This window comes from Shewanella sp. YQ_9, assembly GCF_043103185.1.
Lineage (GTDB): Bacteria > Pseudomonadota > Gammaproteobacteria > Enterobacterales > Shewanellaceae > Shewanella > Shewanella algae.
Genome location: NZ_JBICJO010000005.1, coordinates 1 through 43,946, shown reverse-complemented (window position 1 = coordinate 43,946; position 43,946 = coordinate 1). Strand labels below are relative to the sequence as shown.

Genomic DNA, 43,946 nt, shown 5'->3' with positions numbered 1-43,946 from the left:
TTAGTGAACGCCGAAGCCCTCTGGGCGCCACGCGGATCGGTAGCGTGTCTGAAAGACAAGAATATGAATAATTTCATATTCTTAGTGAACGCCGAAGCCGTCTGGGCGCCACGCGGAACGGTTGTGTGCCTGAAAGCTATCAGTATGGACAATTTCCATACTCTCCAGATGGCAACAGGTCCTATCTAATTACCAATGCTTGATATACAGAATCCACTTTTGGGGAACATTGACCTGAGATGAAGGCCTGGTTGGGGGAGTTACTACACCCGAACCGGTTTTTATTGTTGTAGTAAGGTTCATTTGATTTTTAGTGTTACTCACCATTACGGAGACAACGGTGTTACAGAAAACCAAAAAACTCATCATAGCGAGTATAGGAGCACTGGCTTTGCTTGGCTCGCAAGCTCAGGCAATTACGCCATCTCCTCAGATGATTGAACAATTCAAAAATTTGCCTCGCGCTGAGCAGGAAAGGTTAGCCAAGCAGTATGGAATAGATCCTTCCATATTGAGTGGAGGCAGTAACATCAGTCAGAAACCGGTCAATCCGCAAGTTGTTTATCCAAGAGAAAAAAAGGATAACAGCGCTAATGGGGGCGAAAAGCCAACTTTAGACTTTACGGTTGAAGCAACAGACAAGAGTGCTCTCAAGCGTTTTGGTTACTCCTTGTTTGCCGGTGAACCCAGCACTTTTGCTCCGGTTTCCGATGTGCCGGTTCCCAGTGAGTACCTGATGGGGCCAGGGGATACCCTGATGGTGCAACTTTTCGGTAAAACCAATAGAGAGTTCTCACTTACCGTTAATCGCGATGGCACTGTACAGTTCCCTGAACTTGGTCCTATCAGTATTGCCGGTTTAAGTTTTGCCGAAGCCAAAGATACCCTGCAAAAACGCATAAAACACCAGATGATAGGCATAGAGTCGAATATCACTATGGGTGAACTGCGCTCTATTCGTATCTTTGTGGCCGGTGATGCCTACAAACCCGGTTCTTACACTGTATCCAGTCTGTCAACCATGACTCAAGCGCTGTTTGTCTCCGGCGGCGTGAATGAAATAGGTTCACTGCGTAAGGTACAGCTGAAGCGTGGCGGTAAATTGGTCGGTACTCTGGATCTTTATGACTTATTGATGCGCGGTGATGCCTCAGGCGATATGCGTCTGCAATCCGGGGATGTGGTGTTCATTCCTCCAGTAGGTGGCCTGGTCAGCGTGGCCGGTGAAGTTCGCCGTCCAGCAATTTATGAGCTCAAGGGGGGAGAAACCCTTGGCGATGTCGTTAATATGGCAGCTGGGGCTAAACCGGGTTCCTATCCTAAAGGCAGTGTGGTTGAGCGTTATAATGACCAGGGGCTTAAGTCGCTGCTCACGGTTGATTTGACGTCTGCTAAAGGGCAAAAAACGCTTGCCAAGGCCGGTGATGTTATTCGGGTTAAAGGCACCTCGGGCCAATATGATAATGCAATCACCTTGGTTGGTGCTGTGGTTCGGCCAGGGAAATATCAATGGCATGAAGGCCTAAAAGTCAATGACATCCTCAAATCTATTTGGTCCGATTTACAAATTTCAGCAGATCTAGATTATGCCATCCTGCTTCGTGAAGTAGATGATTATGGCAATATTGAGGTTTATCAATTCGCACCTGGCAAAGCAATAGTGCATCAGGACGCCGATGAGAACTTGGCGCTGCAACCAAGAGATAAGTTGATCATCTTTAACTTTAGCGATGACAGCATCAACAGATATGAGCTGAACAAGCTGGTTAAAGCAAGAGTTGCTAAAGTCACTTCGCTTACCGGTGATTCGTTACTGGGCTCAGATCTGTTCAAGGCTGGTTTCAATGTGCTGCAAAGTAAAAGATTGCATAAGCGTGGAACTGTTGGTGGGATAGTGATTGAAGGCAATGATACAGTAAATGAAGAACAGGCGGTTGTGACTTCCGAAGTCAGTAAGATGTTGTTGAATCTTTTTGATGACACTGACTTAATTAAATATAGTTACATGATGAATCGCAGTGAGCTTCTGTATCCGGTTATCAGCAAACTTAACGCCCAGGCTCGCGCCGGCAGCAGTGTTAATATAGTCGCTGTCAGTGGTCAGGTTCGCCACGAAGGTATGTACCCGCTTGCGGTTAACGCTTCTGTCAGTTCTTTGATTGAAGCCGCTGGCGGCCTAAAGGAAGGTGCCTACACAGCCAGAGCCGAGTTAACCCGAACCATTACAAATGCCGCTGGTTCATCAATAGTGCATAAGACTGTAGATCTGACTTCGGCTCTACAAGGTAACAAAGTTGCTGATCTGCCTCTCGAAGGGCGCGATATCCTCACAGTAATGACTACGCCTGATTGGCAGGAACATCAGACCGTTGAAATACGCGGGGAAGTGAAGTTCCCCGGCGTATACAACATCCGTCGCGGCGAAACACTACAGGATGTTATTCAACGAGCTGGCGGCTTTACTGAATACGCTTATCTTCCATCAGCCGTGTTTGTGCGTGAGTCTGTTCGCAAACAAGAGCAGATGGAAATCAAAAAACTGGCCGATCAACTTCGGCGTGATATTGCCACTCGAGGCGTTTCCAAAGATGGCAATGTGGTCAACTATGCAGATGCTCAGTTGATGCTTAAAGATCTGGAAGGCATTAAAGCTGTTGGCCGACTGGTTGTTGACTTACCGGCTATCTCCGTGGGCATTACCCAAGCCGACCTTCAGCTCGAAGATCAAGATATTCTCTATGTACCTTCAACCAAACAGACCATTGCTGTTATGGGAGAAGTTCAACATGCATCGACCCACAGGTATAAGGAAGGTCTCACGTTAGACCAGTATCTGAATATGTCCGGCGGAGCCCGTAAGCGTGCAGATGAAGACAGAACTTATGTGATTAAAGCAGATGGTTCTGTGATGATGCCCAAACGTTCCATGTGGTTTAGCAGTGAAGATAATCTGCAGCCAGGAGATACCATCATAGTTCCCCTGGATACAGAGTATAAGGATAACCTGACGCTCTGGAGTCAAGTCACCCAGATCATTTACAACACGGCTGTGGCAGTAGCGACAATTTCAGGGTTGTAATTCTTAATAACAAACTTGTTCTAGAGCCGTGATTTCAGGCTCTAGAACAGAATTAATGCAGTAAAAAAATAGACATAAATATGACTTCACAAATTACTCCTCAACAGCATCCGAATGCACAGTTCGCTGTGAACTCGATGAGAGATGACGAAATAGATCTCCGTGAGCTCTTTTCGGTAATATGGCAAGGGAAATGGTTGATTGCGGGTATCACCCTGGTGTTTGCCGTCGCCTCTGTGGTTATCGCACTAATGTTACCGAATATCTATAAATCGGAGGCATTATTGGCCCCGGCTTCGGAAGAGCAGGGCGCCGGGGGGCTTGCAGGACTTGCTTCCCAGTTTGGTGGCCTTGCCAGTATGGCGGGGATTAACTTAGGTGGCAAAGGTGGCACAGATAAGACGCAACTGGCGATTGAAGTGCTCAAATCAAGGCAATTTATCGGCAACTTTATTGAAAAACACCAAATATTGCCTGAGCTAATGGCGGTCGATAAGTGGCACATGGCCGACAATAGTTTGTCATTTGACCCGGATATTTATGAGCAAGGCAGCAAGACTTGGGTACGTGAGGTAAAGCCGCCATTTCAGCCAAAACCTTCTTTGCAGGAAGCACATAAAGCATTTTCTAAAATACTTGTTGTCAACAAGGATAAAGAAAGTGGCATGGTGAAAATATCGATAGAACATCAATCTCCTTTTATCGCCAAGCAATGGGTAGATTGGTTAGTTGCAGACATCAACCTAACCATGAAAGAGCGGGATGTCGCAGAGGCTAATCGAAGTACTGAGTTTTTAAATAAACAGATTGAACTCACTAATGTTGCCGATATTCGAACTATTCTCTACAAGCTGGTAGAAGAACAGGCTAAAACCATAATGTTCGCCGAAGTGCGGGATGAATATGTGTTTAAAACAATCGACCCAGCCTTTGTTCCCGAAGAAAAGGCCAAGCCAAAGCGAGCACTAATTTGCGTGCTAGGTACTATGTTAGGCGGTATGTTGGCCGTGACGATAGTTCTTATCAGGCATTTTGCTAGAAAAGAAAGTTAAAGCAAAGAAATTATGGGCCTAGATTTTTACCGTTTTCGGAAAACCTAAGCCTTTTAGTGATAACGAATAATAGATTGTCTAAAAGTTGATAAAAATATCTCGGCTAGGTTCAAAAGGCTGAGGTTGTAAAATTGTAATCTAGTAACTTAATTCTAGATAGAAGGTAATAAAAAGGTCCGATGTAATGACAAAAAAGAAAGTGCTTACCGTTTTTGGTACCCGGCCAGAAGCAATCAAGATGGCCCCTCTAGTTCATGCTTTAGCATCCGATGACCGTTTTGAAGCAAAGTGTTGCGTTACAGCCCAACACAGGGAAATGCTCGATCAAGTACTTGAATTATTTGAAATAACACCGGATTACGATCTTGATCTAATGAAAGCTGGGCAGACATTGAATGATGTTACTTCCGGCATTATTCAAAAGTTAAAACCTGTCCTTCAAGAGTTTAAGCCTGATGTTGTGCTTGTGCATGGTGATACAGCAACGACTTTCGCTGCGAGTCTTGCCGCTTACTATGAACAAATTGCCGTTGGGCATGTAGAGGCAGGCCTTCGCACTGGTAATATTTATTCTCCCTGGCCAGAAGAAGCAAATCGTCGATTGACTGGAGTACTGACAACGTACCATTTTGCGCCGACAGAAACTTCTAAGCAGAATCTTCTCAAAGAAAACTTTGAACCACGCAATATCACGGTAACAGGCAATACTGTTATTGATGCATTATTGATGGTCAAAGAAAAAATTGACTCAGATAAAGATCTAAAATGCACGATAGCCCAACAGTTCCCCTTCTTAGATGAAAACAAAAAGCTGATCTTAGTCACCGGTCATCGTAGAGAAAGTTTTGGTGGTGGATTTGAACGTATTTGTGAAGCGCTCGCAACGGTTGCTATAGCGCATCCTGAAGTACAAATCTTATATCCAATGCACTTGAACCCTAATGTTAGAGAACCTGTAAATCGTATTCTAGGTGATGTTGATAACATTTTATTGGTTGAACCTCAGCAATATCTTCCTTTCATTTATCTGATGGATAGGGCTCATATCATTCTTACGGATTCTGGCGGTATTCAAGAAGAAGCACCATCTCTAGGTAAACCTGTTTTAGTAATGCGGGATACTACAGAACGCCCAGAAGCTGTTGAGGCGGGGACAGTTAAGTTGGTTGGTACTAATGTTAACCAAATAGTGTCCAGTCTAGATGAGCTTCTGTGTGATGCAGATGCATACCAAAAAATGAGCTATGCGCATAATCCCTATGGTGACGGTAAAGCCTGCCAAAGAATTTTAGAAGAATTAGTTAAATAAGAATTTAGGAAAAGAAATGTCATTCGAAACGATTTCAGTCATTGGACTTGGTTATATCGGTCTTCCCACAGCAGCAATGTTTGCCTCTCACAGAAAGAAAGTTATTGGTGTTGATGTTAACCAACATGCCGTAGATACAATCAATCAGGGTAAAATTCATATCGTAGAACCAGATTTAGATATGATTGTACATTCAGCTGTGACAGATGGATACCTGAAAGCGGTTACTACAGCCGAACCTGCAGATGCATTCCTTATTGCCGTTCCTACGCCTTTTAAACCATGCAAAGAAGCTGAAATTCCTGAGCCCGACTTAAGCTATATTCAATCTGCTTGTAATGGAATCGCACCAGTATTGAAAAAAGGCGATTTAGTCATTTTAGAATCTACTTCCCCTGTTGGAGCGACGGAGCAAGTTGCAGAATGGTTAGCTACTGCTCGTCCTGATTTAACTTTCCCACAAAACGCAGGCAATGAAGCCGACGTAAACGTAGCTCATTGCCCCGAACGTGTTTTACCAGGTCATGTGGTTCGTGAGCTTATTGAGAATGACCGGGTTATTGGCGGGATGTCTTCTCGCTGTGCTGAACGCTCCGTTGAGCTTTATAAAACATTCGTTCAAGGCGAGTGCGTTATCACGAATGCACGCACTGCCGAAATGGCAAAGCTAACTGAAAATAGCTGTCGTGATGTCCAGATTGCTTTTGCAAATGAGTTATCGGTCATTTGTGACAAATTAGATATCGACGTATGGGAACTGATCGCGTTAGCTAATCGCCATCCACGCATTAATATTCTGCAACCGGGTCCGGGGGTTGGTGGTCATTGTATAGCTGTTGATCCGTGGTTCATAGTCTCCAAGACACCTGTTGAAGCCAAATTAATTCATACGGCTCGAAAAGTGAATGATGCGAAACCTGAATGGGTGATCAACAAAGTCAAGTTGGCCATCGTAGACTTTTTGCAAGAGAATCCAAGTAAAACTGCAAAGGACGTGACCATAGCCTGTTACGGCTTAGCATTTAAACCAGATATTGATGACTTACGTGAAAGCCCTGCTCTTGGTATTACAAAGCTTATAAGTGAAATGCATACGGGTTTAGTAGTTGCTGTAGAGCCTAATATTGAAATATTACCACCGCAGCTTTCTAGTATTGAGCTTGTTTCCTCTGAACAGGCATTTACTACCGCGGATATTCATGTAATGTTGGTTGATCATCAGCAGTTCAGAGCATTAAAGCCTCAGAATGGTATATTGGTTGATACTAAGGGGATTTGGAAGTGAAGATTCTTGTTACCGGCGGTGCAGGCTTCATAGGCTCTGCGGTCGTTCGTCATATTATCAACAATACCCAAGATAGCGTCATTAATGTCGACAAGTTAACTTATGCAGGCAATCTTGAGTCACTTGCCAGCGTAGATAAAGATGAGAGATATGCTTTTGAGCAAGTTGATATCTGCGATAGGGCAGAACTAGATAGAGTCTTCGATGAGTACAAGCCTGATGCTGTAATGCACTTGGCCGCAGAGTCGCATGTGGATCGTTCAATATCAGGTCCTGCTGACTTCATTCAAACCAACATCGTTGGTACTTACACTCTTCTTGAAGCGACTCGTGCATATTGGAACGAGCTATCTGCTGATAAAAAGGCAGCTTTTCGTTTTCATCATATTTCAACCGATGAAGTTTATGGAGATTTACCGCATCCGGACGAGGTTCAAAGCTCTGAAGAGTTAACGCTATTTACTGAAAGCACTTCCTATGCTCCGAGTAGTCCGTATTCAGCATCTAAAGCATCTAGTGATCACCTAGTTCGCGCTTGGCTACGAACATATGGTTTGCCAACAATTGTGACCAATTGTTCAAATAATTATGGTCCTTACCACTTCCCTGAAAAACTTATTCCTCTTGTGATTTTAAATGCATTGGATGGCAAGTCTTTGCCGGTGTACGGCAAGGGCGACCAAATTCGTGATTGGTTATATGTAGAAGATCATGCTCGTGCCCTATATAAGGTGGTTACTGAAGGCGTGATTGGTGAAACCTATAACATCGGTGGTCACAATGAAAAGCAAAATTTGGAAGTAGTACAAACTATCTGTGCCATTTTAGATGAGTTAATGCCTAAAGATTCTCTTTATGCAGAACAAATTACTTTTGTCACCGATCGTCCAGGTCATGATCGTCGGTATGCCATTGATGCAAGTAAAATGAGTCAAAAGCTAAATTGGTTGCCTGAAGAGACCTTTGAAACTGGCCTTCGTAAAACTGTTCAGTGGTACCTCGACAATCAGATATGGAGTCAACGTGTTCAAGATGGTTCTTATCAAAGAGAACGTCTAGGTGTAATTGGTGAATCATTGGAAGGTGATGAGTAATGAAGGGAATTGTATTAGCCGGTGGGTCGGGTACACGTTTATATCCAATCACTATGGGTGTGTCGAAACAACTATTGCCTATTTATGACAAACCAATGATTTATTACCCCTTGTCGGTGTTAATGCTTGCAGGTATTAGGGAAGTGATGGTTATTACTACTCCTCAGGATATTGAATCATTTCGTCGTCTATTAGGTGATGGCAGTCAGTTTGGTATTACACTTGAATACGCGGTACAACCTAGACCAGATGGTTTGGCCCAAGCTTTTATTATTGCAGAAAATTTTATTGGTAAAAGTGATGTATGTTTAGTGTTAGGAGATAACATTTTTTACGGACAAAGTTTTACGCCAAAACTAAAAAAAGCAGTTGAAAATGCTAAGGCCGGTAAAGGAGCTACGATATTTGGCTATCAAGTAAAAGATCCTGAAAGATTTGGAGTTGTAGAATTTGATCATAATAAAAAGGCAATTTCTATAGAAGAAAAACCAAAAACTCCAAGATCTAATTTAGCTGTTACAGGTCTATATTTCTATGATAACTCTGTTATTGAGGTTGCCAAACAAGTTAAACCATCGACAAGAGGGGAGCTTGAAATTACTTGTGTAAATCAAGTTTACTTGGAGAGTCAGCAGCTGAATGTTGAAATCTTAGGGCGTGGGTTTGCTTGGTTGGATACCGGAACTTATGAGAGTTTATTAGAAGCGGCTCAGTTTGTTCAGACTATTGAAAAAAGGCAGGGGTATAAGATCGCTTGCTTAGAAGAGATAGCATTTAGCAATGGGTGGTTGTCAAAATCACAGGTAAAAGATAAAGCAAGCTCATTAATGAAAAATAGCTATGGCAAATATCTGATGGAAATAATGAAAAACAAATGAACAGTAGTTTTGAATTAAAACAGTGGGAGTCAGATTTTTTTAATCGTAAAATCTTTAGTTTTAATTATAAATCTGGATTGTCAATGATTAAAAGTTTTCCTGTCAATTCATTGATTGATATTAAGCTGGATGCAAGAGACTACGATGCTATAGATTTTGTTAATCGTAACTCTTTTGAGTTCATAGAAGGTGAAATTTGTTTTAAGAGTGAGGTTCGTGATGAAAGTTATTTCAGTCTTAATGGGCAGGATCTCGAAAATTATATTGCTACTTTTGAGGCTATCGAAGAACTGAAATTAACTGTTACTGGCTTATATGAAAACAGTAGATTCAGAGAACCCTGGTTCAACGTAAGTGAGCGAGATTCTTTTTATAGAAAATGGATTGAGAATGCTGTTTTGTCAAAGTTTGACGATTGCTGTTTAATTTTGAAAGATAGAGGGAGAATTAGTGGCTTTGTCACAATACGGTTAAAATCTGATGTAGCTACTATAGGTTTAATTGGAGTGCCAAAGCCATACCAAGGGCAGGGGGTAGCTAAAAATCTTCTAGAGCTAACATTTGAGTATTGTAAAAGTAGAAATATTAAAACTGTATCCGTGGCCACTCAGTTAAGTAATGTTAGCGCTTCAAAGTTATATATTAAAAGTGGCTTTACTATTTCTGATATCTTTTATTGGTTTTATAAAAAGGTCTAAAAATGATACCCTTCAATATGCCTCCGAAAACAGGTAATGAAATTAAAAATATTAAAAATGCTATTGAATCTGAAAGGTTGTGTGGTGACGGTCATTATTCCAAGATATGTCAAGTCTGGTTGGAAAATAATTTTAACGCGAAGAAAGCCCTATTAACACCTTCGTGTACAGCAGCTTTAGAGCTCGCTGCGATCCTAATTGAAATCGAGCCAGGTGATGAAGTTATAATGCCTTCTTACACTTTTGTTTCTACAGCCAATGCATTTGTTCTTAGAGGTGCCAAGATAGTGTTTGTTGATGTTAGAGCAGATACTATGAATATTGATGAGCGGTTAATTGAAAAAGCAATTACTGATAAAACTAAAGCTATAGTTCCAGTTCATTATGCTGGAGTGGCCTGTGAAATGGATATAATAATGTCTATTGCTGATAAGTATGGTATCTGGGTTGTAGAGGATGCAGCTCAAGGTGTGATGTCTACTTATAAAAATAGAGCATTAGGGACTATAGGACATATTGGTTGTTATAGTTTTCATGAGACTAAAAATTACACTGCAGGAGGTGAGGGAGGAGCCATTTTAATTAATTCCGATGAATTTATTGAAAGAGCTGAGATTATTAGAGAAAAAGGAACTAATAGAAGTCAATTTTTGAATGGAATAGTTGATAAATATACTTGGCATGATATTGGTTCTAGTTTTTTGCCTAGTGAGATTCAGGCAGCTTATTTGTATTCTCAGTTAGAACTTGCTAGTTTGATAAATAGTTATAGGTTGGAATTGTGGGATTTATATTATCAAGAGTTAGAAGGCGTATTTGATAGGAATCAATTACCAATAATTCCAGTATCTGTAAGTCATAATGCACACATGTTTTATATTAAGTTAGAATCGGAACATAAAAGAAGCATGTTTATTGAATTTATGAAAAAAGAAGGTGTTATTACGCCATTTCACTATGTTCCTCTTCATGCTAGCCCCGCCGGTGTGAAGTTTGGTAGATTCTTTGGTAATGATATATATACGACTTTTGAAAGTTCTCGTTTGGTTCGATTACCATTGTTTTATAATATGAGAAAAGAAGACGTGCTGTATGTATGTGATGCAATTAGAAAATACACTTCTGGTTTGTATGAAAAATGATTAGAGATAGCTTCCTGTCAATTACTTCCAATCTTTTTAGGATGCTGGCTGGATTGGTTCTAATTAAACTCGTCTCCATAATGTTAGGGCCAGAAGGACTGGGTAAGCTTGGTCATTATATAAATATTTTTACAATTGTTGCTATGCTCAGCGGCGGAGGGATAGCTAAAGCAGTAATATCAAGGATAGCGACTAAATCTTCTAATGCAGATAAAGCATCTTTTATAAGAAATGCTACGGTGTATTCGTTTTGGTTTAATACTCTTTTATTGATTTTGTTTTTTATAGCCTATGGGATATATTCAAACTTATTTAATGGTATAGATACAACACTTTTTATTGTATTGATCTTTCTATCAATTATATCTATGACATTATTGAGCTTTTTTAACGGTGTAGTGCTAGGTCGAGGGATTAATACTCTTTACTATATAAATCAAATAATAGGTTCTTTCGTATATGTAATTGCATCATTTTTACTAATATATTTTTTTGGTTTTTATGGGGCGGTATTAGCTGTATTCTTATCTTATACTATTTACATTTTTACTAGCTTTTTTGTTGGCTTTAGGGTCTGGAAGATAAGTATTAGCACAACCTTTAGTGACTTTGAACCCAGGAGTTTCTTTAATTTAAATGAAGGGCGCTTTCTCTTAAGGTATACAATGATGGTTTTTTTTTCATGTATATCTGCACCTCTTTGTGAAATGGTAATAAGAGAGTACCTAATTGAAAATAGTGGTTTGAATGATGCTGGATATTGGCAGGCATTAACGAGGTTGTCAGCAGCGTATATGAGCTTTTTCACTATTATATTAACTACAATATATCTTCCAAAATTGTCAAGGTTTGGTGATAACTTAAGCGGGAAAGTTTTTTCAATTAAAATCGCATTTTTCATTTTAGGTCTATACCTTTTGATGGGGGGGGGGATCTTTGTTTTTGATGATCATATTATATCATTTTTATTTTCCAATGAGTTTTCCGTTATAACTGACGTGCTCCTTAAGCAATATTTTGCAGATGCTTTTAAATTAGTTACAATGTTGTTTGGTTTTTACTTTCTTGCCTTCTCGAAAGTAAAACTTTTCTTAATGCTAGAATTGGCAGTCTATGGTAGTTTTTTGTTTCTTGTTTTAAAATTTTCTTTTCCAAGTTTTAAGGATGTTGTCGATTACTATTTCTTGTCTACATCTTCAGTATTTCTTGTTTGCTTGAGTGTTTTTGTATTTAGCTTGTTGAGAGGCCGAGATGCTATTTGTTGTAAGTAACTTTGTTATGAATGGTGGTACAACATTCGTTTTCAGAATGGCAGAAGAAAGATATAAAAGAGGACTTGCAACTACAATATTATCAATTGAAAGTAATGTAAATAAAGAGCTTGTGGCTCGTGTTAAAGAGTTTGCATCTTTTTATTTGTTAGAAGATTTTGTAACCTTCGGTCTAGGTAAGGTGTTTGTCAAACAGCTAGTTATTACCGCGCCGTTAAAAAAGGCTAAGTTAAAGAAAGTCATTGATGACTCACATGGCAATGTTCATTGTATGGGAGTTTATGGTCTTTTGTTGTCACGTCGTTTTAGTCAATTTTACCCAAAGAAACTTAATATAACAACAGCAGTTTATCATCAAAATGAATACCTTTTCAAGTCAAAAAAATATTATTTTAAAGATATCTTTGAGCTAATTTTGCAAAGTTTTTCATCTGACCAAATGATTTTTTTTAATGAAAAAAATAGACAGGATTACGCTAATAAATTTAATCTAGATTTCGAAAAGTCTCCTCTCACACCGATAGGTTTAAATTTAAGTGATAGGGCGTGGAGAAGTACAAAAACCGATAATGACAAGCTTAAAATCATAAGTATAGGTAATCTTTTTGATTTTAAAAAGTATATCGAGGCTATGATTGAAAATTTTAATGAAATTCTCAGGTTGGATGATAGATTTGAGTTTCATATATATGGTGACGGGCCGGAAAAAGATAGGTTATATGATTTAGTTTTATCAAAAGGTTTATCTGGTAAAGTTTTTTTACATGGTCAGTTTGATTATGCTTTATTAACGGATGTGGTGAGAGGCAGTTTTGCATTTCTTGGTGGTGGTACAGCAATCATAGAGGCGTCATCCTATGGTATACCCAGTATTATTGGTATTGAGTCATTTGAATTGCCTGAAACATATGGTTTCTTTTACGAGATAAATGGGCTCGATTATAATGAATATAAATTCGATATGCCTCGACGTTCCTTTTCGAATTGTATTAGAGTCTTGCTTGATGCGTCAGAGTGGAATGATGTATCCCATCGTTGCTATATTAAAAGTCAGGAGTTCAGTATTGAGAAAACCTTAGAAACTTTCGAATTGAGCTTTTCAAGCTCAGCTCTAACTGATATTAAGAGTGTAAGTTTTTCTAATAGTAGACTGCTAATCTCTCTATTGTCTATGGCTTTTAATTATTATTTGAAATTAGATGATGGAATAAGAAATAGGAGGCTGCAAGGAAATTTTGATGAAAGTCACTAATAACAATGCCTTGTCTTTTTCTTATGCCATTATTGTATTTTTATTCAGTGTTATTGTCTTTGAATTTTTCACTTTAGGAGACCAATATCATTATAGTAAGTACTATCTAGAGCTTAAAGATTATGAAGATATTCTGATGGCGTTTCTGATGTACACCAGAGCGCTTTCAACAACAGAGCCAGGATATTTTATTGTCACTTATATTTCATCTAAATATCTATATCTTGATAAGTATTTATTGGTTTCTTTAATTAATTCAATTTTGGCATTTGTTGTCTGTAGTTTGCTTTTAAGAGTTAGGGTAAATAGGTTTTTAGTTTTCTTTCTTATTTTTTTTAATTTTTACTTGTTTGTTCTGTATTTCTCAGCTGAAAGGTTGAAGTTTGCGCTGTTATTTTTTGCTATTGCGATTTATATAGAAAAAGGGAAGCTTGCATATTTTTTAATGGCAGTGTCCATTTTGTTTCATTCTCAAATGATATTGTTTGTTTATTGCTATTTTATTTTAAATTTTAATGTGGGGAATTACTTAAGGTATAGCAACAAGTCTGATTTAGTTATTAAGTTCTTTTTACTTATGTTGTTGATTGTTGTTTTTTTGTATATGTTTCCTCATATCCAAAATAAGTTGGCTGGTTACTCTGCTATAAATATGAGCTTTGATGAGTTGATAAAACCGGCTGTTTTTGGTTTTTTGATATTGTATTACTCTGGTTTTAAACAAGTAAAATGGTTTTTCCTTGTTCTTCCATTTCTAGTCGTTTCATACTTCACAGGTGGCGAGAGGCTGGTTTTTATATTGTATTTTTTTCTTGTTTATTTGCTTGTTAAAAACAAGAGAGAATTGACACCTTTAAATTTGTTGCTTACGGCATATTTTTCTTACAAAGGTATTGGCTTTATTTATAATATTTTTGCCTATGGTGATGGATTTAATTCTGCCGGTATAACAAGTTTTTAGTATTTTTTTTGGAGTCTTAATAAGTGTATTTTCTTGGTGATTTAGCTGTTAATGATAACATCGTGGTCGATAGAGATTTTTCTGAAAATGAATACCTTGTTGTAAATTGTGAAGGCTACTTGAATACTAGCAAATCACAACCAAAATTCAATAGTGGTGTTTTTAATAATGTAGATGTTATTTTGTCTGCATTCCCCAAAGAAAGATTAATTTTATCTTTGGCCAATAATCACATTATGGATAAAGTTGATGGTGTTGAAGCAACAATTGATATCGCAGAATCCAATAGACTTTTATATACGGGCGCCAATTTAAGTTTGGATAGTGCACTAAAGCCTCTAATAGTTATCGAAAATGGTGTCGAAGTAGCACTTATTTCCGCCGGCTGGGATTTAATCGGATGTTTACACGCAACGTATGATTCGCAAGGAGTATTTCCTTTGTTAAGGAAATATTTAATGTCAGAAATAAATAAGCAAGTGGAACAAGGAAGGAAAGTAGCGCTTTTTCTCCATTGGGGATATGAAACGGAAATGTATCCGTTACCTTTGCATAGAAACATGGCGTTCGAGTTTATTGATGCAGGAGTTGACATTATTGTTGGCTGTCATGCTCACTGTTTACAAGGTTACGAAGTATATAACGGAAAACATATTTTTTATGGGATTGGCAACAGTGCGTTTCAGCAAGGTTTTTATTATGAAGGCAAGCTAAATTTTCCTAAATATTGTGATGTGGGATTGGCTGTTAATTGGTCACCCATAAATGGAGAAGTGATGATATCCGAAACTAAGTTTTGTGATAACAAACTAATTTTTTCTGATTTTAGTTGTCCAGAGCGTAGTGTAGATCTGGTACAATTATCTAAGTTTAACGGAATGAATTCTAAAGAGTATGTCGAGTTTTTTAGAGTGAATCGTGTTAAGAGGAAAGGTTTACCTGTTTTTGTTAAGAAAGACAATAGTTTAGATTATATGATAAAATTGCATTATGTAAAATTTAGAGCTAAGTTGATTCACTTTTTATTTAAGATTGGGATAAAGAGAAGATGAAATTTGACCTGATATCTGTAATAAAAAGTAAATTTGTCAATTTGCCTTTCCCTATTGGTAAGCTTATATCCTATATCCCTTTTTATATTAGGCCTGGAATATCGTCAGTATATTCATTGCGTCAAAGGGAGATAGATCGTTTTCGTGACTTTCATGAATGTGAAAAACAGGATTTTATTTTTTCTAGGATTAAGGATGTTACTAATTTTGCTTATAATAATGTAGAGTTTTATTATGATTTCTATAATAAAAAAGGCTTCCACCCTTCTGTACTAAGATGTTTTGATGATATACCAAAAATCCCTATAATCTATAAGTCTGATCTTCAAAGGTTTGATTTAAATAAACGATCATGTCGACGTATAAAGTCTTATGTAGAAAATACAGGAGGAAGTTCAGGAAATCCTTTGGAGTTATTAATTGAACCGTCTAGTGTCGGTCATGAATGGGCTCATATGCACAATGTTTGGGCAAGGTTGGAATATAAGCCATCTGATTTGCGCATAGTTTTTTCTGGACGCTCAACTATTAGTGGAGGGGTGCAGTATGATTCAGCACGTCATCAGTTAAATGTGGATATTTATGCTGGTTGGCAAGTTGTCGCCGATAAGTTATTTGAGACTTTTAGTAAATACAAGCCTAGCTATTTGCATGGTTACCCCAGCGCTATTTTCGACTTTGTTTTATGGCTAGAAAGTAAAAAGCATCCTTTACTATCAGTTCTTAAACGAAATATACGCGGTATGATGTTGGGCTCAGAGTTTCCTAACCCATGCTTACGCGATAAAGTGGAAAGTCTTTTAAGTTGTGAATCCGTGTCTTGGTATGGGCATACTGAGCGTTGTGTATTGGCGTATGAAAGTAAAGAAAAGCAGGTTTATAAACCACTTCCAACTTATGGATATGCTGAAGCAGTAGATGTCGAGGGAGAGGTAAAGCTCGTTGCGACCAGCTATTATAATTATGCTCACCCCCTTATAAGGTATAATACCGAAGATGGAATAGAACCGTTAAATGATCACTTGATACTCGACTCTTTTTCAATATCTAAAGGTAGAGATGGAGATTTTATTCTCGATCTGGATGGAAATAGAATTTTTTTAACGGGCCTTATTTTCGGTAGGCACCACAAGTTGTTTGACTACAGCACCAATGTGCAGGTTTATCAAAACGAACCTGGACATGCTTTGATTTTATACGTTCCCCGAGTTGGCTTCGATGGTGAACCTGAAGAGCTATTTGACGTAAGTAGTGTTGCCTTAGAGTTTTCTTTTAAGGAAATAGCAGAACCATACAAAACTAAAAGTGGTAAAACCCCCTTATTGGTAAAGGAATTATGAAACAAGTATTACAAAGTTTAGCTAATGGTGAGACGTCTTTAGAAGATGTCCCATGCCCAAAAGCGAAAGTTGGAAACGTACTAATTGAAACTACAAAAACTCTTGTGTCGGTTGGTACCGAACGAATGTTGGTAGACTTTGGTAAGGCTGGACTAATTGAAAAGGCTCGGTCTCAGCCAGATAAAGTGAAAATGGTTCTGGATAAAGTTAAAACCGATGGGTTAATGGCAACCTACGAAACAGTGCGCTCTAAACTGGATCAACCTCTTCCTTTAGGTTATTGCAATGTAGGTAAAGTGCTTGATGGTAGTGACTCAGGTTTTGAAGTTGGTACTCGTGTTGTATCAAATGGCAACCACGCTGAAGTGGTACGCGTTCCCAAAAACTTAGTAGCTGCTATTCCTGATGGGGTTGATGACGAATCAGCATCATTTACTGTGCTTGGGGCGATTGCCATGCAGGGCATTCGTTTGATTAAACCAACTATTGGCGAAACGGTTGTTGTAACAGGATTAGGTCTTATCGGTTTGTTAGCCGTGCAGATATTAAAGGCCAATGGCTGTCGCGTGTTAGGGATTGACTTTGATTCTACGAAATGTGAACTCGCAAAACAGTTTGGTGCTGAAGTTGTCGATCTTTCTAAAGGTGAAGATGCACTTGTGGTTGCCGAGGCATTCTCACGCGGGCGTGGTGTTGATGCGGTGCTTATTACGGCTAGTTCGAAAAGTAATGACATAATGCACCAAGCAGCTACCATGTGCCGTAAGCGTGGCCGCATTGTTTTAGTTGGTGTTGTAGGCTTGGAGCTTAGCCGCGCTGACTTTTATGAAAAAGAAATTACTTTCCAAGTATCTTGTTCATATGGTCCCGGACGTTACGACGAAGAATACGAGAATAAGGGAAGAGATTATCCCTTTGCTTTCGTGCGTTGGACGGAGCAGCGTAACTTTGAGGCAATTCTTGATTTAATGTCATCTGGAGCCATCAATGTCAAGCCTCTGGTTAGTCACCGCTTTTCTATTGATAATGCAAAAGCTGCCTATGAAAAATTGGATGATCGCTCCTCACTAGGTATCGTTCTAGATTACAACGAATCTAATGGTTCTGAGCTAACAAAATCTACAGTCGTACTAGATGAACAGAAGAGTTTTTCTGCTAGTAAGGGTAATGTAGCTTTTGTTGGGGGCGGTAACTATGCTTCTCGAGTGCTTATTCCAGCATTTAGGAAGGCTCGAGCAAATCTCACCACTATCGTTACAAGTGGTGGTATTAGTGCGGTACACCATGGTAAGAAAAACGGATTTGTTAATGCTTCAACTGACATGGAGCAAGCGTTAGACGCACATACAGATACCGTGGTGATAGCAACTCAGCATAACTTACATGCGTCCCAAGCGATTGCAGCCCTTGAAAAAGGCAAACATGTATTTGTTGAAAAGCCATTAGCACTGAATCACAGTGAAATTGACGCCATTGAAGCAGCACAAAAGACGGCTAATACCATTCTAATGGTGGGCTACAATCGTCGTTTCGCACCACAAATACAAAAAATGAAAGAGCTACTTGATAAAAAAGCAGCCCCTAAAACTTTCATTATGACTATGAATGCTGGTGAAATCCCTAAGGAGCACTGGACGCAAGACCCCAGTGTGGGTGGGGGGCGTATTATCGGTGAAGCCTGTCATTATATCGATCTGATGCGTTTTTTAGCTGGTTCTAAGATTACGTCATTTAACGCGGTTAAAATGGGTGACAATGATTACGTTGAAGTTACCGAAGACAAGGCTATTATCACGCTCACCTTTGAAGATGGCTCTGTAGGTTCTATCCATTATTTTGCAAATGGTGGCAAAGCCTTCCCGAAAGAGCGCGTTGAAGTATTTTGTGATGATGCAGCTTTGCAGTTGGACAACTTCCGCAAGCTTACTGGTTTTGGTTGGAAAGGGTTCAGTAAAATGAACCTATGGTCCCAGGATAAGGGTCAAGTAAAGTGCTCCAAAGCGTTTATTGGTGCAGTCCAGCAGGGAGGTGCAAGTCCTATTCCGTTAACGGAAATATTAGAGGTTGCTAGAATCTCTGTTGATATCGCCGAACAGCTTCGTTAACGAAAAGGATACTTGAGGGGCGAAGAGCCCCTTATTTTATTTAAAATGAATAAGCTTATTTTATTATTTCATACCTTAAAATATTTAAAATGGCAGCAGTTTTTATTTCGGATTCGCCATAAATTTGTAAAGCCTAAGGTTTCGGAATATTTAGAAAATGCCTGTCCCACACGAAGCGACAACTGGTGTGTGGTTGAATTGTATGAAGAAAAAATAACGGATGAGCTCAAAGCTACATTCTTAGGCCACACCAAGATATTGAATCTTCCATTAGATTGGAATGACGAATCGCACAGTAAATTATGGACTTATAACCTTCATTATTTTGAAGATTTACTTGCCTTCAATGCTGAGCATAAGCGCGAGTTCCATCTGAATTTATTGAGTCGTTGGATAGAAGAAAACCCAGTGGGTTATGGTAATGGATGGGAGCCATATCCGGCATCTTTGCGCATCGCAAATATTTTAAAGGCTTGGCTAAATGGTTTGCCAATAAGACAAAACCATATTGATAGTGTATATGCTCAGGCAAGTTATCTTTCAAATGATTTAGAGAAGCACCTACTTGGTAATCACTATTTTGTAAATCTGAAAGCTCTTCTATTTGCAGGGGTCATATTCAATAACGAACGCTGGTTGAATATAGCAGAAAAAGGTTTGTTGATAGAGATTCCTGAGCAAACTTTGGATGACGGTGCAAATTTTGAATTGACGCCTATGTACCACTCCTTATTACTAGTAGATATGTTAGACATGTACAATCTATGTGGTGCGTACTCTGACAAGGTTTCTAAAAGTCTTAAGCAGTGTATTGAACTTTATATCCCTAAGATGTTGCGATTCATGGAAGTTATGAGCCACCCAGACAAAGGTGTTTCATTCTTCAATGATTCAGTTGATGGCATCGCTCCTAGCAAGGTGGCCATAGAGTCTTATGCTAAAAAATTAGGTTTCCCATTAACTACTATAGACTTGAAATTGAAACAAGCTCTAATTCAGAGTGATAGCGGTTATATGGTGGCGGTGAATAATGGTGCAAAAGTAATATTTGATGCGGCAGAAGTTGGCCCTGATTACATTCCGGGGCATGCTCATGCAGACACTTTATCTTTTGAATTGTCACTGGGTATGCAGAGAGTATTCGTGAACTCTGGAACTTCCGAGTATGGCTTAGGACCATTAAGAATGCTGCAGCGAAAAACTTTAAGCCATAACACAGTTGAGGTGAATGGACGAGATTCATCACAAGTTTGGAGTGGTTTTCGTGTTGCTAAACGGGCACGTATAGTCAGTCGTGGGTATACCGAAAGTAGCGGAGCGATATCTTTGTATGCAAGTCATAATGGCTATGGCAACTGTATTCATAAGAGGCAGCTCACGTTGGGCAAGGATTACCTCCAAATTGAAGATGAGTTACAAGGTAATTTTGAAAAAGCAGTTGGTCGGTTATATCTACACCCTGATCTGAATGTTATTTTGGATGCAAAAAAACTTTTTATAAAAGGTGCTGGGGTGTCAATGTATTGTGCTATAAATGATGATATTGATGTATCCTTGGAGGAGAGTAAATGGTTTCCAGGTTTCGGCCAAGCTATTGCTAATAAGTGTCTGGAAGTTGAGTTTAAAAACAATAAAACCATGATGAAGTTTTTCTTCGAGACAGAACAGCTTAAATAATTTAGGAGAGACGCATTGCGTATTTTGGTACTGTCTTTTTATTACTCACCCGATTTATGTGCTGGTTCATTTAGAACATCCGCTTTGGTGTCAGAGCTGTCAAAGCTTGAAAATGTATCATTAGATATCGTTACAACTATGCCCAATAGATATGCCTCTTTTGGTGCTAAAGCAGAAAAGTATGAGCAGGTAGGAAGTAATGTGAACGTAACTAGAGTTGAGCTTCCTAATCACAATAGCGGCATGTTGGATCAGAGTAAGGCGTTTTATAGTTACTACAGAACCGTTAAAAATCACGTTAAGACAGAGTGCTATGATTTGGTTTTTGCTACTAGCTCAAGGTTATTTACGGCGTTTCTTGGGGCTCAGATAGCGAGAAGTAAATCAATTCCTTTGTATTTGGATATTAGGGATATTTTTATTGATACCTTAAATGATGTACTGCCGTCGATGATTGCACGCCTATCTTTGCCAATTTTAAAGCAAATAGAGAAGGTTACATTTAATCGAGCCTCCCATATTAACTTGGTGTCTAAGGGATTTGAAGAGTATTTTCGTTCTCGTTTTATTTGTGAAAGCTATACTTTTTTCAGTAACGGGATAGATACAGAGTTTCTGAGGGACCCTCAGGGATGCGGAAAGCTGGATTCAGAAGAAGTGATTTCCAAAGTTAATAAGCCGATCGAGATCTTATATGCTGGGAATATCGGTGAAGGGCAAGGGCTACATGGTATAGTGCCCGGTCTTGCTGCAGAGTTAGGAAAAAATTACCAAATTAAGGTGCTTGGTGATGGCGGAAGAAAGCGGCAACTAGTGGAATCTCTAGAAAATTCAATTAATGTTGAATTATTGCCACCTGTATCAAGAACTGAGTTAGTCAAGTACTATGAATCCAGTGATATACTGTTTCTCCATCTGAATGACTATCCTGCGTTTGAAAAGGTGTTACCGTCAAAAATTTTCGAATATGCCGCTGTAGGGAAACCAATTTTGGCCGGAGTGTCAGGTTTTTCAGCTAAGTTTATTTCCGAAGAAGTTGATAATGCAGCTGTTTTCAAACCTAAAGATGTACAAGAGGCTGTTGCGGCCCTGTCAAAGTTACAACTCAATTATACAAACAGAGCGTCGTTCGTTAATAAGTACACTAGAAAAAACATCATGAAAGAAATGGTTAACTCAATTGTCAGTTTAGAATACAGAAAATGAAAAAAGTATTATTAACAGGTTATTCAGGCTTTTTAGGTACTCATCTAGTTCCTGAACTTATTGATGACTATGAATTGGTTTTTTTTGGACGAACAGCACCTAAAGAGTTTGTATGCAGCTATTTTAAAGGGAATCTTCTTAAAAACACTGATTTTTTACCTTCATTAGTGGATTGTAGCGTTGTGGTCCATGCTGCAGCTCGTGTACATGTTATGGATGAGAAAGAAACAGAACCTCTGTTGGCGTTTCGTGAGGTGAATACATATGCAACAATAGAACTTGCCAGACAAGCTGCCAAAGCGGGAGTTAGTCGTTTTATTTTCATCAGTTCTGTAAAAGTCAACGGAGAAAGGACTACAGGGAGAGGGCCCTATACTGTGGAGGATTCTACAGCGCCTGAAGACCCTTATGGAATATCTAAAGCGGAAGCCGAACAAGAATTACTAGATATTGCTAAAAATACGGGGATGGAAGTAGTTATAATCCGTCCGCCGCTGGTATATGGTAAAGGAGTTAAAGCTAATTTTGCTTCGTTGATGAACCTTGTTGCGAAAGGAATTCCTCTTCCGTTTAGTTGCATTAATATGAATAAGCGTAGTCTCGTTTCAGTCACTAATCTTGTTGACTTGATTATTACCTGCATTGATCACCCAAAAGCTGCTAATCAGGTATTTTTGGTTTCCGATGACCACGATATTTCTACAGCTGAAATGGTAAAGCATATGTCTCAAGCACTAGGGAAATCGTGTCGATTACTCCCCGTCCCTTTGTGGTGCTATCGTTTAGTGGGTAAGTTAACAGGAAAAATGGATGTTGTTGATAGACTCATAGGCTCACTGCAGGTTGACATCACTCATACTAAGAACACGCTGGACTGGACACCGCCACAAACGCTTGAAGAAGGTTTTAAAGAGACAGCAGAAGCTTTTCTCCTTAATAAAGACAGATAGAGTATTTATATGATTCGTATAATTGATTTTTTAGCAGCCTTCTTTGGCTTATTGTTACTTTGGCCTGTATTACTGATTATAACTATCATTGGCATGTTCGATACAGGTTCTCCAATTTTTATACAAACTCGAGTTGGAAAAAATAAAAGACCCTTTGATTTGATCAAGTTTCGTACAATGTCGGTTGAAACTAAATCAGTCGCTAGTCACCTAGCGAGTAATGCCTCAATCACTAAGTTAGGAATGTTTCTCCGTAAGACTAAAATTGACGAATTGCCGCAATTGATTAATGTTCTTAAAGGTGAAATGAGTCTGGTAGGTCCGCGTCCCAACTTATTTAATCAAGAAGAGCTAATTAAAGAGCGGGACGCTCTAGGTGTGTATGACATTTTACCAGGCATAACTGGCTTAGCCCAAGTGCAAAACATCGATATGTCGACACCTAAGTTATTGGCTGAAACAGATAAAAAGATGATCGATACCTTAAATGTTAAAAATTATTTCAAGTATATATTGATGACAGTGACAGGTAGTGGTAGCGGTGATGCTGTAAAATAGTGCTCTCTAAAAATAGCACGCTCTATTGGAAGATACACTCTATTACCTTGTTTTAGCTACAATAACGCCGACCCAAGTCGTCTCATCTTGCTAGCAAAGCGCGACTTAGTGTCTCACGCGAGATTTTTAGTTTGTTAAGCCAAGCTTGATAGCTCTTAGGTATCGTGTTTTCCAAGAGGGAGTTGTTCCTTACCACTTGGAGTGGGTATCCTTTCGGTACTAATTTACGTAACAAGTGCCGATGCTTACCCCTATGGCATGATTGATGTGATAATATGAGCACTTTGGCTACTGTTGTCGAGTCACATACTTTAAGATTGTAATATATTATGAACTTAAATTTTTTGGAGCGAAAAATGGATTTTTTGCAAAGCTTGTTTGGTTTGAAGCGCACGCATAAACGTGTGGTTAGTCTTATCATTGATGCTTTATTTCTCAGTTTCGCTTTTTGGTCAGCATTGCTAGTGCGCATCGATGACATTGCAGTTCTGGCCAATTCCCGTTACTGGCTGCTACTTTTTATGGTTGTCCCTTTGAGCTTAGTGGGTTTTGCGAAGCTAGGGTTATATCGTGCGGTATTGCGCTACATGGGACTGCAGGCTCTTACGGCCATTGGTTTCGGCGTGATGCTTTCAACCATTATATTGGTCCTTTTTGCGTTTTATGTTGATGCACAATTGCCGCGAACTGTACCTGTGATTTATGCGGCATTTTCATTGGTATTTATAGGTGGCTCCAGGGCAATTGTTCGCTCTCTGGTGGGGGCGGGCATGAAGCGTGTCGGGGAACCTGTCATTATCTATGGCGCGGGTGTTAGTGGCAGACAGTTGTTAACTGCACTTTCTCAAAGCCATGAATATTACCCTTTTGCGTTTGTCGATGATGATGAAACATTGCACGGTACTGTGATTCAGGGAGTACATGTTCATTCACCTTCAATCATTCGGACGTTAATCAAGCAAAAAGCGGCCACTAAGATATTGCTGGCCATTCCTAGTGCACCTCGCTCTCGTCGTCAGGCGATTTTGGAGCAGTTAGAAACGCTGGCTGTACAGGTGCTTACTTTGCCTGCTATGGCTGATATCGTCAGCGGTAATAAGCTTTATAGCGATATTAAAGAAGTTGAAATTGATGATTTGCTCGGGCGTGATTGTGTTGCGCCTAGGGCTGATCTGTTGGCGGCTAATATTCGTGACAAAGTTGTTATGGTTACGGGGGCCGGGGGCTCTATCGGTTCTGAGTTATGTAGACAGATCCTAAAGCAGTCGCCTAAAAAATTGGTGTTGTTTGAGTTGTCTGAGTTTGGCTTGTATTCCATCGACCGCGAACTTAAAGCCATAGCGAAAGAGTTATCTCTTGATGTACAGATCTATCCCATGATGGGGTCAGTACAGCGGGAGAATCGTGTTCAGGCGGTAATGGAAGCGTTTGAGGTTCAGACAGTTTATCACGCAGCAGCCTACAAGCATGTACCACTTGTTGAGCACAATGTTGTAGAAGGTGTGCGTAACAACGTGTTCGGTACTTTGTATACTGCCCGTGCTGCTATTGCGGCTAACGTTGAAACACTTGTGCTGGTCAGTACTGATAAAGCTGTTAGGCCCACCAACGTGATGGGGACCACTAAGCGTATGGCTGAATTAGTCCTTCAAGCATTAGCGGATAAAGGAAGTGCTACCCGTTTTTGTATGGTTCGGTTTGGTAATGTTTTGGGCTCTTCCGGGTCCGTTGTGCCGCTATTCAGAAAACAGATAGCAAATGGTGGCCCTGTTACAGTAACTCATCCTGAAATTACCCGCTTTTTTATGACTATACCTGAAGCTTCTCAGTTGGTTATTCAAGCCGGTGCTATGGGCAAAGGCGGGGACGTTTTTGTGTTAGATATGGGCAAGTCAGTCAAGATTGTTGATTTGGCAACCAAGATGATTCGTCTTAGTGGCTTTGAAGTTAAAGATGAAAAGCATCCTGACGGTGATATTGCCATTGAGTTTTCGGGGTTACGACCAGGCGAAAAGCTCTATGAAGAGTTGCTGATTGGAGATGATGTGACCGGCACTGAACATGAGCGGATTATGACCGCCAACGAAGTCTTTTTAAAATGGTCAGAACTTGAAGTGATCTTGGAGCGTTTAGACAAAGCGTGCCATGAGTTCCAGCATGAAGAGATAAGGGACATTCTTCTTTCTACACCAACAGGCTTTAGTCCAACAGATGGTATTTGTGATTTAGTCTGGCTGCAGAAAAATCATGATAGTAAGAACAACGACATTAAGAACAACGACATTAAGGACAAAAAAGTCATTCCTCTTGTTTCTTAATTTTTCTCTTAGTCCAATGAAACTCCTTTTTATTTGAGGGGTTTCCTTTTCGAGTATTTTTATGAAAGTAGTTATTCCCGTAGCGGGGCTTGGTACCCGTATGCTTCCTTCACCAGGCTGCATGTTTTGTTCAGAGTATTCAAACATTGCAGCAAGTAAAGATTGCTTGTCTTGAGGAAATAGCTTTGCGACAGCATTGGATATCCAAAGAACAACTCAGGCAACACGCGATATCTATGGGAAGCAATGAATATGCAGCCTATCTTTGCTCTTTACTCGATTTATGAATTCTGTCTTGTATCTGTCGTTTTTCTCCTGTGCTAAGTTAGCGTACAGCATAAACCATTGGGCAATAAAATGAAGATAGTGGTTGTTGGTACGGGTTATGTGGGCTTGTCAAATGCTGTGTTGTTGGCACAACATAACCAGGTGTGGGCTTTGGATGTCTCCTCGGAGAGGGTGGCAATGGTCAATGCCGGGCGCTCGCCCATCGCCGATGAGCTTATTGAACAGCACTTGGTGAGCAATAAGTTGCAGTTAACTGCCACAACGGACAAAGAAGTCTATCGCGGTGCAGATTATGTCATCATTGCAACACCGACTGATTATGACCCCAAGACTAACTACTTTGATACCAGTACCGTCGATGAGGTGACGCGGGACATTGTCGCCGTTAATCCCTCTGCTTGCATTGTAATTAAATCAACTGTGCCAGTTGGTTTCACCAGAGCATTACGTGAGAAGTACAACTCGACCAATATCATATTCTCCCCTGAGTTTTTGAGAGAAGGCAAAGCCTTATACGATAACCTCTATCCTTCGAGGATCATTGTCGGCGAACGTTCTGAGCGGGCAGAGCGCTTTGCTCATCTGCTAGCGGAAGCCGCGCTAAAGCCTGATATCCCGGTACTTTTTACCGGCAGCACAGAAGCCGAAGCCATTAAGCTTTTTGCCAACACATACTTGGCCATGCGTGTGGCTTATTTTAATGAGCTGGATACTTACGCTGAAACCCATGGGCTGGATACCCGCCAGATAATCGACGGTGTTTGTTTGGACCCCAGGATTGGGAGTCACTATAACAACCCATCATTCGGTTATGGTGGCTACTGTTTACCGAAAGATACCAAGCAACTGCTTGCCAATTACAACCAAGTTCCCAACAATCTGATTGCGGCCATAGTGGACGCCAATAGAACTCGTAAGGACTTTATTGCGGACTCTATTATTGCCAGAAAGCCTAAAGTGGTTGGGGTGTATCGGCTGATAATGAAGTCTGGCTCAGATAACTTCCGCGCTTCTGCAGTGCAAGGTGTGATGAAGCGGATCAAGGCCAAAGGGATTGAAGTGGTGGTTTACGAGCCAGTACTTGAGGAGAATGAGTTTTTCCGCTCGCGAGTGATAAGCGACTTGGCTGAGTTTAAGCAGATCTCTGATGTGATTATTTCCAATCGCATGGTCGATGAGCTAAAAGATGTGGCCGATAAAGTCTATACCCGGGATCTGTTTGGAAATGATTGAATACGCCGCAGAAGGGCTGCAAGTTGAATGAGACCAACAAAAATGAAATATCTGGTTACCGGCGCAGCCGGCTTTATCGGTGCCCGAGTTTGCGAGCGTTTGTGTGAAGCGGGGTTTGAAGTTGTTGGTATCGACAATCTCAATGATTACTACGATGTCAGTTTAAAACAGGCCAGATTGCAAAAGCTGGCTGACTTTAACCATTTTCAATTCCAAAAGCTTGATCTTGCCGACAGGGAAGCCATGGCTGAACTCTTTGCCAAAGGCAGTTTCAAGCGGGTTATCCACTTGGGTGCCCAAGCCGGCGTCCGTTATTCGATTGAAAATCCCTATGCTTATGCAGACAGTAATCTTGTCGGTACTCTTACTGTGTTGGAAGGTTGTCGCCATCATGGCATAGAGCATTTGGTGTACGCCTCTTCCAGCTCTGTTTATGGCCTCAACAAGAAGATGCCGTTTGCGACAACGGATTCGGTTGATCATCCGGTTTCTTTTTATGCGGCGACCAAAAAAGCCAATGAGATGATGGCTCATAGCTATGCGCACCTATATGGCTTGCCCACAACGGGACTGAGGTTTTTCACCGTCTATGGCCCATGGGGGCGACCGGATATGGCACCTATGCTGTTTGCCGATGCCATTACCTCTGGCAGGCCCATCAAGGTGTTTAATCAGGGGGATATGAGCCGCGACTTCACCTTTATTGATGATATTGTCGAAGGCATTATCAGAGTGGCCGATAAAGTGCCAAAGACACAAAGTGATTGGACAGTAGAGCAGGGCACTCCGGCAACAAGCAGTGCTCCATATCGCGTGTACAACATAGGCAATGGCAGCCCGGTTCGTTTATTGGACTTTATCAGCGAGCTTGAAGCAGCGCTCGGGAAAAAGGCCGAAAAAATTATGCTGCCTATGCAAGATGGTGATGTCCGGGCCACTTGGGCAGATACAGAAGATTTATTTAAAGCTGTGGCTTACAAACCACAAATTGGGATCAGTGAAGGGGTGAAGGCTTTTGCCGATTGGTATAAAGTCTTTTATTGATAAAAGAGCCATAGTGCGCTTCAGATCTGAAGCGCACTATGGCTTGACTTGGCTGTATTAGCTTAACTATGCAGCTTTACACTGCACCAATTACTGTTCTTTACTCAACCTGTAGTTATCCGCCAGGCTGCCGGTGATGCGGTTGCCTTCTCTATCCAGCATAAACAGCTGATTTTCCCCTACCAGATATTTACTGCCATCCTCAAGGGTGATTTTGCCGCCGCTGGCATCCCAGGTGAACTTGCCGCTTTCGCTGAATATGCTCTCGTCCTTACCTTGATACACTTGCTGCAGGCGATAGCTGTTGTCTCCCTTGAGCGTCAGCGTGGTTTCTATTCCTGAGCAATCAGCACAGGGCAGCAGCCCTTTATAACTTCCTTCCCAATCCAGCGCATTTTGGCTGGTATCACCCATTGGTACTTGCGCTGTTTGCTCAGCGGGGGCTGTAGCCGTTTCTGTTTGGCTGTTAGTGGCTGGAGATTGTGTCTCCTGGTCTTGGCAAGCCGCCAAGCCAAGTGCCATACCACTCGTCATCAATAACGCAAAAATAGTGGACTTGTTCATGGTTTATTCCCTTAAGTTACCTAAGTTGGCCTTCAGGCTAGCACAGCTGTTTTGGCGGGAGTAAGGCTTTTGTCACACCATCTGGGTTACGGTTCAGAGCATATTCAGTCACGTAACCGGCTTGTTTACGCAATGCAATGGAAAGGCTATCGTGCTATGGCTGCGACTCCTGCTACAATCCCTCCAATTACCGTTTTTTGTGTCTCTTGATGAAAGCTCAATCTCTCCCTTTATCCGGTCTGATATTGTTTACGCCCGAGATCTTCAGCGATACCCGGGGCTATTTTATGGAGTGCTTTCGAGCCTCCGGTTTTGAAAAAGCCTTGATGGATTCCGGTCAGGCTGCTGTCACTTTGGTGCAGGAAAATCACAGTTGCTCTGGCGCGGGAGTGCTTAGGGGGCTTCACTTTCAGTGCCAATATCCCCAGGGAAAGTTGATTCGGGTTATCAGCGGTGAGATCTACGATGTCGCTGTCGATATTCGTCCCCAATCTCCCACTTTTGGAAAGTGGCACGGTTTGTATTTATCGGCACAAAATCGCTGTCAGCTATGGATCCCACCGGGTTTTGCCCATGGTTTTTATGTGACCAAGGGGCCGGCCGAGGTGATATACAAGTGCAGCGATTATTATCAGCCCGGCGATGAGGGTGCCATTGTCTGGAACGATGCCGACTTAGCGATAGACTGGCCGCTGAATACCGCACTGGGTGAGCCATTACTCTCTGCCAAAGACAGACAGGCCAAGCCCTTTTGCGCTCAAAAGTGGGTTTAAACACGAATACTTGATAGTAGTTACTGACTTCCAATCTTTGGCTTAGAGAATGGCTTAGAGAATGGTTAAGCTGAATGGCTTAACAGCAGGTGTGTGTTTTTGAGATGGCTGAAATGGCGTCAATCTCACCGGGTTAGGAATGCACCGGAGATAGTTGGACAACTACAGAACACCATTCTCTAAATTAGTTGATGCTTCTTTTTAGATTACGACAATCTGATTTAATCGTTAGTCGCGAATAAGTTTCCTCACTACCTTGGAGTGAACAGCGGCAGGCCGTATTCGCCGCTGTTTAACTGTGCCCGTTTGTTAAGGCGCGCTAACCAAAGGCGCCGGCATTCGCGGCACTTGAATCGGGAAAGTGGCTTATCCCACGCCCTTCACCAAGGAAGAGGACTTCCAACATGAAATCAAGTATCCCATCTCTAACCGCGGTGGCGCTGTCTGTTGCCATGGTATTTGGCGCAGCCGCTACCCAAGCGGCGCAGTCGCAATCGGCTGTTCAGCCTCAGGCCGCAACAACCAACGCCTACTGGTGGCCGCAGCAACTGGATCTATCGCCACTGCGCCAGCACGGCGCTGAATCCAATCCCTACGGCGCCGATTATGACTATGCTAAGGCCTTTTCCTCTTTGGATTTGGACGCCGTCAAAGCCGACATCAAAACTACGTTGACCACTTCCCAGGATTGGTGGCCCGCCGATTATGGTCACTATGGCCCTTTCTTTATCCGTATGGCCTGGCACAGTGCCGGTGTTTATCGCATCTTTGACGGTCGCGGCGGTGCCAGTGGTGGCCAGCAACGTTTTGAACCTCTCAACAGTTGGCCCGATAACGTCAGTCTCGACAAGGCTCGCCGCCTACTTTGGCCAATTAAACAAAAGTATGGCAGCCAGATCTCCTGGGCCGACCTCATGGTACTGGCGGGTAACGTATCCCTGGAGTCCATGGGTTTTAAAACCTTCGGGTTTGCCGGTGGCCGCACTGATGACTGGGAAGCCGAAAAGGTTAACTGGGGCGCCGAGAAACAGTGGCTCGACAATAAACGCCGCAATGAAAAGGGTGAGTTGGCCAAACCCTTGGGAGCCACCCAGATGGGGCTCATCTATGTGAACCCGGAAGGTCCCAACGGCGTGCCCGATCCCTTGGCATCCGCCCAGGAGATCCGCGATACCTTTGGCCGTATGGCCATGAATGATGAAGAAACCGTGGCGCTGATAGCCGGTGGTCACACCTTCGGTAAGGCTCACGGCGCCCATGATCCTGCCAAGTGTGTCGGCGCAGAACCCGCTGCCGCCGGAATAGAGGAGCAGGGTCTTGGCTGGAAAAACCGCTGCGGTAAAGGTCATTCGGAAGATACGGTTTCCAGCGGCCTTGAAGGTGCCTGGTCTTCCAACCCCACCAAGTGGACCATGGAATACTTAACCTGGCTCTACACCTTCGATTGGGTACAAACCAAGAGTCCGGCCGGCCACATTCAATGGATCCCTGCCGATGGCAAGGCCGCCAATTTGGTGCCTGACGCCCATATCCCCGACAAGCGTCATGCTCCCATCATGTTCACCAGTGATATCGCGCTGAAGGAAGATCCTATTTACCGCGAAATCACGACCCGTTTCCTCAATAATCCGGCCGAGTTTGAGCTGGCCTTCGCCAAGGCCTGGTTCAAGTTGACCCACAGAGATATGGGGCCGAAGACCCGCTACCTGGGTAAAGACGCGCCTGCTGAAGATCTGATCTGGCAAGACCCTATCCCAGCGGTCGATCATGCTTTGATCGACGCGGCCGATACCAAACAGCTGAAAGCGGCCATTTTGGATTCAGGCCTCAGCGTGTCTGAGCTGGTGAAAACGGCCTGGGCCGCGGCGTCATCTTTCCGTGGCACAGATATGCGTGGCGGCGCCAATGGTGCCAGAATCGCCCTGAAGCCCCAGAGCGATTGGGCGGCAAATGACCCCAAGGCATTGGCGAAAGTCATTGGCAAGCTTGAGAAAATCCAAAATGATTTCAACAAGAAAGCCAAGGGGGGTAAAAAGGTGTCGCTGGCCGATCTCATTGTATTGGGTGGCAGTGCAGCCATAGAAAAAGCCGCGGCCGATGCCGGGGTTAAAGTCAATGTTGCCTTCCATCCCGGGCGGATGGACGCGACTCAGGCCCAAACAGATGTAAATTCCTTTGCCGTGCTGGAGCCCAAGGCCGATGGCTTCAGAAACTATTTCAGTGAACAAAGCCCGGCATCACCGGCCGAAGCTCTGATTGAAAAGGCGAACTTCCTTAACCTGACGGTTCCTGAAATGACGGTATTGGTCGGCGGTCTCAGAGTGCTGAATGCCAACAGCGGTGGCAGCAAACATGGGGTGTTCACCCAAAACCCTGGCAAGCTCAGCAACGATTTCTTCGTTAACCTGCTGGATATGTCCACTCGTTGGGAAAAGGGCAAAGAGCCAGGTCTCTATCAGGGTCTTGATCGTCAGTCCGGCAAACTCAAATGGACGGCTACGCCTGTCGACTTGGTGTTTGGTTCCCATTCAGAACTCAGAGCCGTCGCTGAAGTGTATGCCGCAGACGATGGCAAGACCCGCTTCGTTGAGGACTTTGCCAAAGCCTGGAGCAAGGTGATGGAGCTGGATAGATTCGATTTGCAGTAGTCGTTGACGGCTGATGTAAACAAGTAATAGAGGGGATAATCCACCCCATGAAATTGGCGCAGGCTTTGACTTTGCGCCGATTTTTCTTGGGGCTTTCCCAAGCGCTATTTCTATTGGATTTGGGGATAAGGTATTTGGCCAATAGAACAACTTCAGCTGCCGGCTCGTCGCATACGCCGTTAATCGTTTGGAATCTGACTCTATTGATTCACATATCAACGGGCGTGCAATCGAGTCAGATAAAGTTTAGCCCATAGCCGAACAACCAAATTGGCTGATTGGATTTATAAAAAGGGCATAAACCGTGTGGATAAAGCCATTCGCCGCTATTGAGCCAGATTGGGGTATTGCCTACAATATCGCGAGTTTTATTTACCCAAGATGAAGATTATGACCGATACCAAAGTACCACCCGCTCTGCCGGATCGCCTTTCTATCAACCCACGCAGCCCACACCATGTGGCCGAAGTGTTTGAGTTCGATGTGGGTATTCGCATCAATGGCAAAGAGCGCAATGACGTGGAAGAATACTGCATCAGCGAAGGCTGGATTAAAGTCGCCTCTCACAAAGCGCTCGACCGCCGCGGCCAGCCCCTGCTGATGACCATCAAAGGCACAGTCGAAGCTTTTTATAAGTAAGCTTATCTGCCAATTAACCCCTGAGGGCTATCCGTAAGGATGGCCCTTTTTTGTTACTTGGCAATTGAACTGCCAAGGTCACTGACCATAGGGAGTGTTGCCAAACCGTGAGCTGGAAGCGGTTGTAGCGGTCAACTAATTCCGGAACGAATGTCTGAACCAGCACTGGTTCAGAACCTTGGACGAGGCCAGATACGAAATCGAGAAGTGGCGTGAACACTACAACCATGTTCGCCCTCATAGTTCACTGAACTATATGCCGCCTATTGCGTATGCCAAGCAAGCAGCATAAGCTGGAAAATCTCATCAAGGGATTGGTACTAATCTCGGGGAAAGGTTACAGCCAAACCATTCGAGACGTGTAGTTTCTGGGATAGTAAAATCCCCCTGGCTTCGGCTTTATGAATGGCATATCCACGTCCCTGTAAACACTGAAAACCGTAAAAGAAGAACGATAATATAGTGGCTGAAGTGAATTTTGAATTAAAGAAGATAGATGTCTGTGAAGAAAACATTGTGAAGAAGTCTAAACCACGCTTTTAAAAGTAGGTGATGGGTTCAATCTGGCTTGCTACTGGGAGGTCAGAATTGCTATAGGTAGTTCCAAAAGTGTTTGTCCCATCAAACTAATACGCTGGCGAAGAAAGGATTTGTTGTGGCAAAATCACGACTTAACCTCATACCGAGTTTTGATTGGGAGTGCGCCCGGGATGGCCGACGAAAAGGATACTTTCAGTAACTTCTCTTTTCTTAAAGAACACGAAGGTGTTTTTTTTGAACTCGCCTATGGTGCCGAGCGCTCCTTCTCCTCCGATCCCAACACTACCCTGGTCAAACTCAGGCAGCTGGCCGAAGCCTTCACTCAGGATATCGCTGCTCGTTGTTGTCTGACTTTCGATCAACAAACCACTCAGGCCGACTTGTTGTTTCTTGTCGGTCGGGAACTCCAGCTGGAATCTTTAGTGCTCAAACTGTTCCATGGTCTGCGTAAAGCGGGCAATGTGGCGGTGCACCAATTCAAAACCCAACACAAAGAAGCGCTGGCCGGGCTTAAAGTGGGCCGTGATTTGGCGGTTTGGTTTCATCGAACCTTTGGCGCGGGAGGAGAGTCTTTTACGCCGGGGCCCTTCGTTACGCCTAAAGATCCCAGTGAAGAACTCAGCGCGCTGCAGGACCAAATTGCCCAGCTGAAAAACCAGCTGCTGGAAGCCAACTGCCAACTTGAGCAGAGTGCCGAGCTGACAGGACTGTTACAGCAGGAGAAAGCAGAATACCAGCAACTGGCGGAATTGATGGACGCCGAGTCAAAAGCACTTGAGCTTCAGGCCAGGACTCACGAGGACGAACTCAAACGCCAACAACAGCAATTTGAGCAACGTTTAGCACAGCTGCAAAAACAGCTGAAAACCCAAACTGAAGAGGCTGCTTCCCAGCAACAAAAAGACTTAAAGCAATTAAGCTACAAAGTTAAACGGGTAACTAAGTCCATTGATTTGGATGAAGAAAGTACCCGAATGCTCATAGACCTGCAGTTAATTGAAGCTGGCTGGGAGGCGGACACAATACAGCTGGACTACCGAAAGGGAGCTCGTCCGGAGAAAGGTCGCAACATGGCCATTGCCGAGTGGCCAACCAAGTACCAGGGTAAAAATGGCCGGGCCGATTATGTGCTGTTTATTGGCCTCACGCCCGTCGCCGTGGTCGAAGCCAAACGCGAAAACGTTAATGTTGCTGGTGCAATCCCTCAGGCAGAGCGCTATAGCAAGGGGTTTACCCTTCGCGGCCTATCAGAACCATGGGCACTCGAAGAGAGCACAGTGCCCTGGAGCGTTGATACCGACACCTTTTTTGTTCCCTTCGTTTATTCCTGCAATGGCAGGCCGTTTGTAAAGCAGTTAGCCGAGCAGTCCGGTACCTGGTTTCGGGATGTGCGTAGCGGGGCAAATATCGCCCGAGCGTTGCAAAGCTTCCACTCGCCGGACGGGCTTATCGATTTGCTCACACGAAATAGGGCAGATGCCGAAGCCAAACTCAAGCAAGAAGGCTTTGGTTACCTAAAGCTGCGTCCCTACCAGCAAAAGGCCATCGAAGAGGTTGAGATAGCGCTTGAGGCTGATCAGCGTGAATGTTTGCTGGCAATGGCTACAGGTACCGGTAAAACCCGTACCATCATTGGCCTCATGTATCGCTTTTTAAAGACCGAACGGTTCAAACGCATTCTGTTTTTAGTAGACAGAACCGCCTTGGGTGAGCAGGCCACCGACGCCTTTAAAGAAGCAAAGCTTGAGCAGAACAAGACTCTTTCCACCATCTACAATATCGCCGAACTCGAAGATATGGCTGCTGAGGCCGAAACCCGCGTTCAGGTCGCGACTGTGCAGGCCATGGTTAAGCGCATTTTTGCCAGTGATGAACCGCCCACTGTGGATGAGTTTGACTGTATTATCGTCGATGAAGCGCACCGCGGTTACACCCTCGACCAAGAGATGACCGACGGCGAAATCGAAACCCGTGATGCCGACCAATACCTTTCCAGTTATCGGCGGGTACTGGAATATTTCGACGCCATCAAGATAGGCCTCACTGCCACGCCGGCAAAGCATACCAGTGAGATTTTCGGCAAACCCGTCTATCTCTATTCCTATCGTGAAGCAGTGGCCGAAGATTGGCTAATCGACCATGAACCGCCCATCCGTTATCAGACTCTCCTCAGCCAAAACGGCATCAATTTTGAGAAGGGCGAAACTGTCTCTTCAATCGATATGGCCACAGGCGCTATCGAGTCGGCAGAGCTCGAAGACGAGCTGAACTTCGACGTTAACGCCTTTAACAAGAGGGTGATTAACGAGAAGTTTAATCGGGTCATCTGCCAGGCGTTGGTGAAGGAGTTAGATCCCTTCGGTGACGAAAAAACCATGATTTTTTGCGCCACCGATCTGCACGCAGACATGGTTAAACGCATTCTGGACGAAGAGTTTCACGCCAAGTATAACGGCGACTATAACCAGGCTGCCGTGGCCAAAATTACCGGTAAGAGCGATAAGGTCACCGAGCTAATCCGCCGCTACAAAAACGAGCGTTACCCCAACATTGCTATTACGGTAGATCTGCTCACCACTGGTATCGATGTCCCCAAAATCTGTCATCTGGTGTTTATGCGTCGGGTTAAGTCACGCATTTTGTACGAACAAATGGTTGGCCGCGCCACCCGCCGCTGCGATGAGATAGGTAAAACCGTATTTAAAATCTACGATCCGGTAGACATTTACGCAGCGCTCTCTGAAGTCAACACCATGAAACCACTGGTGAAGAACCCCAATATCACGATTGAGCAGCTGATTGACGAGTTAACCGATGACACCCTCCTTACCAAGGCTATGTCGGTGCCGGGAGATATCTCGGGTGAATCCCAGGCTGACACAGTACTCAGTCAGCTCAGCCAAAAGCTGATGCGGGTACTGCGCAAAGCTGAAAGCGAGGCCGAGCGTTATCCAGCGCTGAGGCAAAAACTCGCAGACTTGGGTAATAGCTGGGGTGTTGAGCCCGGCAAACTCCACCAACACCTGCACCAGTTGGGGCCGAAACAGGCCAGTGATTTTCTCAAACAGCATGGCAGCCTTATCGCACAGCTCGAGCAGGTGCAGGCATTGGTTGGTAGTGAATATCGCCCTGTGCTGTCAGAACACGATGACGAATTAACACTGCGCGAACAGGCCTATGGCACCTACAGTAGACCCGAAGACTACCTGAGTGCGTTCGATAACTACATCCGCGAGCAAGTGAACCAGCATGCCGCTTTAATGACAGTGGTTAACCGCCCCAAGGATTTGACCCGAGAGCAGCTTAAAGAAATCCGTATGTTGCTCGATGGCGCCGGTTACAGTGAGACCAATCTCAAAACCGCATGGCGAGGCAAAACCAGCCATGAAATCGCCGCCGGCATCATAGGTCACATTCGCCGCGCGGCATTAGGCGAACCGCTTATTCCGTTTGAGGAGCGGGTATCCCGCGCGATGAAGAAAATCCTTAAGGCACATGACTGGAACCCTAATCAGCGCAAGTGGCTCGAGCGGCTCTCCAAACAGCTGGTGCATGAGGTCATCCTCGACCGTGAAACCATTAACCTAACACCCGCATTTGAAGGTGGCGCCAGAAGGCTTAACCAGATCCTGGATGATCAGCTCGATACCGTGCTGCAGGAGTTTGGCCAATACCTGTGGGAAGCCGTATGAGCCCACCACTGGTCGTTCTGATGGCCTCAAGGCCGACGCTCGAATACTTATTGGAAGTCTCACTGCCAAGTGTCGTCAGCCAATCCCTCCTGCCGGACGAAGTGGTTATCGTGGCCGACAAGATGCCCTTTACCGATGTTCAACAGCAGGTTATCGCGCAATGCTTGCCTGGCATTCCGGTTTCATTCCTTTATAACCGCAGAGCCCCCGGGGCCGCAGGCGCCTGGAATACCGGGCTCGATTATGTGCAGGCCAACTATCCAGAAGCATGGGTTGCCATTCTGGATGATGACGACCTGTGGCAGACAAACCATCTGCAGAGCTGTGCTGAGCTGGTGGCTGATAATGTGGATGCCGTTATCTCGGGTATTGAAGTTCGCAGGCACGGTGAAACGCTTGCGTTAAATACCCCCAAAGATCTCAAATACACGGATTTTCTGGTAAAAAACCCCGGTTGGCAGGGCTCGAATACCTTCGTCCGCTTAAGCGCCATTCAGGCTGTTGGGGGCTTCACCGATGGTTTGGTGAGCTGTAACGACCGTGACCTTGCCATTCGTATGTTACTGCGTGCACCAGAGCGCTTCAGGTACACAGATACAGTCACAGTGGTATGGCACTGTAATCAATCTGAAGAGGCATTATCAGCACCCAATTCGCCGCAAAAACGTAAAGGATGTGCCCAGTTTTTAAGGTTGCACGAACATCGGATGTCGCCTGCTGATAAGCAAGCATTCTTCGGTCGCTTACAAACGCTGTTTAAGATTAGCGAGGCCGACATCATGGAAGAATATCAATCAATGGATAGATCAATTGTCACACTTTCAGCCCAAAGCTCCTGCGACGTTTCAAGAAATCCTCTGTAATCGCAATCAAAGCATTCGTCGGCAGGCCGAAGCCGAATACCGTGCTGCGCCGGTACTGATAGCTATCGCCCATAAGAACCAACCACTACAGCTGGTTCGGGCGCTAAAAAGTGCTGTTACGCAAACCCTCATCCAGCAAAAGAAAGCACAGATACTGGTGTTGGACGACAGCTCAGAACCCAACTGGCAAACGCATGCAAAGGCGTATCTGTTGCACCCGGCGGTCACCCTCATCAGCGCCGAGTGTGGCTCGCCCGCTCGGGCGCGGAATCTGATGCTTGATTGGGCCGACGACAATCCGGCAGTTCAATGGGTGGCAAGACTCGATGCCGACGATGAACTGGCTTATCCCGACAGTCTTGAACGCCTTTGGCTATCGGCCCATCGGGAGCAGTGCGTTGCCGCCATTGGCAGTAACTACCTGCGGATAGGCGATACAATCCTGGATAGCGCCAATATTGCAGACCCATCCGAGCTTTTGTCACCCCAAGCTCTGGCGGGATTTATCGAGAGCTTTGCAGAAGGCAGGCAGCAACGGGAATTGCCTTCTTGTAATTTACTCCTCAAAACCGGACTTGGTCTCAGGTATCCCAATATTCGCAGCGCCGAAGATCACTGGTTACTAACCCGCCTACTGATGCGCTTTGGTAATCAAGTGGCGATCAATCCTTCACCCGTTTATGCCATCTATTCGCTGTCAGGTAACGATACAGCGGCAAATAAACAGCAATCGATTTGGCAGGAGCAAAGAACCCGTCTGGCCAGTGCTGCCAGTAGCTGGGCTGCGCTTATCACTCACCAAAGAGACTTGCTTGGGGTCGGTATGGAAGGCGCAGTCTGGCGCCAGCATAATCAGGTGGTAAAGGAATTTTATCCCTGGGCGATTGATGACGCCGAAGTCAGCCGCTTACAGCAACTCCTTAACCAAAAAAGCGTGCCTATTCCCAAGGTTCGCTGGCGTAAATGCGATGGACGCTGGCAGTATCAAACCCCCTATGCACCCGGCCATCATCCCGGTAAGCGCCTTACCGAATCACAGGTCCTTGGTTTTCTCTTGGCCATGTACCAAAACGGTATCAGCGCTCTCAACATCAAACGGGAAAACCTGCTGCTTACCCAATCCGGCGAGCTGCTCTACATCGACATAGGCAAAGACATTCAGCCCCTCACCAGCTCCAATTTTCAGGACATGTGTGCCCGTCTGTATTCAATCGGGATACTTGGCAATAAAGATGAAGAATGGGGGCGCAGGCACAGCTTTCGCCGCCAGGATGAAGCCCTTGAAGCCCTGCCGGGCTTTGCAACCTTCTACGCAGAGTTGGTGGCAAGTTTGCACCCGCATTGTCAGGTAGACTCCCAAAGCCACGATGCCCAATTCCTGAATATCCGGCAGCCCGATGCCCGGGCAACTGCTGACAATGTCAGTCTGCTGATAAAAGCCTGTGGTCAGGATGCCGAAAGCCTCACAACGCAGGTGCAGCACATAGTGACTCACTTGCAATATCCGGTCAGGTTTGCCAAAAGGCTGCTGCTGATAGATACCCACGCAGGCGACTTTTTACGGCAATACGCTGAAGCGGATCTCACGTCGGTCATTACGCAGGCCGAGGCGCTGAAACAGGCTGGGCTTATCGATGAAGTGCTGTTGTCGCCCACATGTCAGAGTGTTGTTCTGGCGACCTGTCATCACTGGTTCGGGGCGACGGATGCGGTTGAGCAGGGTGGCTCTGCTGATATTCATACGCATACTCAGGACAACGCCCCCTTGTTTCCCCAGATCTGGGCTTTCGGGCAAATAGATACCCGTTATGTGCTGCAGTGCGATTTGGATGTCATGATCGGCCGACGCGACTGGCAGCATGATTACTTGGCCGACATGCTCTATGCCGCAGAGCCAAGCATTGTGCTTGCGGTAGGCTTTAATATTCCCAAAGCAACCCGCCAGATTTTGCCCTACCACGGTGAACCGGGGCAGTTTGCGCCAGAAGTCAGGCTTGGGCTGCTGGATCTTAAGCGCATAAAAGCGCAGCTGCCCATCGTCAATCCCTTAGCCGAGGGGCGCTATCGTTTAACCTGGCACCGGGCCTTGCAGGCACATATGGCCAGACAAGGATTGCGCGCACTTCGCGGTGGCGATCCGGCCACCTTTTACGTGCATCCTCGTAATGAACATAAGCATTTGCCGCTTATCGCCCGGGCGGCAGATTTAATTGCCCAGGGCCGCGAGCCACACGCCCAGCAAGAAGCGTTCGATTGGCAACCCGCGGCAGACTGGCAATATCCCAAACGTGCCGAACCCTTGGTCTTCCTGCTTAAAGGTCGGTATACCGACGTAAGTTTGCTGACAAGGTGCCTGAATTCGCTGCGCATGCAGCACAATCAGAACTTCGGCATAGTGCTTATTGATGATGCCAGCGGCTGGGCTCACAACTGGTGTTACCCCGAGCTGCTGGCCGAGTTGATGCCACGTACCACACTGGTGCGCCACCTAAGACACCAGGGCCGAATGCCCAACTTCCTGCAGGCCATCAATACCCTGTGTGAGCACGACCAAAGCCTTATCGCCGTACTGGATCAGGACGATTGTTTGATGCACCCAAGGGTGGTGGACATACTGTTAAACGCGAGGGCTGAAGGCGCTGATTTAATCCAGATGCCCATGTATCGCCCCAATAAGCCATTGAGGTTGTACCGACCGGATTATAAAGCGCCAAGGCAAGCGGCGGGCGCCAATGTCTGGAGTCACCTGCGGGTGTTCACCCGTTCTCTGTTTCTTAGGGTACCGCTGGATTACTTCAAACGTCCCGATGGTGAATGGTTTGATACAGTGACCGACTATCTGACCATGTTGCCCATGGCCGAGCTTGCGTTAAACCCACAGTATCTAGACGATGGCTACGCCTGCTGGCATCTGCGCCGCGATTATGGCCGCGACGAAAAGGCAAGAGAGCGGCAGCTTATCGAGGAGATCCTGGCCATGCCCTCGCTGAGTCCGGCACCACAAGCCCCCGGGAGCGAAGCGCCAGCGTTTGCCACAGCCAGGCCAGCTTGTAATGCACCTGACTGACCCAAACGGACGCCTCGTTATCATAAAGCCACCAAAGGGCGGTCTCCCGGGTATTCCGTGGCAGATAGAACAGCTTTTCTGCCGCAAGCAGCGCCTCTGGCTGGTGGCTCGTACCCGCATCATGGCTGTTGGTTAGGCTCTCAAGCCAGCTCTCGGCATTGCTGCTGGCCAGATGGTGCCATAGCTTTTGTCCCTCGGCTTTGCTGCAGTGGGTGACATGCAGTAATGCCTCAACAGGAAGTGAAGGCTCAGTGGTCATCGGCTGACTTGGGGCCGGTAGCCAAAAATCAGGCCAATCGATTGGCGTGTCACCTGTGCTTGTGCCCAAAAGCCACGCCATGGCCAGTCGCCGCTCGCCCAGCCAGTTATGGAACGCCGCCGCCAGCGGAGTTCGCCCACTTAACTCTGGCGATCGTATCAGTGAGGGCAACAGGTTCATCTGGCATACGCTGACCTTAACGTCCTGGCCAGCAAGGCATCCCAATACCGCAAGGCCAGACGAGGGCCAGGCACCAAGTCGTGCCTCAAGAGTTGTCGCTACATCAGTGATATCTGCCAAGAGCGCCATATCGGCTGTGGAGGCGCCGTCCGGGCGTAGTGCAAAATGTCGCTCTCGCAGCAACGCCACATCAGCCTGTTGTCGTCCAAATTGCCACTCTGATGCGTTGGGTATTCCATGCGTGCCAAGAGAGCCTGATGCTCTGATTGGGGATGATGTTCCGGACGCACTGACGTTCAGGTCTTTCGCTGTGGCGGCCAGATATTCTCGGGCCAGCTTGCCGTTAAACACCGTCATTGTTCTGGTGCCGCTGAGCTGCTGCCGACCATTGAAACGGATACACAGGGCATCTTCCATGGGGGGGATCTCCCCCGGGCCATTGCCAATCAGCAATACCTGTGCGCTGTCTGTCAAAATTCGCTCCTCAAGCGGCAAAACTCACTCTTCAGTCGTTCACAATGTCAGGTCAAAGGGATACCATAGCATCCAACGGATTTTTAAGCTCAATTCATTGTTTAGGTGTCTGTTTACTAAACAATTGTTTAGGCGCCATGGCAGGCCCGCCAGCCTGCCCCGCCCGGGAACTCATTATGACCAATAACGATATCGTCCAGAAACTCTGGAACCTCTGTGATGTGCTGCGCGATGACGGCATCAACTATTCCGATTACGTCACCGAGCTGGTGCTCTTGCTGTTTATCAAAATGGTGCATGAGAACGAAGAGGCCGGTTCCCTTGCTGCCCACACCCTGCCAGAGCATTGCCGCTGGCCGCAGCTTTCCAAACTCTCTGGCCTGAACCTTTTGAACCACTACCGCCAGATGCTGCTGGACTTGGCCAAAGATGAAGACCCGCTCATTGCTGCCATCTACGCCGACGCTCAAACCCGTCTGCGGGAGCCGCGCCACCTCGAGCAGCTTATCCGCTCGCTGGATCAAATCGACTGGTTCAGCGCCAGCAAAGATGGCCTCGGCGATCTCTACGAAGGCCTTTTGGAGAAAAACGCCGGTGAAACCAAGTCCGGTGCCGGGCAGTACTTTACCCCAAGGGCGCTGATTAACAGCATTGTGCGCTGTATCCGCCCTCAGGCCGGAGAGCTCATCCAGGACCCCGCCGCGGGTACCGCCGGCTTTTTGATTGCCGCCGATCAGTACATCAAGGCCCACACCGACGAGCTGTTCGATTTAACGGCCGACGAGCAGCGCTTTCAGCGCCAAAAAGCCTTTGTCGGCATTGAGCTTGTGCCCAACACCCGCCGCCTGGCGCTGATGAACTGCCTCCTGCACGGCATGGAAGGCGACGATGAAGGCGTGGTGCATCTCGGCAACTCCCTCGGCGATGCCGGTAAAAGCCTTAAAGCCGCCGATATCATCCTCGCCAACCCGCCCTTTGGTACCAGCAAGGGCGGTGAGGCCAGTATCACCCGTGATGACCTCACCTTCGATACCAGCAACAAGCAGCTGGCGTTTTTGCAGCACATCTACCGCAACTTAAAGCCCGGTGGCCGCGCCGCCGTGGTGCTGCCCGACAACGTCTTGTTTGAAGCGGGTAAGGGCACCGACATTCGCCGTGACTTAATGGATAAGTGCAACCTGCACACCATCCTGCGCCTGCCCACCGGCATTTTTTATGCCCAGGGCGTAAAAACCAACGTGCTGTTTTTCACCAAGGGCAGTGCCAGCGACAAATACCAGCAGGAAAACTGCACCCAAAACGTCTGGGTCTATGATCTTCGCACCAATATGCCAAGTTTTGGCAAGCGCACCCCCTTTGGTAACGCGGCTCTGGGTTTCGCAGCTGATATCTTTGCAACGGACCCACATCTGGGCCCCTTCGAGCGGGTCTATGGCGCCAATGCCGATAGCACCAGCAAGCGCACAGAGGGCGAATACAGCTTCGGCGCCGAGCAGGTGGAAGTCGCTGACGCGGATGAAAATAAGGGCGTGGATAACAGTCTGGTACACTCCAGATGGCGCTGTTTCAGTCGCGACTGGATCCGCGAGCACAAGGGCGACTCGCTCGAAACCATGTTGACGTTCAGGGGAACCAATAACGGCGTGACTGGTGGTAAAGATTGGCCAACCAACCTGAAACAGGGCTCTGGAGGGGAGACTAAACAATATAATCAGGCCATGTATCTGGCCGACATGGTGGATGACTCACTGGATGATTTTACGATTGTTGGCCATTCACTTGGCGGCGGTTTAGCAGCCAGCGCGGTTGGCGTGACAGGTCGAAACGGGTATACCTTTAACGCAGCCGGGTTGCATCCCAAAACCATGGAGCGAAGAGGTGGTCTGCCTATTGCTGAAATCGATAAGCTTATCCAAACCCAGGCGGTCAATGGCGAAGTATTGACCGGGGTACAGAAGTGGCGTGGAGTGTTATTGCCTGGGCTTCTGGGGGGAATAGGGAGCCTGTTTGGTCCAGTTGGTACAGGTCTTGGACTGTTGGCCAGCGGTATCTTGATGGCTCGGGATACGCTTCCAAGCGCGCCGGGTGAAATGCATAAACTGGAGAGTATTGCCGGTGGTAACCCTGTGGCAAGGCATGGAATGGACCAGGTTATTGCCGGTATTGAAGCTCAAAAACGTGAAGATATTACAACCTTGACTCAAGCAGCCTGAAGAGGATTGCCAGATGAAAAGATGTGTTACCTGGTTAGGCGTGGTTTTAACCTGTGTACTGAGTGCCTGTGGTGTAGGAGGAAAACAGATGGATGCTGAGCAGTTTTTTAAGCCGGAAATGGTGACGGTACTTCAGCATATTCAGCAAGGCCATGAAAAAGAGGCCAGAGCAGCGTTAACTGATGGACAAGACCTCAATATTCATGGTGACGAGGATATTACCCCTCTGCTATGGCTTATTT

30 protein-coding genes and 3 pseudogenes are annotated in these 43,946 nt (G+C 44.8%); 31 read left to right on the top strand and 2 right to left on the bottom strand.

The genetic code is table 11. From position 1 onward, the window contains the following. The 22 genes from ACF8D4_RS01815 to ACF8D4_RS01710 form a co-directional block, all read left to right on the top strand. Nucleotides 1–189: hypothetical protein (locus tag ACF8D4_RS01815; protein WP_392464481.1), on the top strand; the 189-nt coding region annotated here is incomplete at its 5' end. 151 nt (nucleotides 190–340) lie between these two features. Continuing rightward, on the top strand, nucleotides 341–3,079 hold the full coding sequence (locus tag ACF8D4_RS01810) for an SLBB domain-containing protein (RefSeq protein WP_392464479.1): 2,739 nt from the start codon (nucleotides 341–343) through the stop codon (nucleotides 3,077–3,079). Nucleotides 3,080–3,159: 80 nt separating this feature from the next. Next, a complete protein-coding gene (locus tag ACF8D4_RS01805) occupies nucleotides 3,160–4,131 on the top strand; it encodes a Wzz/FepE/Etk N-terminal domain-containing protein (protein WP_392464477.1) in 972 nt (323 codons plus the stop codon). A 184-nt stretch (nucleotides 4,132–4,315) separates the two neighbouring features. Continuing rightward, complete coding sequence (gene wecB, locus ACF8D4_RS01800; RefSeq protein WP_392464476.1) at nucleotides 4,316–5,440, top strand: non-hydrolyzing UDP-N-acetylglucosamine 2-epimerase; 1,125 nt, start codon at nucleotides 4,316–4,318, stop codon at nucleotides 5,438–5,440. A 16-nt stretch (nucleotides 5,441–5,456) separates the two neighbouring features. Then, nucleotides 5,457–6,725 (top strand): UDP-N-acetyl-D-mannosamine dehydrogenase, encoded by a 1,269-nt coding sequence (gene wecC / locus ACF8D4_RS01795; RefSeq protein ID WP_392464474.1) that lies wholly within the window; start codon nucleotides 5,457–5,459, stop codon nucleotides 6,723–6,725. Next, nucleotides 6,722–7,819, top strand: a complete 1,098-nt coding sequence (gene rfbB / locus ACF8D4_RS01790; RefSeq protein ID WP_392464473.1) for a dTDP-glucose 4,6-dehydratase — start codon at nucleotides 6,722–6,724, stop codon at nucleotides 7,817–7,819. Before wecC ends, rfbB begins: the two co-directional genes overlap by 4 nt. Next, nucleotides 7,819–8,697, top strand: coding sequence for a glucose-1-phosphate thymidylyltransferase RfbA (gene rfbA / locus ACF8D4_RS01785; RefSeq protein ID WP_392464471.1), 879 nt, complete (start codon nucleotides 7,819–7,821; stop codon nucleotides 8,695–8,697). The genes rfbB and rfbA overlap by 1 nt, the downstream gene beginning before the upstream one ends. Next, entirely contained in the window at nucleotides 8,694–9,395 is a 702-nt protein-coding gene (locus ACF8D4_RS01780; RefSeq protein WP_392464470.1) for a GNAT family N-acetyltransferase, read from the top strand. The genes rfbA and ACF8D4_RS01780 overlap by 4 nt, the downstream gene beginning before the upstream one ends. 2 nt (nucleotides 9,396–9,397) lie before the next feature. Continuing rightward, complete coding sequence (gene rffA / locus ACF8D4_RS01775; protein WP_392464468.1) at nucleotides 9,398–10,537, top strand: dTDP-4-amino-4,6-dideoxygalactose transaminase; 1,140 nt, start codon at nucleotides 9,398–9,400, stop codon at nucleotides 10,535–10,537. Continuing rightward, nucleotides 10,534–11,808 (top strand): oligosaccharide flippase family protein, encoded by a 1,275-nt coding sequence (locus tag ACF8D4_RS01770; RefSeq protein WP_392464467.1) that lies wholly within the window; start codon nucleotides 10,534–10,536, stop codon nucleotides 11,806–11,808. Before rffA ends, ACF8D4_RS01770 begins: the two co-directional genes overlap by 4 nt. Continuing rightward, a complete protein-coding gene (locus tag ACF8D4_RS01765) occupies nucleotides 11,789–13,060 on the top strand; it encodes a glycosyltransferase (protein ID WP_392464465.1) in 1,272 nt (423 codons plus the stop codon). Before ACF8D4_RS01770 ends, ACF8D4_RS01765 begins: the two co-directional genes overlap by 20 nt. Further along, a complete protein-coding gene (locus ACF8D4_RS01760; RefSeq protein WP_392464463.1) occupies nucleotides 13,047–14,021 on the top strand; it encodes a hypothetical protein in 975 nt (324 codons plus the stop codon). The genes ACF8D4_RS01765 and ACF8D4_RS01760 overlap by 14 nt, the downstream gene beginning before the upstream one ends. A 23-nt stretch (nucleotides 14,022–14,044) precedes the next feature. Beyond that, nucleotides 14,045–15,073: a CapA family protein gene (locus ACF8D4_RS01755; RefSeq protein ID WP_392464461.1), complete on the top strand. Its 1,029-nt coding sequence runs from the start codon at nucleotides 14,045–14,047 to the stop codon at nucleotides 15,071–15,073. Beyond that, nucleotides 15,070–16,413: a hypothetical protein gene (locus ACF8D4_RS01750; protein WP_392464459.1), complete on the top strand. Its 1,344-nt coding sequence runs from the start codon at nucleotides 15,070–15,072 to the stop codon at nucleotides 16,411–16,413. The genes ACF8D4_RS01755 and ACF8D4_RS01750 overlap by 4 nt, the downstream gene beginning before the upstream one ends. After that, entirely contained in the window at nucleotides 16,410–18,518 is a 2,109-nt protein-coding gene (locus ACF8D4_RS01745; RefSeq protein ID WP_392464458.1) for a bi-domain-containing oxidoreductase, read from the top strand. Before ACF8D4_RS01750 ends, ACF8D4_RS01745 begins: the two co-directional genes overlap by 4 nt. A gap of 12 nt (nucleotides 18,519–18,530) precedes the next feature. Further along, nucleotides 18,531–20,195, top strand: a complete 1,665-nt coding sequence (locus ACF8D4_RS01740) for a heparinase II/III family protein (RefSeq protein WP_392464457.1) — start codon at nucleotides 18,531–18,533, stop codon at nucleotides 20,193–20,195. Nucleotides 20,196–20,210: 15 nt separating this feature from the next. Next, nucleotides 20,211–21,401, top strand: coding sequence for a glycosyltransferase family 4 protein (locus ACF8D4_RS01735; protein WP_392464456.1), 1,191 nt, complete (start codon nucleotides 20,211–20,213; stop codon nucleotides 21,399–21,401). Then, on the top strand, nucleotides 21,398–22,351 hold the full coding sequence (locus ACF8D4_RS01730) for a UDP-glucose 4-epimerase family protein (RefSeq protein WP_392464454.1): 954 nt from the start codon (nucleotides 21,398–21,400) through the stop codon (nucleotides 22,349–22,351). Before ACF8D4_RS01735 ends, ACF8D4_RS01730 begins: the two co-directional genes overlap by 4 nt. 9 nt (nucleotides 22,352–22,360) lie before the next feature. Further along, nucleotides 22,361–22,909, top strand: a complete 549-nt coding sequence (locus ACF8D4_RS01725) for a sugar transferase (protein ID WP_368881700.1) — start codon at nucleotides 22,361–22,363, stop codon at nucleotides 22,907–22,909. A 356-nt stretch (nucleotides 22,910–23,265) separates the two neighbouring features. Further along, the gene (locus ACF8D4_RS01720; protein WP_392464452.1) at nucleotides 23,266–25,227 is read left to right on the top strand and encodes a polysaccharide biosynthesis protein; all 1,962 of its coding nucleotides are present in this window, start codon (nucleotides 23,266–23,268) and stop codon (nucleotides 25,225–25,227) included. Between the two features lie 357 nt (nucleotides 25,228–25,584). After that, a complete protein-coding gene (locus ACF8D4_RS01715; protein WP_345888063.1) occupies nucleotides 25,585–26,748 on the top strand; it encodes a nucleotide sugar dehydrogenase in 1,164 nt (387 codons plus the stop codon). Nucleotides 26,749–26,790: 42 nt separating this feature from the next. Beyond that, on the top strand, nucleotides 26,791–27,792 hold the full coding sequence (locus ACF8D4_RS01710) for an NAD-dependent epimerase (protein ID WP_392464450.1): 1,002 nt from the start codon (nucleotides 26,791–26,793) through the stop codon (nucleotides 27,790–27,792). A gap of 90 nt (nucleotides 27,793–27,882) precedes the next feature. Here the strand turns inward: ACF8D4_RS01710 and ACF8D4_RS01705 are convergent, their stop codons facing one another. Then, nucleotides 27,883–28,356 carry a copper resistance protein NlpE gene (locus tag ACF8D4_RS01705; RefSeq protein WP_243757253.1) on the bottom strand — a complete coding sequence of 158 codons (474 nt, stop codon included), beginning with the start codon at nucleotides 28,354–28,356 and terminating at the stop codon, nucleotides 27,883–27,885. Nucleotides 28,357–28,565: 209 nt separating this feature from the next. Here ACF8D4_RS01705 and rfbC point away from each other — a divergent pair, with 209 nt between their 5' ends. The 7 genes and pseudogenes from rfbC (at nucleotide 28,566) to ACF8D4_RS01670 (ending at nucleotide 40,578) form a co-directional block, all read left to right on the top strand. After that, entirely contained in the window at nucleotides 28,566–29,129 is a 564-nt protein-coding gene (gene rfbC, locus ACF8D4_RS01700; RefSeq protein ID WP_392464449.1) for a dTDP-4-dehydrorhamnose 3,5-epimerase, read from the top strand. Between the two features lie 404 nt (nucleotides 29,130–29,533). Next, a complete protein-coding gene (gene katG, locus ACF8D4_RS01695; RefSeq protein ID WP_392464447.1) occupies nucleotides 29,534–31,777 on the top strand; it encodes a catalase/peroxidase HPI in 2,244 nt (747 codons plus the stop codon). 390 nt (nucleotides 31,778–32,167) lie between these two features. Beyond that, nucleotides 32,168–32,416, top strand: a complete 249-nt coding sequence (locus tag ACF8D4_RS01690; protein WP_025011888.1) for a DUF3297 family protein — start codon at nucleotides 32,168–32,170, stop codon at nucleotides 32,414–32,416. Nucleotides 32,417–32,555: 139 nt separating this feature from the next. After that, nucleotides 32,556–32,708, top strand: a pseudogene (locus ACF8D4_RS01685) (transposase); the annotation flags it as partial. A 418-nt stretch (nucleotides 32,709–33,126) separates the two neighbouring features. Continuing rightward, a complete protein-coding gene (hsdR, locus tag ACF8D4_RS01680) occupies nucleotides 33,127–36,648 on the top strand; it encodes a type I restriction-modification system endonuclease (RefSeq protein WP_392464446.1) in 3,522 nt (1,173 codons plus the stop codon). Continuing rightward, on the top strand, nucleotides 36,645–37,511 hold the full coding sequence (locus ACF8D4_RS01675) for a glycosyltransferase family A protein (RefSeq protein ID WP_144135193.1): 867 nt from the start codon (nucleotides 36,645–36,647) through the stop codon (nucleotides 37,509–37,511). Before hsdR ends, ACF8D4_RS01675 begins: the two co-directional genes overlap by 4 nt. Then, entirely contained in the window at nucleotides 37,459–40,578 is a 3,120-nt protein-coding gene (locus tag ACF8D4_RS01670) for a glycosyltransferase (RefSeq protein ID WP_144135195.1), read from the top strand. Before ACF8D4_RS01675 ends, ACF8D4_RS01670 begins: the two co-directional genes overlap by 53 nt. On the opposite strand, the gene ACF8D4_RS01665 is transcribed toward ACF8D4_RS01670, so the two are convergent. After that, nucleotides 40,469–41,491 (bottom strand): hypothetical protein, encoded by a 1,023-nt coding sequence (locus ACF8D4_RS01665; RefSeq protein ID WP_144135198.1) that lies wholly within the window; start codon nucleotides 41,489–41,491, stop codon nucleotides 40,469–40,471. The genes ACF8D4_RS01670 and ACF8D4_RS01665 overlap by 110 nt on opposite strands. 176 nt (nucleotides 41,492–41,667) lie before the next feature. Here ACF8D4_RS01665 and ACF8D4_RS01660 point away from each other — a divergent pair. Together ACF8D4_RS01660 and ACF8D4_RS01655 are read left to right on the top strand one after the other, a co-directional pair. After that, a pseudogene (locus ACF8D4_RS01660) lies at nucleotides 41,668–43,101 on the top strand (N-6 DNA methylase); the annotation flags it as partial. A 616-nt stretch (nucleotides 43,102–43,717) separates the two neighbouring features. Further along, a pseudogene (locus ACF8D4_RS01655) lies at nucleotides 43,718–43,946 on the top strand (hypothetical protein); the annotation flags it as partial.

Excerpts from the sequence above, each read along its gene's own strand:
- ACF8D4_RS01805 (WP_392464477.1), top strand. The coding sequence starts at position 3,160 with ATGACTTCACAAATTACTCCTCAACAGCATCCGAATGCACAGTTCGCT.
- rfbC (WP_392464449.1), top strand. The coding sequence starts at position 28,566 with ATGAAAGCTCAATCTCTCCCTTTATCCGGTCTGATATTGTTTACGCCC.
- ACF8D4_RS01705 (WP_243757253.1), bottom strand. The coding sequence starts at position 28,356 with ATGAACAAGTCCACTATTTTTGCGTTATTGATGACGAGTGGTATGGCA.
- ACF8D4_RS01745 (WP_392464458.1), top strand. The coding sequence starts at position 16,410 with ATGAAACAAGTATTACAAAGTTTAGCTAATGGTGAGACGTCTTTAGAA.
- ACF8D4_RS01675 (WP_144135193.1), top strand. The coding sequence starts at position 36,645 with ATGAGCCCACCACTGGTCGTTCTGATGGCCTCAAGGCCGACGCTCGAA.
- katG (WP_392464447.1), top strand. The coding sequence starts at position 29,534 with ATGAAATCAAGTATCCCATCTCTAACCGCGGTGGCGCTGTCTGTTGCC.
- ACF8D4_RS01720 (WP_392464452.1), top strand. The coding sequence starts at position 23,266 with ATGGATTTTTTGCAAAGCTTGTTTGGTTTGAAGCGCACGCATAAACGT.
- rffA (WP_392464468.1), top strand. The coding sequence starts at position 9,398 with ATGATACCCTTCAATATGCCTCCGAAAACAGGTAATGAAATTAAAAAT.
- ACF8D4_RS01770 (WP_392464467.1), top strand. The coding sequence starts at position 10,534 with ATGATTAGAGATAGCTTCCTGTCAATTACTTCCAATCTTTTTAGGATG.
- wecB (WP_392464476.1), top strand. The coding sequence starts at position 4,316 with ATGACAAAAAAGAAAGTGCTTACCGTTTTTGGTACCCGGCCAGAAGCA.
- wecC (WP_392464474.1), top strand. The coding sequence starts at position 5,457 with ATGTCATTCGAAACGATTTCAGTCATTGGACTTGGTTATATCGGTCTT.
- ACF8D4_RS01765 (WP_392464465.1), top strand. The coding sequence starts at position 11,789 with ATGCTATTTGTTGTAAGTAACTTTGTTATGAATGGTGGTACAACATTC.
- ACF8D4_RS01780 (WP_392464470.1), top strand. The coding sequence starts at position 8,694 with ATGAACAGTAGTTTTGAATTAAAACAGTGGGAGTCAGATTTTTTTAAT.
- ACF8D4_RS01730 (WP_392464454.1), top strand. The coding sequence starts at position 21,398 with ATGAAAAAAGTATTATTAACAGGTTATTCAGGCTTTTTAGGTACTCAT.
- ACF8D4_RS01750 (WP_392464459.1), top strand. The coding sequence starts at position 15,070 with ATGAAATTTGACCTGATATCTGTAATAAAAAGTAAATTTGTCAATTTG.
- rfbA (WP_392464471.1), top strand. The coding sequence starts at position 7,819 with ATGAAGGGAATTGTATTAGCCGGTGGGTCGGGTACACGTTTATATCCA.
- ACF8D4_RS01725 (WP_368881700.1), top strand. The coding sequence starts at position 22,361 with ATGATTCGTATAATTGATTTTTTAGCAGCCTTCTTTGGCTTATTGTTA.
- hsdR (WP_392464446.1), top strand. The coding sequence starts at position 33,127 with ATGGCCGACGAAAAGGATACTTTCAGTAACTTCTCTTTTCTTAAAGAA.
- ACF8D4_RS01715 (WP_345888063.1), top strand. The coding sequence starts at position 25,585 with ATGAAGATAGTGGTTGTTGGTACGGGTTATGTGGGCTTGTCAAATGCT.
- ACF8D4_RS01690 (WP_025011888.1), top strand. The coding sequence starts at position 32,168 with ATGACCGATACCAAAGTACCACCCGCTCTGCCGGATCGCCTTTCTATC.
- ACF8D4_RS01760 (WP_392464463.1), top strand. The coding sequence starts at position 13,047 with ATGAAAGTCACTAATAACAATGCCTTGTCTTTTTCTTATGCCATTATT.
- ACF8D4_RS01710 (WP_392464450.1), top strand. The coding sequence starts at position 26,791 with ATGAAATATCTGGTTACCGGCGCAGCCGGCTTTATCGGTGCCCGAGTT.